General features: G+C 71.8%; 53 protein-coding genes, 1 pseudogene and 1 riboswitch (2 of these 55 only partly in view). Of the genes and pseudogenes, 21 read left to right on the top strand and 33 right to left on the bottom strand.

The window, feature by feature from the left end:
• Positions 1–97, bottom strand: the start of a protein-coding gene (locus DEI86_RS10950) for a ferritin-like domain-containing protein (protein ID WP_258368670.1). 617 nt of this gene lie to the left of the window's left edge; the window shows 97 of its 714 coding nt (coding positions 1–97); the start codon lies at positions 95–97; its stop codon lies off the left edge, out of view.
• Between the two features lie 119 nt (positions 98–216).
• On the opposite strand from DEI86_RS10950, the gene DEI86_RS10955 reads away from it, so the two are divergent.
• Positions 217–1,773, top strand: coding sequence for a DEAD/DEAH box helicase (locus DEI86_RS10955; protein WP_111049537.1), 1,557 nt, complete (start codon positions 217–219; stop codon positions 1,771–1,773).
• An 88-nt stretch (positions 1,774–1,861) separates the two neighbouring features.
• On the opposite strand, the gene DEI86_RS10960 is transcribed toward DEI86_RS10955, so the two are convergent.
• Positions 1,862–2,737 (bottom strand): PHP domain-containing protein, encoded by an 876-nt coding sequence (locus DEI86_RS10960; RefSeq protein ID WP_111010843.1) that lies wholly within the window; start codon positions 2,735–2,737, stop codon positions 1,862–1,864.
• 93 nt (positions 2,738–2,830) lie between these two features.
• Here DEI86_RS10960 and DEI86_RS10965 point away from each other — a divergent pair, with 93 nt between their 5' ends.
• Together DEI86_RS10965 and DEI86_RS10970 are read left to right on the top strand one after the other, a co-directional pair.
• Positions 2,831–4,309: an aminopeptidase P family protein gene (locus DEI86_RS10965; RefSeq protein WP_181439762.1), complete on the top strand. Its 1,479-nt coding sequence runs from the start codon at positions 2,831–2,833 to the stop codon at positions 4,307–4,309.
• A gap of 30 nt (positions 4,310–4,339) precedes the next feature.
• A complete protein-coding gene (locus tag DEI86_RS10970) occupies positions 4,340–4,825 on the top strand; it encodes a GNAT family N-acetyltransferase (protein ID WP_111049539.1) in 486 nt (161 codons plus the stop codon).
• Between the two features lie 42 nt (positions 4,826–4,867).
• On the opposite strand, the gene DEI86_RS10975 is transcribed toward DEI86_RS10970, so the two are convergent.
• On the bottom strand, positions 4,868–5,809 hold the full coding sequence (locus DEI86_RS10975) for a general stress protein (protein WP_111049540.1): 942 nt from the start codon (positions 5,807–5,809) through the stop codon (positions 4,868–4,870).
• Positions 5,810–5,877: 68 nt separating this feature from the next.
• On the opposite strand from DEI86_RS10975, the gene DEI86_RS10980 reads away from it, so the two are divergent.
• Genes DEI86_RS10980 through DEI86_RS10990 form a run of 3 tightly spaced genes read left to right on the top strand, consistent with a single transcriptional unit; the run spans position 5,878 to position 8,978 of the window.
• On the top strand, positions 5,878–7,206 hold the full coding sequence (locus tag DEI86_RS10980; protein WP_111010847.1) for a magnesium transporter MgtE N-terminal domain-containing protein: 1,329 nt from the start codon (positions 5,878–5,880) through the stop codon (positions 7,204–7,206).
• A gap of 52 nt (positions 7,207–7,258) precedes the next feature.
• The gene (locus DEI86_RS10985; protein WP_111013692.1) at positions 7,259–7,804 is read left to right on the top strand and encodes a DUF1003 domain-containing protein; all 546 of its coding nucleotides are present in this window, start codon (positions 7,259–7,261) and stop codon (positions 7,802–7,804) included.
• Complete coding sequence (locus DEI86_RS10990) at positions 7,797–8,978, top strand: Mrp/NBP35 family ATP-binding protein (RefSeq protein ID WP_111049541.1); 1,182 nt, start codon at positions 7,797–7,799, stop codon at positions 8,976–8,978. The genes DEI86_RS10985 and DEI86_RS10990 overlap by 8 nt, the downstream gene beginning before the upstream one ends.
• 110 nt (positions 8,979–9,088) lie before the next feature.
• On the opposite strand, the gene DEI86_RS10995 is transcribed toward DEI86_RS10990, so the two are convergent.
• On the bottom strand, positions 9,089–9,448 hold the full coding sequence (locus DEI86_RS10995; RefSeq protein ID WP_111010849.1) for a Sec-independent protein translocase TatB: 360 nt from the start codon (positions 9,446–9,448) through the stop codon (positions 9,089–9,091).
• Between the two features lie 62 nt (positions 9,449–9,510).
• On the opposite strand from DEI86_RS10995, the gene DEI86_RS11000 reads away from it, so the two are divergent.
• Positions 9,511–10,143, top strand: a complete 633-nt coding sequence (locus tag DEI86_RS11000) for an O-methyltransferase (protein ID WP_111010850.1) — start codon at positions 9,511–9,513, stop codon at positions 10,141–10,143.
• Here the strand turns inward: DEI86_RS11000 and DEI86_RS11005 are convergent, their stop codons facing one another.
• The 4 genes from DEI86_RS11005 to dapE form a co-directional block, all read right to left on the bottom strand.
• Entirely contained in the window at positions 10,144–10,866 is a 723-nt protein-coding gene (locus DEI86_RS11005) for an AAA family ATPase (RefSeq protein WP_111010851.1), read from the bottom strand.
• Between the two features lie 180 nt (positions 10,867–11,046).
• Positions 11,047–11,217 carry a DUF3117 domain-containing protein gene (locus tag DEI86_RS11010; protein ID WP_111010852.1) on the bottom strand — a complete coding sequence of 57 codons (171 nt, stop codon included), beginning with the start codon at positions 11,215–11,217 and terminating at the stop codon, positions 11,047–11,049.
• A 106-nt stretch (positions 11,218–11,323) separates the two neighbouring features.
• Entirely contained in the window at positions 11,324–12,568 is a 1,245-nt protein-coding gene (locus tag DEI86_RS11015) for a mannosyltransferase family protein (protein ID WP_111049542.1), read from the bottom strand.
• The gene (gene dapE, locus DEI86_RS11020; RefSeq protein WP_111010854.1) at positions 12,553–13,635 is read right to left on the bottom strand and encodes a succinyl-diaminopimelate desuccinylase; all 1,083 of its coding nucleotides are present in this window, start codon (positions 13,633–13,635) and stop codon (positions 12,553–12,555) included. Before dapE ends, DEI86_RS11015 begins: the two co-directional genes overlap by 16 nt.
• 214 nt (positions 13,636–13,849) lie before the next feature.
• Between dapE and dapD the strand changes: the two genes are divergently transcribed.
• The gene (dapD, locus tag DEI86_RS11025) at positions 13,850–14,797 is read left to right on the top strand and encodes a 2,3,4,5-tetrahydropyridine-2,6-dicarboxylate N-succinyltransferase (protein WP_258376530.1); all 948 of its coding nucleotides are present in this window, start codon (positions 13,850–13,852) and stop codon (positions 14,795–14,797) included.
• 105 nt (positions 14,798–14,902) lie between these two features.
• Here dapD and DEI86_RS11030 read toward each other — a convergent pair whose 3' ends face one another.
• From DEI86_RS11030 to typA, 7 genes are all read right to left on the bottom strand, one after another.
• The gene (locus tag DEI86_RS11030; RefSeq protein ID WP_258376531.1) at positions 14,903–16,132 is read right to left on the bottom strand and encodes a citrate synthase; all 1,230 of its coding nucleotides are present in this window, start codon (positions 16,130–16,132) and stop codon (positions 14,903–14,905) included.
• Positions 16,133–16,304: 172 nt separating this feature from the next.
• Positions 16,305–17,453: a succinyldiaminopimelate transaminase gene (dapC, locus tag DEI86_RS11035; protein ID WP_111049543.1), complete on the bottom strand. Its 1,149-nt coding sequence runs from the start codon at positions 17,451–17,453 to the stop codon at positions 16,305–16,307.
• 3 nt (positions 17,454–17,456) lie between these two features.
• The gene (fdxA, locus tag DEI86_RS11040) at positions 17,457–17,774 is read right to left on the bottom strand and encodes a ferredoxin (RefSeq protein ID WP_111010856.1); all 318 of its coding nucleotides are present in this window, start codon (positions 17,772–17,774) and stop codon (positions 17,457–17,459) included.
• A 37-nt stretch (positions 17,775–17,811) separates the two neighbouring features.
• Positions 17,812–19,074, bottom strand: a complete 1,263-nt coding sequence (locus DEI86_RS11045) for a PIG-L family deacetylase (RefSeq protein ID WP_146244906.1) — start codon at positions 19,072–19,074, stop codon at positions 17,812–17,814.
• 62 nt (positions 19,075–19,136) lie between these two features.
• Positions 19,137–19,724 (bottom strand): hypothetical protein, encoded by a 588-nt coding sequence (locus DEI86_RS11050; RefSeq protein WP_111049545.1) that lies wholly within the window; start codon positions 19,722–19,724, stop codon positions 19,137–19,139.
• Complete coding sequence (locus tag DEI86_RS11055) at positions 19,724–20,917, bottom strand: amidohydrolase (protein WP_258376525.1); 1,194 nt, start codon at positions 20,915–20,917, stop codon at positions 19,724–19,726. Before DEI86_RS11055 ends, DEI86_RS11050 begins: the two co-directional genes overlap by 1 nt.
• A 115-nt stretch (positions 20,918–21,032) precedes the next feature.
• Positions 21,033–22,955 (bottom strand): translational GTPase TypA, encoded by a 1,923-nt coding sequence (typA, locus tag DEI86_RS11060; RefSeq protein ID WP_111049547.1) that lies wholly within the window; start codon positions 22,953–22,955, stop codon positions 21,033–21,035.
• 86 nt (positions 22,956–23,041) lie between these two features.
• On the opposite strand from typA, the gene DEI86_RS11065 reads away from it, so the two are divergent.
• The 3 genes from DEI86_RS11065 (at position 23,042) to DEI86_RS11075 (ending at position 25,554) form a co-directional block, all read left to right on the top strand.
• Complete coding sequence (locus DEI86_RS11065; protein ID WP_111010861.1) at positions 23,042–23,842, top strand: CPBP family intramembrane glutamic endopeptidase; 801 nt, start codon at positions 23,042–23,044, stop codon at positions 23,840–23,842.
• A gap of 133 nt (positions 23,843–23,975) precedes the next feature.
• Positions 23,976–24,455, top strand: a complete 480-nt coding sequence (locus DEI86_RS11070) for a peroxiredoxin (RefSeq protein ID WP_111027096.1) — start codon at positions 23,976–23,978, stop codon at positions 24,453–24,455.
• A 496-nt stretch (positions 24,456–24,951) separates the two neighbouring features.
• Positions 24,952–25,554, top strand: a complete 603-nt coding sequence (locus DEI86_RS11075) for a hypothetical protein (protein ID WP_111027095.1) — start codon at positions 24,952–24,954, stop codon at positions 25,552–25,554.
• 105 nt (positions 25,555–25,659) lie between these two features.
• Here DEI86_RS11075 and DEI86_RS11080 read toward each other — a convergent pair whose 3' ends face one another.
• Entirely contained in the window at positions 25,660–27,435 is a 1,776-nt protein-coding gene (locus DEI86_RS11080; RefSeq protein WP_111049549.1) for an ABC transporter ATP-binding protein, read from the bottom strand.
• A 92-nt stretch (positions 27,436–27,527) separates the two neighbouring features.
• Here DEI86_RS11080 and DEI86_RS11085 point away from each other — a divergent pair, with 92 nt between their 5' ends.
• Positions 27,528–28,163, top strand: coding sequence for a PH domain-containing protein (locus tag DEI86_RS11085; protein ID WP_111049550.1), 636 nt, complete (start codon positions 27,528–27,530; stop codon positions 28,161–28,163).
• Positions 28,164–28,207: 44 nt separating this feature from the next.
• Here the strand turns inward: DEI86_RS11085 and DEI86_RS11090 are convergent, their stop codons facing one another.
• The 3 genes from DEI86_RS11090 to DEI86_RS11100 form a co-directional block, all read right to left on the bottom strand.
• On the bottom strand, positions 28,208–29,224 hold the full coding sequence (locus DEI86_RS11090; RefSeq protein ID WP_111010866.1) for an ABC transporter permease: 1,017 nt from the start codon (positions 29,222–29,224) through the stop codon (positions 28,208–28,210).
• Between the two features lie 31 nt (positions 29,225–29,255).
• On the bottom strand, positions 29,256–30,782 hold the full coding sequence (locus DEI86_RS11095; RefSeq protein ID WP_111010867.1) for an ABC transporter permease: 1,527 nt from the start codon (positions 30,780–30,782) through the stop codon (positions 29,256–29,258).
• A 278-nt stretch (positions 30,783–31,060) separates the two neighbouring features.
• Positions 31,061–32,824 carry an ABC transporter family substrate-binding protein gene (locus DEI86_RS11100; protein ID WP_111013653.1) on the bottom strand — a complete coding sequence of 588 codons (1,764 nt, stop codon included), beginning with the start codon at positions 32,822–32,824 and terminating at the stop codon, positions 31,061–31,063.
• Between the two features lie 338 nt (positions 32,825–33,162).
• Between DEI86_RS11100 and DEI86_RS11105 the strand changes: the two genes are divergently transcribed.
• Entirely contained in the window at positions 33,163–35,196 is a 2,034-nt protein-coding gene (locus DEI86_RS11105) for a S9 family peptidase (RefSeq protein ID WP_111049551.1), read from the top strand.
• A 116-nt stretch (positions 35,197–35,312) separates the two neighbouring features.
• Here DEI86_RS11105 and gcvP read toward each other — a convergent pair whose 3' ends face one another.
• From gcvP to gcvT, 3 genes are read right to left on the bottom strand one after another with little or no spacing between them, the layout of a single operon-like run.
• Positions 35,313–38,300: an aminomethyl-transferring glycine dehydrogenase gene (gene gcvP / locus DEI86_RS11110; RefSeq protein WP_181439763.1), complete on the bottom strand. Its 2,988-nt coding sequence runs from the start codon at positions 38,298–38,300 to the stop codon at positions 35,313–35,315.
• Positions 38,301–38,316: 16 nt separating this feature from the next.
• Positions 38,317–38,694 (bottom strand): glycine cleavage system protein GcvH, encoded by a 378-nt coding sequence (gene gcvH, locus DEI86_RS11115; RefSeq protein WP_111049553.1) that lies wholly within the window; start codon positions 38,692–38,694, stop codon positions 38,317–38,319.
• 2 nt (positions 38,695–38,696) lie between these two features.
• A complete protein-coding gene (gcvT, locus tag DEI86_RS11120) occupies positions 38,697–39,860 on the bottom strand; it encodes a glycine cleavage system aminomethyltransferase GcvT (protein ID WP_111049554.1) in 1,164 nt (387 codons plus the stop codon).
• Between the two features lie 157 nt (positions 39,861–40,017).
• Positions 40,018–40,132: riboswitch (glycine riboswitch) on the bottom strand.
• A gap of 98 nt (positions 40,133–40,230) precedes the next feature.
• On the opposite strand from gcvT, the gene DEI86_RS11125 reads away from it, so the two are divergent.
• Complete coding sequence (locus DEI86_RS11125; RefSeq protein WP_111010873.1) at positions 40,231–40,608, top strand: BlaI/MecI/CopY family transcriptional regulator; 378 nt, start codon at positions 40,231–40,233, stop codon at positions 40,606–40,608.
• Between the two features lie 11 nt (positions 40,609–40,619).
• A complete protein-coding gene (locus DEI86_RS11130) occupies positions 40,620–41,405 on the top strand; it encodes a M56 family metallopeptidase (protein ID WP_111049555.1) in 786 nt (261 codons plus the stop codon).
• Here DEI86_RS11130 and DEI86_RS16565 read toward each other — a convergent pair.
• On the bottom strand, positions 41,377–41,544 hold the full coding sequence (locus DEI86_RS16565) for a hypothetical protein (RefSeq protein ID WP_181434884.1): 168 nt from the start codon (positions 41,542–41,544) through the stop codon (positions 41,377–41,379). The genes DEI86_RS11130 and DEI86_RS16565 overlap by 29 nt on opposite strands.
• 220 nt (positions 41,545–41,764) lie before the next feature.
• Here DEI86_RS16565 and DEI86_RS11135 point away from each other — a divergent pair, with 220 nt between their 5' ends.
• From DEI86_RS11135 to DEI86_RS17035, 3 genes are all read left to right on the top strand, one after another.
• A complete protein-coding gene (locus DEI86_RS11135) occupies positions 41,765–42,259 on the top strand; it encodes an FBP domain-containing protein (protein WP_111010875.1) in 495 nt (164 codons plus the stop codon).
• Positions 42,256–42,522: a hypothetical protein gene (locus DEI86_RS11140; protein ID WP_111013659.1), complete on the top strand. Its 267-nt coding sequence runs from the start codon at positions 42,256–42,258 to the stop codon at positions 42,520–42,522. Before DEI86_RS11135 ends, DEI86_RS11140 begins: the two co-directional genes overlap by 4 nt.
• Before the next feature lie 96 nt (positions 42,523–42,618).
• Positions 42,619–43,029 carry an antibiotic biosynthesis monooxygenase gene (locus DEI86_RS17035; protein WP_111049556.1) on the top strand — a complete coding sequence of 137 codons (411 nt, stop codon included), beginning with the start codon at positions 42,619–42,621 and terminating at the stop codon, positions 43,027–43,029.
• Positions 43,030–43,035: 6 nt separating this feature from the next.
• On the opposite strand, the gene DEI86_RS11150 is transcribed toward DEI86_RS17035, so the two are convergent.
• Entirely contained in the window at positions 43,036–43,878 is an 843-nt protein-coding gene (locus tag DEI86_RS11150) for an alpha/beta fold hydrolase (RefSeq protein WP_111049557.1), read from the bottom strand.
• Between the two features lie 824 nt (positions 43,879–44,702).
• On the opposite strand from DEI86_RS11150, the gene DEI86_RS11155 reads away from it, so the two are divergent.
• A complete protein-coding gene (locus DEI86_RS11155) occupies positions 44,703–44,993 on the top strand; it encodes a hypothetical protein (protein WP_111010879.1) in 291 nt (96 codons plus the stop codon).
• 119 nt (positions 44,994–45,112) lie between these two features.
• Here DEI86_RS11155 and DEI86_RS11160 read toward each other — a convergent pair whose 3' ends face one another.
• Genes DEI86_RS11160 through DEI86_RS11180 form a run of 5 tightly spaced genes read right to left on the bottom strand, consistent with a single transcriptional unit; the run spans position 45,113 to position 52,384 of the window.
• Positions 45,113–47,290, bottom strand: coding sequence for a hypothetical protein (locus DEI86_RS11160; RefSeq protein WP_111049558.1), 2,178 nt, complete (start codon positions 47,288–47,290; stop codon positions 45,113–45,115).
• Complete coding sequence (locus tag DEI86_RS11165) at positions 47,287–48,186, bottom strand: carbohydrate ABC transporter permease (protein WP_111010881.1); 900 nt, start codon at positions 48,184–48,186, stop codon at positions 47,287–47,289. The genes DEI86_RS11160 and DEI86_RS11165 overlap by 4 nt, the downstream gene beginning before the upstream one ends.
• Positions 48,183–49,127: a carbohydrate ABC transporter permease gene (locus DEI86_RS11170; RefSeq protein WP_111013662.1), complete on the bottom strand. Its 945-nt coding sequence runs from the start codon at positions 49,125–49,127 to the stop codon at positions 48,183–48,185. Before DEI86_RS11170 ends, DEI86_RS11165 begins: the two co-directional genes overlap by 4 nt.
• A 9-nt stretch (positions 49,128–49,136) precedes the next feature.
• Entirely contained in the window at positions 49,137–50,393 is a 1,257-nt protein-coding gene (locus tag DEI86_RS11175; protein ID WP_111013663.1) for an ABC transporter substrate-binding protein, read from the bottom strand.
• A gap of 56 nt (positions 50,394–50,449) precedes the next feature.
• Positions 50,450–52,384, bottom strand: coding sequence for a glycoside hydrolase family 127 protein (locus DEI86_RS11180; protein ID WP_111049559.1), 1,935 nt, complete (start codon positions 52,382–52,384; stop codon positions 50,450–50,452).
• Between the two features lie 165 nt (positions 52,385–52,549).
• On the opposite strand from DEI86_RS11180, the gene DEI86_RS11185 reads away from it, so the two are divergent.
• Positions 52,550–53,566, top strand: coding sequence for a LacI family DNA-binding transcriptional regulator (locus DEI86_RS11185; protein ID WP_111010885.1), 1,017 nt, complete (start codon positions 52,550–52,552; stop codon positions 53,564–53,566).
• Between the two features lie 126 nt (positions 53,567–53,692).
• Here DEI86_RS11185 and DEI86_RS11190 read toward each other — a convergent pair whose 3' ends face one another.
• The 4 genes and pseudogenes from DEI86_RS11190 to DEI86_RS11205 all read right to left on the bottom strand — a co-directional run bounded on the left by DEI86_RS11190 (position 53,693) and on the right by DEI86_RS11205 (position 56,452).
• The gene (locus DEI86_RS11190) at positions 53,693–54,157 is read right to left on the bottom strand and encodes a phage tail protein (RefSeq protein ID WP_111049595.1); all 465 of its coding nucleotides are present in this window, start codon (positions 54,155–54,157) and stop codon (positions 53,693–53,695) included.
• Between the two features lie 200 nt (positions 54,158–54,357).
• Positions 54,358–55,092 carry a hypothetical protein gene (locus tag DEI86_RS16715; protein WP_220038513.1) on the bottom strand — a complete coding sequence of 245 codons (735 nt, stop codon included), beginning with the start codon at positions 55,090–55,092 and terminating at the stop codon, positions 54,358–54,360.
• A 75-nt stretch (positions 55,093–55,167) separates the two neighbouring features.
• Positions 55,168–55,397 (bottom strand): annotated as a pseudogene (locus DEI86_RS11200) (DUF933 domain-containing protein); the annotation flags it as partial.
• A 107-nt stretch (positions 55,398–55,504) separates the two neighbouring features.
• Positions 55,505–56,452, bottom strand: coding sequence for an aldo/keto reductase (locus DEI86_RS11205; protein WP_111036514.1), 948 nt, complete (start codon positions 56,450–56,452; stop codon positions 55,505–55,507).
• A gap of 102 nt (positions 56,453–56,554) precedes the next feature.
• On the opposite strand from DEI86_RS11205, the gene DEI86_RS11210 reads away from it, so the two are divergent.
• Positions 56,555–56,701, top strand: the start of a protein-coding gene (locus DEI86_RS11210; protein ID WP_111013668.1) for a TetR family transcriptional regulator. It continues 453 nt past the right edge of the window; the window shows 147 of its 600 coding nt (coding positions 1–147); the start codon lies at positions 56,555–56,557; the stop codon falls past the right edge of the window.

Raw genomic sequence — 56,701 nt, forward strand, 5'->3', positions numbered from 1 at the left:
GTTGGAGCCGCTCGACGGACGCGGCCGCGCGGGGGTTCCGCGACGCCAGCCAGCTCGCCGCGAGACGCGCGCGTCTCCGGTTCCACCACGACACCACCGGACCAGCATAGGGGCCGCGCGCGAGCCCCATCCCCAGTCCGCCAGCGTCCCGAACTGCGGAAATGCGCAGAACGGTAGACTGAGCGGACTCCCCGACAACGAACAGGGTTGAACTCTTTGACTTTCTCAGATCTCGACATCGAGCAGGACATCGTCGACGCGCTCGCGGCCAAGGGCATCACGGAGCCCTTCCCGATCCAGCAGCAGACGATCCCGCTCGCACTCACCGGCCAGGACATCATCGGCCAGGCCAAGACCGGAACGGGCAAGACGCTCGGCTTCGGCCTCCCCCTCATCCAACGGCTCGGGCACGACCCCGAGCCGGGCGTCAAGGCGCTCGTCGTCGTCCCGACCCGCGAGCTCGCCGTCCAGGTGTTCGAGGACCTCGAGCTCGCCGCGTCGAACCGTCCGGTCAAGCTGGCCGCGATCTACGGCGGCAAGGCGTACGAGGGCCAGATCGAACAGCTCAAGGACGGCGCGCAGATCGTCGTCGGCACGCCGGGTCGCCTCATCGACCTCCATCGGCAGCGGGTGCTCGACCTCGGCCACGTGCAGGAGATCGTCCTCGACGAGGCCGACAAGATGCTCGACCTCGGGTTCCTGTCGGACATCGAGCGCATCTTCCAGTCGGTCCCGGCGGTGCGCCACACCATGCTGTTCTCGGCGACCATGCCGGCCCCGATCGTGGCGCTGGCCCGGCGGTTCATGTCGAAGCCGATCCACATCCGCGCTTCCGACCCGGACGAGGGCCTGACCCAGGCGAACATCAAGCACGTCATCTACCGGGCGCACGCGCTCGACAAGGACGAGGTGATCGCCCGGATCCTCCAGGCCGACGGGCGCGGCAAGACCGTCGTCTTCACGCGGACCAAGCGCGCCGCGGCCCGGCTGATGGAGGAGCTCCAGGACCGCGGGTTCAACGCCGCGGCGGTGCACGGCGACCTGAACCAGGAACAGCGGGAGCGCGCGATGGCCGCGTTCAAGGCCGGCAAGCGGGACGTGCTCATCGCCACCGACGTGGCAGCGCGCGGCATCGACGTCGACGACGTGACCCACGTCATCAACCACACGATCCCGGACGACCCGGACACCTACCTGCACCGGGCCGGGCGGACCGGCCGCGCGGGCAAGACCGGCATCGCGGTGACGTTCGTCGACTGGGACGACCTCCACAAGTGGTCGCTCATCAACAAGGCGCTCGACTTCGGGCAGCCGGAGCCGACCGAGACCTACTCGTCCAGTCCGCACCTGTACACCGACCTCGACATCCCGGCCGGCACCAAGGGCCGTCTGCCCGGTTCGTCCCCGCACGCGGCCGCGCCGGCCAAGCAGCGGTCCGAGGGCGGCCGCTCCGAGGGCGGCCGATCCGAGGGCGGCCGGTCCGAGGGCGGCCGGTCCGGGTCCGGGTCCCGCTCGCGCACCCGGTCGGGAGGCCCGACCACGACGAGTGCGCCCGCCGCGGGCTCCGACGCGGTCGGCGCGGAGCCGGAGGCGGCGGAGACCGCCGCCGGCACGACCGGTCCCGAGGGCAGCTCCCCGCGGCGTCGGCGTCGCCGCCGCCGTGGTGGCAGTGGTCAGGCCGGGTCGACGGCCGCCGATGCGGCGGCCACCGGCGGCCAGTCCGCGGGGTCCGCGGCGAGTTCGTCCGCGGCGAGCGGTCCGGCTGCCGAGTAGTCTGCACACGGTGGTCGTCCCGGCGACGACCACCGTGACGGGTCCCGTCGACGCGCGTCCAGCCTCCCGGCCGGACGCGCTTCGCTCGTCAGACGGTGAGTCGGGATCCCTCGCCGACGACCGGTTCGGAACCGGTCGCGGACGCGACGATGGTCCGGAACGCGCGCTCGGCGGTGCGGTGCTCACCGAGCCGGTTCGGCTTGCCGGTGCCGTGGTAGTCACTCGAGCCGGTCACGAACAGCCCGTAGCGGTCCGCCCAGTCGAGCAGGACGCGCTTGCCGTGCGTCAGGTTCTCGCGGTGGTCGACCTCGAGCCCGCCGAGTCCGGCCTCGACGAGGTCCTCGAGCGCTCGCTCGTCGAGCACGATCCCCCGGGTCGACGCCGCCGGGTGCGCGATCACGGGGACCCCGCCCGCGGCACGGATGAGCTCGACGCCGGCCAGCGGCGACGGCGCCTCGTGGGGCTCGTAGTAGCCCGCGGCGGGGTGCAGGATGCCGCGGAACGCCGCGCTGCGGTCGGCCTCGAGCCCGGCGGCCACGAGTGCGTCCGCGATGTGGGGTCGGCCGATCGTGGCACCCGGGCTCGCCTGCGCGATGACGTCCTGCCACGACACCGGGTGGTCGCGGGCGATCCGCTCGACCATGCGCATCGCACGATCGACGCGCCCCTCGCGGATCCGCTGCGTCTCGGCGACGAGTCCGGGGTGGGTGGGATCGACGAGGTACCCGAGGACGTGCACGCTCCGGTAGCCGATCCGCGTGCTCAGTTCGAGCCCGGGCAGGAGCGTCATCGGGAGCGTCCGGGCCGTTGCGATGGCCTCGTCCCACCCGGCCGTGGTGTCGTGGTCCGTCAGCGCCAACGCGTCGAGGCCCGCGGACGATGCCGCACGCACCAGGTCGGCAGGCCGCTCGGTGCCGTCCGAGACGCTCGAGTGCGTGTGCAGGTCGATGAAGGGATCGGGCACCCGGCCATGCTAGCCGTGGACTCCCCGGTGCCCCCGCGATCGACGCCCACGGCGCCCGGGTCGGTGCACGACGCATGGTGGGATGATGTGAGCATGGCCGAGCCGACTCCCCGCGCGACGAGCAACCGATCGACGACCCCCGGGTCCTCGACCTTCAAGGACCACATCGCGTCCAACTGGGCGGAACACGACCGCGCACTGCCCGACGCACGCGAGCAGGCATCGTTCGCTGCGGAGCGCCGGGCACGGCTCTCGGCGCTGCACCCGGGCCGGACCCTCGTGGTCCCCGCCGGCCAGGCGAAGGTGCGCTCGAACGACTGCGACTACCCGTTCCGACCGCACTCCGCGTTCGCCCACCTGACGGGCTGGGGCACGGACGCGGTCGTCGGGTCGGTCCTCGTCCTGACGCCGAGGGCAGACGGCCACGACGCGACCCTGTACTTCCGTGCGAGTGCGGGCCGGGACTCCGAGGAGTTCTACGCGAACCCCGAGATCGGCGAGTTCTGGGTCGGACCGCGCCCGTCACTCGAGGCGGTCGCGGCGGACCTCGGCATCGCGACGCGCGATCTCGGCGCATTCGCCGACGTGGCGGACCGGCTCGACACCCACGCGCTCCTCGTCCGTGACGCCGACCCCGCGTTCACCGAGGCGCTCGACGGCCGGCTCGGGGTCGCGGTGGGCGGGATCGACACCACGAGCGACACGCCCGCGACGGACGACGTGCTCGCCCGCGACCTCAGCGAGATGCGTCTCGTCAAGGACCCGTACGAGGTGAACGAGCTGCGTCGTGCCGTCACCGCGACCAAGCACGGGTTCGACGACGTCATCGCGGACTTCGACACGGTCCTGGCACACCCCCGCGGCGAGCGCATCGTCGAGGGCACGTTCAACCGTCGCGCCCGGGCGGACGGCAACACCGTCGGGTACGACACCATCGCCGCGGCGGGCTCCCACGCCTGCATCCTGCACTGGACCCGGAACGACGGCGCCGTCGCGCCGGGCGACCTCATCCTCATCGACGCCGGGGTCGAGGTCGAGAGCCTCTACACAGCCGACATCACGCGGACGTTGCCGGTCTCCGGACGCTTCACGGAGGTGCAGCGCCTGGTCTACGACGCGGTGCTCGAAGCCGCGGACGCCGCGTTCGCCATCGTGCGCCCGGGCATCACCTTCCGCGACGTCCACGCGACCGCCATGCGCGTCATCGCCGAGCGGACCGCCGAGTGGGGTTTCCTCCCGGTGAGCGCCGAGGAGTCCCTGCGCCCGGAGGCCCAGTACCACCGCCGCTACATGGTGCACGGCACGAGCCACCACCTGGGGCTCGACGTGCACGACTGCGCGAAGGCCCGTCGCGAGCTCTACCTCGACGGCACGGTCGAGGCCGGCATGGTGTTCACGATCGAGCCGGGCCTGTACTTCCAGGAGGACGACCTGACCGTCCCCGAGGAGTTCCGCGGCATCGGCGTCCGCATCGAGGACGACATCCTGGTCACCGAGGACGGCGCGGAGAACCTGTCCGTCGGCATCCCCCGCACCGCCTCGGACGTCGAGGCCTGGGTCGCGAGCCGCTGAGCCCAGAGGTCGACCGGTACCCTGCTGCCCGTGAGCACCCCCGAGACGCCCCCGTTCACGATCGCCCCGGAGCACTTCGACGCCCCTGACGCCGTTCGCCTGCGCGCCGCCCAGCGCATCGAGATCGACGGCACGTACGGGCGCGACACCGAACCCGGCGAGAAGCCCACGGCCGAGTCCATCGCGGTGTTCTTCGTCGCCCGCGACACCCACGGCGCGCCGCTCGGCTGCGGCGGACTGCGGGTGGTCGAGGACGGCGTCGTCGAGATCAAGCGCATGTACGTGCGGTCCGAGGCGCGCGGCACGGGGGTCGCCGCGGCGCTCCTCGCCCAGCTCGAGGTCGCCGCACGGGCCCTGGGGGCTCCGGCGCTCGTCCTCGAGACCGGGACGGAGCAGCGTCGGGCGATCCACTTCTACGAGCGCGAGGGCTTCACCCGCATCGCGAACTTCGGCCCGTACGTCGGCGCTCCGTTGTCGGTCTGCTACGCCAAGGTGCTGACGGCCCCCGAGGCGTGACCGACTGACCCGCGTGCGGCTGGCCCCGCGCCGTCCACGTGCTCAGTCGGCCTGGTCGTCCCGCCGGCCGCCCTGGTGACGGCGGTCCTCGGCGCCCTCGTGGTCGCCCGAGTCGTCGGATGCCGGCCGCGCGGGCGTCGGCGTCGGCGTCGGGCTGACCCGTTCCCCGTAGCGCGGCGGCTCGTCCGCCGGTGCCTGCGGGCCCGGCTGGCCGGGGCGGGCCTCCTGTCCGGACGGCCGCTCGGCCCGGACGGCGCCCGGTTGCCCCTGCTGCCCGTACGGCGGCTGCTGCTGTCCGGACGGCTGCTGCTGTCCGGACGGCTGCTGCTGCCCGTACGGCGGCTGCTGCTGCCCGTACGGCGGCTGCTGCTGCCCGTACGGCGGCTGCTGCTGCCCGTACGGCGGCTGCTGCTGCCCGTACGGAGCCTGGCCGTGCCCACCCTGGGGCGGTCGGCCGGGGTACTGCGGCCCGCCGAACTGCTGGGGCCCCGCCGCCCAACCGCCCTGCTGCTGACCGAGCAGCTGCCGGGCCCGCATCGTGAGCTGGGGGTCGACGATGATCTGGTAGTTCATGGCGAGGACCTGGTGCACGCTCGTGAAGTCACGCTGCCGCCGCGTCACCGAGAAGCTCACGACCCCGTAGAGCATGCCGAACGCGGCGCCGATGAGCGCGGCGGCCCAGAACGACCCGCCCGGCGCTCCGGAGAACAGCGTCAGCACGATCCCGAAGAAGAACCCGAGCCACAACCCGCTGAGTGCACCGGCGAGCGCCGCGCGTCCGTAGGTCAGCTTGCCCGTGACCCGCTCGACGGTCTTGAGGTCGTTGCCGACGATCGACACCTGTCGGACGGGGAAGTCCGCCGCGGCGAGCTGGGCCACGACGCGCTGGGCCTCGGGGTACGTCTGGTACGTGCCCAGGACGTCGCCGCGCGGTGGGGTGGGGAACGCGGCGCCGGGACGACCGAACGGGCTCTGAGTACTCACACAGGGCATCTTCCACCAGCACCCTTGGCGCCCGACGTGAACCAGGTGCGAGCGACTACGCTGGACGGGTGAGCGCCACGAAGGTCTTCGTCGCCCGCCTGGCCGGGTGCTCCGTCTTCGACCCCGCGGGCGATCGTGTGGGCCGCGTCCGTGACGTCCTCGTCGTCTACCGCCGGGCGGATCCGCCCCGGGTGGTCGGGCTCATCGTCGAGGTCCCCGGCAAGCGCCGCATCTTCGTCTCGATCGGCCGGATCACCTCGATCGGCGCCGGACAGGTCATCACGACCGGGCTCGTCAACATGCGTCGCTTCGAGCAGCGCGGGGGCGAGGTCCGGGTCATCGCCGAGATGCTCGGTCGCCGGGTGCTCGTGACGCGGGATCGCGTCCGCGCCACGATCGAGGACGTCGCGATCGAGGACCGCGGCCAGGGTGACTGGGAGGTCGCGCAGCTCTTCCTCCGCAAGCCGAAGACGACCCCTTCGCCGTTCGGCAAGGGCCCGACGACGTTCGCGTCCTGGAACGAGGTCACCGAGGAGGACACGCTCCCCGGCGAGTCCCAGTCGGCCGAGCACGTCATCGCCGCCTACTCCGACCTGCTGCCGGCCGACCTCGCCTCGACACTGCTCGATCTCCCCGCCGAGCGCCGACTCGAGGTCGCGGGCGAACTCCCCGACGACCGTCTCGCCGACGTGCTCGAGGAGATGCCGGACCAGGAGCAGATCGCCATCCTCTCGGGCCTCGAGGACGCCCGCGCGGCCGACGTACTCGACCAGATGCAGCCGGACGACGCGGCGGACGTCCTCGCGCAGATGCCGGACGAGCGGAGCGAGGCCCTGCTCGAGCTCATGGAGCCGGAAGAGGCCTCCGATGTCCGCATGCTCCTCGAGTACGCGCCGGACACCGCCGGCGGGCTCATGACGACGGAGCCGGTGATCGTCTCGGCCGACGCGACCGTCGCCGAGGGTCTGGCACTCATCCGCCGACACGAGCTCGCTCCCGCGCTCGGCGCCGCGGTGTGCGTCACCCTGCCGCCGTACGAGCCGCCCACCGGACGGTTCCTCGGCTTCGTCCACTTCCAGCGCATGCTGCGCTACCCGCCGAACGAGCGCCTCGGCACGCTCGTCGACACCCAGCTCGAGCCCGTCCGCGTCGACGCCAGCGCGGCCGAGGTCACGCGGATCATGGCCACCTACAACCTCGTGTCCGTCCCGGTCGTCGACGACGCCCACCGTCTCGTCGGGGTGGTGACGATCGACGACGTCCTCGACCACGTCCTGCCGGATGACTGGCGAAGTCAGGACGGGCCCTCCGGCCCGGCCTCCAGACCACGGCAACGCACGCGCAGGACCCCGGTGACAGCCGGAAGGAGGACCACAGGTGGCACGAGCACGAGATGACGACCGTCGCCGCACCGACCGCAACGAGCTCCGCCTCGACTCGCCGAAGGGCATGCGGACGCGGGTGCTGCCGAGCCGACGCCGCGGCCGAGGGGACGCCTTCGGCCGACTGACCGAGGCGATCGCACGCGGCATGGGCACGCCGTGGTTCCTCGTCGGGCTCACGCTGTTCGTCGTGGTCTGGATGGGCTGGAACACGCTCACCCCCGCGGCCTGGCAGTTCGACTCCGCGGCGATCGGGTTCACCGCGCTGACGCTCGTGCTCTCGCTGCAGGCGTCGTACGCGGCACCCCTCATCCTGCTGGCGCAGAACCGGCAGGACGACCGCGACCGCGTGCAGTTCGAGCAGGACCGGCAGCGCGCCGAGCGGAACCTCGCGGACACGGAGTACCTCGCCCGCGAGGTCGTCGCGCTGCGCCTGGCCGTCCGGGACATGGCGTCGAAGGACTTCATCCGCTCCGAGCTCCGGTCGCTCCTCGAGGAACTGGATCGTCGCGACGAGGCAGCGGCCGCCGCGGCCGCAGCGGCGGCGTCCGACGCCGCCGACGCCGCCGCGAAGGCCGGACAGGAGACGGCGGCGAGCGGTCTGCATGGCTGAGGTCGCGCCTCCCGGCCGACCCGCGACGACCGGCGACGTCGCGCTCGCGGGTGCCGTCGTGGCCGCGCTCGGTCGTGTGCTCGACCCGGAGATCCGCAGGCCGGTGACCGAACTCGACATGGTCCGGAGTGTCGACGCCGAGCCGGGAGGCACGGTGCGGGTCGACCTGCAGCTCACGATCGTGGGGTGCCCGGCCGCCGACACCATCGAGCGCGACGTCCGCGCGGCCGCCGCGAGCGTGCCCGGCGTGGCCGACGTCGTCGTCGACCTGTCCGTGATGTCCCCGGCCCAGCGGTCGGCCCTGACGGAGCGGCTGCGCGCGGGGCGCCCGCGCGGGGTGCAGTTCACCCCCGAGACCCTCACCCGCGTCGTCGCCGTGACGAGCGGCAAGGGCGGCGTCGGCAAGTCGACCGTCACCGTGAACCTCGCGGTGGCGCTCGCCCGCCGTGGGTTGCGCGTCGGCGTCCTCGACGCGGACGTGCACGGGTTCAGCGTGCCGGGCCTCCTCGGGCTCACCGACGAGCGTGGGCGGGCGCCGCGGCCGACCCGGGTCGACAGCATGATCCTGCCGCCGGTGGCCCACGACGTGAAGGTCGTCTCGATCGGGATGTTCGTCGACGACGCCTCGACGGCCGTGGCCTGGCGCGGGCCGATGCTCCACCGCACGATCACCCAGTTCCTCACCGACGTGTGGTTCGGCGACCTCGACGTCCTCCTCCTCGACCTGCCGCCCGGCACCGGTGACGTCGCGATCTCGGTCGGGCAGCTGCTGCCCCACGCCGAGGTCCTCGTCGTCACCACACCGCAGGCGGCGGCGGCGGACGTCGCCGAGCGGAGCGGCGTCGTGGCGCGCCAGACCGGTCAGCGGGTCGTCGGTGTCGTCGAGAACATGGCCGGCCTCGTGCAGCCGGACGGCAGCGTCCTCGAGCTCTTCGGGTCGGGCGGCGGTGCCGAGACCGCCCGACGGCTGTCCGTCGGGCAGGACGAGCCCGTGCCGGTGCTCGGGAGCGTGCCGCTGTCGGTGGCGCTGCGCGAGGGCGGGGACGCCGGTGTCCCGGTCGTCGCGGCTCACCCCGAGGACCCCGCTGCCGTGGCGCTCACCGCCGTCGCGGACCGTCTCGTCGCGATGGGCCGCGGTCTGGCGGGCCGGAAGCTCGGGCTCGGCGTGCGGTGACCCGCTCGTCGGGGCGTCGGCGCGGTCGCACCGCTGGGTTCCGGTCGAACACCGGGATCACGCGGTTCGACCGGATGCGAGCGGTGCGTCCCGGCGTCGGGAGGCTCGGGTCAGGTCGCTTCGCCGTCGTACGGCGCCGCCTCGCCCGCCTCGAGGGTCTCGACGGGCGCGGTCGCCCGGACCGCCGGCGGGGTGATCGGCTGCGGCGTCTCGCCCACGGAGTCGGCCAACAGCGCGTCACGGATGATGCGCCGGGGGTCGTACTGTCGCGGGTCGAGCTTCTGCCACTCGATGTCGTCGAAGTCCGGCCCCATCTCGTCCCGCATGCGGGTCTTCGCGGTGTCGGCCAGGCCGCGGAGCATCTTGACGAACTGCGCGAGCTTCTGCGCGTACATCGGGAGTCGCTGCGGGCCCAACAGGAACACGGCAATGATCCCGATGACGAGGATCTTGTCGAACGAGATGGACACGGGAGAAGGGTAACGCCTCCGGCGGTCAGGTCACCCGTAGAGTTGATGGCCGAGGAGTGTGCGTGTCAGAGAAAGAGTCGAACTGGAAGTTCGCGGAGGACATCGTCGCGGAGCCCGAGGTCGTGGCCCGTGCGCGGGAACACTCCCTCGAGCTCGGCGTCGAAGCGGTGTCCCCCGCCGTCGGCGCCCAGATGAGCGTCATCGCGGCGGCGTCCCGCGCCACGGGCATCATCGAGATCGGGACGGGGCTCGGCGTCTCGGGGCTGTACCTGCTCGCAGGTGCCCCTGACGCCACGCTCACGACCATCGACGTCGAGGTGGACCACCAGCAGTACGCGCGCGACGCGTTCCTGCACGCCGGTGCCGTGCCGAGCCGCGTGCGCCTCATCCCCGGTCGCGCCGCCCAGGTGCTCCCCCGCATGAACGAGGCCTCGTACGACGTCGTCGTCGTCGACGCGGACCCGGAGAACGTCATCGAGTACGTCGAGCACGGGCTGCGGCTCGCGCGGATCGGCGGAACCGTCCTCGTCCCCCACGCCCTCTGGCGCGGCCGGGTCGCCGATCCCACCAAGCGCGACCGGGCGGCCACGGACTTCCGCACGCTGCTCACCGAGGTCTCGACGTCGGGGGCGGTCCGGAGCGCGCTCTCGCCCGCCGGTGACGGTCTGCTCCAGATGACGAAGGTCACCAGCTGATCAGAGCAGGTGCCGCAGGTACCGCTCCGGCGCGTCCAGGTAGGCGCGCCAGTTCCTGACCAGCTCGAGGTCCTCCCAGGCGGACGGCCGGATGCCCCACTCGCCCACCTCGTGCACCTTCGCACCGGGGAACGACGCCAGGATCGGCGAGTGCGTCGACAGCACGATCTGCGCCCGCGGGTCCGTCAGGACGTCCTGCATGAGCCGCATGAGCTCGAGACACCCCTGGAACGACAGCGCCGACTCGGGCTCGTCGAGCAGCCAGAGGCCCGGCCAGGTGGACCGGTCGGCGACGAAGTCGAGGAACGCCTCGCCGTGGCTCCGCTCGTGGAACACCGGTTCGGGCCGTCCGCCCGGGTGCTGCTCCAGGTAGGTGAAGAACCCGTACATGGTCTCCGCGCGCAGGAACGTGCCGTTGCGCTCGGCGCCGGGGTCCCGGACGAGCCGCAGGTGGTCGCCGAGTGTCGACTCGGACGCACGCGTGCGGTGCACCGCCCCGGTCGACCCGCCCTCGGCGTTCAGTCCGAAGGCGATGGCGAGCCCCTCGACGATCGTCGACTTGCCCGCGCCGTTGTCGCCGACGAGGACCGTGCACCGATCGAGGTCGAGCCCGGACTCGAGGACCTGCGCGACCGGTGCGAGGGTCGCGGGCCACACGCCGCGGGGCATGGGGTCACCCCCGCGCTCCTCGATCCGACGGACGGGCAGGCGCGAGGCGGGCATGCGCTCATCCTGCCCGATCCGGGAGGCCCGCTGACCGCCGTCGGGGGAGGCGCGGCGACGGCGATCCGAGCGGCCCGGCGACGGCGATCCGGGCGGCCGGGCGACGGCCGCTCCGGCGGCGGAGACGACGAACCGCCCGGGTCCGAGGACCCGAGCGGTTCGTGTGGTGCGTCGTGACGACTACACCGAGACGACCTCGGCGAGTGCGTCGTGGAGTTCCTTCGCCTCGGCATCGTTGACCGAGACGACCAGACGGCCTCCACCCTCGAGCGGAACCCGCACGATGATGAGTCGACCCTCCTTAACAGCCTCCATCGGCCCGTCACCGGTCCTCGGCTTCATGGCTGCCATCAGATGTCCCCTTTCGTGCAGTACATGCCCCTCCATTATCCGGCACGGAGGGCCGATCTGCGAAACCATCCAGCTCGACGTACCCCGAACCGCCCCGGGAGCCGGATCACGGCGGCGTCCAGTCGTACCCGTTGATCCACCAGCAGGAGTACATCCATGCCACCTGCAGCGCGATCGAGACGGCCACCACGGCGACGCGGTACGTCACCCATCGCGGGCGGGCGACGATCGCGAGCATCGGGAAGAGCGGCATGAGGATGCGCCAGGTGCTCGACTGCGGGAAGAACACCGCGAGCAGGTACACGAAGTACGACGCCGACCAGATCCGCAGCTCCGGCCCGATCGCCCGGGCGGCCGGCATGAGGAGGAACCCGGCGAACCCCGCGAGCACGAGCACGAGCAGGACGCCGCCCGCGGGCTCGTGGAACCACCAGTCGAACCCCTGGATCCACGGCGCGAACGGGACGAGTTCGTGTCGGCCGATGTAGGACTGCCGCCAAGCGAGCTCGGTGTCCGTGTACGCCTTCGGCACCCCGGTGACCGCCCACGCGATCGTCGGCCACGCCAGCCCGACGAGCCCCGCGACCACGGCCACGACCGCCGGCGGGATCGCGGCGCGCAGCGACAGGGGGTCCGCGGCACTGCGGCGCACGAACCGCAGCACGAGGTAGCCGACCATCATGAGGGCGATCGCCAGGCCGGTCGGCCGGGTGAACCCGAGGACGACCACGACGGGCAGCATCCACCAGAACCGGCGCGTGACGAGCAGCCACAACGCGAGCGTCAGGAGGAACACCCCCATCGACTCCGCGTAGGCCACCTGGAACATCGTGGACACGGGGGCCACGCAGAACAGCACCGTCGCGAAGGTCGCCGTGCCCTCGGGCAGGAACCGGCCGACGAGACGCCGGAAGAGCAGTGCCGCCGCCCATCCGAACAGCACCGAGACCGTCACCGCGACGACCGCGTACCCCGCCCCGGTCGCCTCCATGAGGCCGCGGACGAGGAACGGGTAGGCGGGCATGAAGGCCCAGGCGTTCTCCGTCACGGCGCCGTCGGTCCCGATCGGCAGTGTCGCGGGGTACCCCGTCTGGGCGATGAGGGCGTACCAACGGCCGTCCCAGATCGTCGCGAAGTCGAGGTAGCGCGGCGACGCCAGCGTGAACGAGTTCTGGGTCTGGACGCGCGCGAACGCGGCCAGCAGCCCGAAGGTCACGATCCGCGCGAGGACGTACACGATGGTGACGCGGAACCACCACGGCACCATCCGGTACTGCACGAGCAGCCGGACCCGGACCGGCCGTCGCGGGCGCTCCCGCTCCGGCCTCGCGGTCGTCAGGCCGTCAGCCACCGCCGGAGGCCCTCCTCGACCGCGGTGATCTGCGCGACCGGCACGCGCTCCTCGTCGTGGTGGGCGAGCGCCGGGTCGCCGGGGCCGTAGTTGACGGCGGGCACGCCGAGCGCCGAGAAGCGGGCGACGTCCGTCCACCCGTACTTCGGCTTCGGGGCGGCGCCCCCGACCGCGGCGACGAACTCCTGCGCGAGCGGCGCGTCGAGCCCGGGGCGCGCACCGGCCGCGAGGTCGACGATGGTGACGTCGTACCCGTCGAACAGTTCGGTGACGTGCGCCACGGCCTCGTCCGCGGAGCGGGAGGGTGCGAAGCGGTAGTTGACGTGGAGCATGACCTCGTCGGGGATCACGTTGCCCGCGATGCCGCCGGTGATCCCGACGGCGTTGAGGCCCTCGCGGTACTCGAGACCGTCGACCTCGACCGTGCGGGGTTCGTACGCGGCGAGACGGTCGAGCGCCCCGGCGATCTTGTGGATCGCGTTGTCGCCGATCCAGGAGCGGGCACTGTGCGACCGCTGGCCGTAGGCACGGACCTCGGCGCGGAGGTTGCCGTTGCATCCGCCCTCGATCTGGGCGTTCGACGGTTCGCCGAGGATCGCGAAGTCCCCGGCGAGCAGCTCGGGCCGCGTGCGAGCGAGGCGCCCGAGGCCGTTCAGGGCGTCGCTCACTTCCTCGTGGTCGTACCAGACCCACGTGACGTCCACGGTGGGGTCGACGAGGTCGTGCGCGAGCTTGAGCTGGACGGCACACCCGCCCTTCATGTCGACGGTGCCGCGGCCCCACAGGACCTCGGCGTCCGCTTCGGTGCGGGTCTGGGTCGGCAGGTTGGCGTTGAGCGGCACGGTGTCGATGTGACCGGCGATGACGACCCGGCGGTCACGGCCGAGCCGCGTCCGCGCCACGATCGCGTCGCCGTCGCGCACGACCTCGAGGTGGTGGAGCGGCGTGAGCACGGCCTCGATGGCGTCCGCCAGTCCGCCCTCGTTCCCCGACACGGACTCGACGTCGCAGATCGCGCGCGTGATGTCGATGGACGAAGCGGTCAGGTCCAGCGTGGCGACGGGCATGGGGGCAGCCTAGCGGGGCCGCCCCGGCACCCGACCGGGAGGCCCGCGACCGCCCGCCCGGACACACGGGACGAGCGGCTGAGGGGGGCCGGGCCTCCCGTCCGGACGGTCCGCGGACGGACGGAGGGGCGCCGCTACCCTGGTGCCCGTGACCGAATCGAGCAGCAGCACCGACGCCCAGCAGCGTGACCCGGACGCCGTCGGCGACGACCGGGTGCCGACACACGCGTGGGGGCACGGTCTCGCGACGATCGCCGCGGACGGCACGGTCCTCGACACGTGGTTCCCGGCACCGCGGCTCGGCCGACGGCCCGAGGGCACGGACGGTGCCGTTCCCGCCGACCTCGCCGAGGCCGCCGGCGACGACCCGCGCCGCGGCGTCCGGCTCACGGTGACGACCGTCGAGATCACCCTCGAGGCCGCGCCCGCCTCGACCCCGGATGCGTACCTCCGGCTCCACCTGCTCAGCCACCTGCTCGTGCGGCCGAACACGATCGCGCTCGACGGCGTGTTCGCGCACCTGCCGACCGTGGTCTGGACGAACGCGGGTCCGGTCGCCGCCGACGACTTCCCGCGACTCCGACCGGCACTGCAGCGGGCCGGGATCGTCACCCACGCGATCGACAAGTTCCCCCGGCTCCTCGACTACGTCATGCCCGACCGCGTCCGCATCGCGGACGCCGCACGCGTCCGGCTCGGCGCGCACCTGGCCCCGGGTACGACCGTCATGCACGAGGGCTTCGTCAACTTCAACGCGGGCACCCTCGGCGACGCCATGGTCGAGGGCCGCATCTCGCAGGGCGTCGTGGTGGGGCACGGCAGCGACATCGGTGGGGGCGCCTCCATCATGGGGACGCTGTCCGGCGGTGGTACCCAGCGCGTCCGCATCGGCGACCGGGCGCTCCTCGGTGCGAACGCGGGGCTCGGGATCTCGCTCGGGGACGACTCCGTCGTCGAGGCCGGCCTGTACGTCACGGCGGGCACGAAGGTCACGCTCGTCGGCGCCGCTCCGAATCCGGACGGCACGCCCCGGACGGTGAAGGCCGTCGAGCTGTCCGGCGCGCCGAACGTGCTGTTCCGCCGCAACTCGCGGACCGGCGCCGTGGAGGCCCTGCCCCGGTCCGGCACGGGCATCCAGCTCAACGCGGCGCTGCACGCCTGACGGGCGGCCGGTCCGGCCGGCGCCGGGTTGGCTGGCCGGCCACCGCCCGGCCGGCCGGGCCGCTCCCGTTCCGTACGGGGATCAGCCGCGGGGCAGCCGCGGGGATCAGCCGCGGGGCGGCAGGTCGCGCTCGGGGTGGCCGAGGTACAGCTGCTGCGGCCGACCGATCTTGTTCTGCGGGTCGGTGTTGAGCTCGCGCCACTGGGCGATCCACCCGGGCAGCCGGCCGATCGCGAACAGCACGGTGAACATCCGCGGCGAGAACCCCATCGCCTTGTAGATGACGCCCGTGTAGAAGTCGACGTTCGGGTACAGCTTCCGCGACACGAAGTACTCGTCCGCGAGCGCAATGCCCTCGAGCTCCATGGCGATGTCGAGCAGGTCGTCCTGCACCCCGAGTGCCTCGAGGACCTCGTGGGCGGACTCCTTGACGAGCTTGGCCCGGGGGTCGTAGTTCTTGTAGACCCGGTGCCCGAAGCCCATGAGCTTGACGCCGTGTTCCTTGTTCTTCACACGCTCGACGAACCGCGACACCGGCTCGCCCGAGTCACGGATCTTCGCGAGCATCTCGAGCACGGCCTCGTTCGCACCACCGTGCAGCGGACCGTAGAGGGCGTTGATGCCCGCCGAGATCGACGCGAACATGTTCGCCTTCGTCGAGCCGACGAGTCGCACGGTGGACGTCGACGCGTTCTGCTCGTGGTCCTCGTGCAGGATGAGGAGCCGCTCCAGCGCCTTCGACAGGACCGGGTTGACCTCGAACGGCTCGGCCATCGTGCCGAAGTTGAGCCGCAGGAAGTTGTCGACGAAGCTCAGCTGGTTGTCCGGGTACAGGAACGCCTGCCCGATGCTCTTCTTGTGCGCGTAGGCCGCGATCACGGGGAGCTTGGCGAGCAGGCGGACGGTCTGCAGCTCGACCTTCTCGGGGTCGTCGACGTCCATGTCGTCCTCGTAGTAGGTCGACAGGGCGCTCACCGCGCTCGACAGGACGGACATCGGGTGCGCCGAGTGCGGCAGGGCGTCGAAGAGCCGCCGGAGGTCCTCGTGCAGCAGCGTGTGCCGCCGGATGCGGTCGTCGAACGCCGCGAGTTCGTCCGCCGTGGGGAGCTCGCCGTAGATGAGGAGCCAAGCGACCTCGAGGTACGTGCAGTTCGCCGCGATCTGCTCGATCGGGTACCCGCGGTACCGGAGGATCCCCTGCTCGCCGTCGATGTAGGTGATCGAGCTCTTCGTCGCGCTCGTGTTCACGAAGCCGTAGTCGAGCGTCGTGAAGCCGGTCTGCTTCGTCAACGTCGCGATGTCGATGGCCGACGCACCGTCCGTGCTGCGCAGGATCGGGAACTCGGCGGTGCCTCCCGGGTAGTGGAGGACCGCGGTGGGTGCCGCCTCGTCCGGGGTGCCGGTCGAGGGCAGTGTGGCCGCCTTCTGAGCGTCATTGGCAGTGTCAGTCACGACGACAGCCTAAACCGACGACCGTGGCGCACGCGCACGGGAGGCCCGGCGCCCGTCAACGCGGAACCGGCGACTCCGCCGCGTGGTCGGCGACCGGACCGGTCCCGGACGACCGCAACCGCACGACCGCGGCATCGATGCGCTCGTCGGTCGAGGTGAGGGCGATGCGCACGTGCGAACCACCAGCACTGCCGTAGAACGTGCCCGGTGCGACGAGGATCCCGAGTTCCGCGAGCGCCGCGACCGTGGTCCAGGCGTCCTCGCCGCGCGTCGCCCAGAGGTACAGCCCGGCCTCGCTGCGGTCGATCCGGTAGCCCGCCGCCACGAGTGCCGACGCCAGGCGGTCGCGCCGTCCCGCGTACCGCGCCTTCTGCTCGCGGACGTGGGCGTCGTCGGCGAGCGCGACGATCATCGCCTGCTGCACCGGCGCCGGGGGCATCATGCCGGTGTGCTTGCGGACGGCCAGGACCTCGGCCAGCACCCGCGCGTCACCCGCCACGAAGCCGGCGCGGTAGCCGGCGAGGTTCGACTGCTTGCTCAGCGAGTACACGCTGAGCACGCCGTCGTGCGTGTCACCGACCACGCGGGGGTCGAGGATGCTCGGCGTCGGGGTGCCGTCGTACGGCTGCTCCCACCCGAGCTCCGCGTAGCACTCGTCGCCCGCGATGACCGCGCCGAGGGCACGGGCTCGCTCGACCGCGACCCGGAGCTCCTCGATCGACAGCACGCGGCCGTCGGGGTTGCCCGGCGAGTTGAGCCAGACGAGCTTCGTCGACGCCGGCCAGGACGCGGGGTCGTCGGCGGCCAACGCCTCGGCGCCGACGAGGGCCGCGCCGAGCTCGTAGGTCGGGTAGGCGGCCTCGGGGAACACGACCGTGTCACCGGGGCCGATGCCGAGCCACAGCGCGAGTCCGGCGATGAACTCCTTCGACCCGATCGTCGGCAGGACCTCGTCCGTCGTCAGGGTGATCCCCTGGCGTCGGCCGTACCAGGCGACGATGGCCTCGCGCAGCGCGGGGGTCCCGGCCACCTGCGGGTAGGCATGGGCGTCCGTGGCGTCGGCGAGAGCGCGACGGACGAGCTCGGGCGTCGGGTCCACGGGCGACCCGACGCTCAGGTCGACGATGCCGTCCGGGTGGCCGCCCGCGCGATCCTTCGCGGCGGCGAGCTGGTCCCAGGGGAAGTCCGGCAGGTCGAGCGGCACGGGTCAGCCCCGCGGCGGCTCGGCGAGCACGACCGGGTGGTCCTGGTGGATCACACCGACCTTGGCAGCGCCGCCCGGCGACCCGATCTCCTGGAAGAACTCGACGTTCGCCTTGTAGTAGTCCGCCCACTCCTCGGGGAGGTCGTCCTCGTAGTAGATGGCCTCCACCGGGCACACCGGCTCACACGCACCGCAGTCGACGCACTCGTCGGGGTGGATGTAGAGCGAGCGGTCGCCCTCGTAGATGCAGTCGACCGGGCACTCGTCGATGCAGGCGCGGTCCTTGACGTCCACACAGGGCTGGGCGATCACGTACGTCACGGTTCTTCGGTGTCCCTTCGAGGCGGCAGCGTCGAGTCTACTCCGGGCGGGTGGGCGTCCCCGCCGTCGGCGCCGTGGCGTCGACGGCGGCCGGACCGCGCTCTCGGCCGTCGGCGGGGACCGTGCCCGCCGGCGGAGCGCCGCGAGGGGGCAACGACGGCCACGCGAGCACGAGCATCGCGATCACGGCCGGCCCGAACGTCCACACGTACCCGGCCGTGTTCGCGAGGACGAGCGGCGAACTCGTCCCGCCGACCGCCACGAGCACCTGGGTGACGAGCAGGACCCCGAGCGCCGCCGCCGTCACCATCCACCGGGAGCGGAAGACGAGCCGGACGCCGAGCAGCAGGCACGCGACGAGCAGCGTCGTGATCACCATGCCGACCGGGAGGCTCCCCAGGGTCTGCTGGTGGGTGATCGTGCCGAGGCCGCCGACCACGGCCCCCGCTGCGAGCGCGGCGACGACGAGCAGTGACTGCACCCCCCGGCCGTGCTCGGCGAACGACTGCGCCGCCGGCGCTGCGGGTGGCGCGTCGTGCCGGAAGCCCTCGCGCGCGGGCGCTTCGAGCCGGGCGCCGTGCGGCATGACGTACGTCAGGCGCTCGGGCTGCTCGGGGTCGAGGGGATCGACCGTGAGCTGGCTCCGGTACTGCTCGAGCGCGGCACGCACCCGGGGGCGCACCGGCAGCACGTCGACGACGAGGTCGGCCTGACCGCTGTCGGCGTCGACGATGGTCGAGAACGGGACGTCCTCGGCACGGGCGGCGTACCGGGCAGCCGCATGCACCCGCACGTGGTCCGGGTGTCCGTACCCGCCGTCGTCCGCGTAGCTGACCACGGCATCGGCACCCGTCGAGCGGATCGCCGCGCGCACGTCGTCGACGACCTCCCCGAGGTCCGCCGCGGTGAGCGAGTCGGCCGGCGCGTCCTCGGCGGCCGTCGCCCGCCCGTCCGCGGCCCACCGCATGCCGGAGTCGCTGTACCGACGCGGCGGCAGGTCCGTGGGACGGGCGCCGGGGCCGCCGAGCCACAGGTGCCGAGGCCCGCCGAGCGCGGCGAGCGCGGCCGCGATCTCGGTCTCGCGGTGCGCGGCGACCCGGGGCGCGTCGCCGAAGAGCGGCGCGAGCGCCGGCGTGAGCATCTCGCCGCGTTCACCCCGCGTCGCGGTGAGCACCGTCACGTCGGCACCGAGTTCGACCAGGGTCGCGATCGTGCCCCCGGTCGCCAACGTCTCGTCGTCGGGGTGGGCGTGGACGAACAGGACACGCTCGGGGCGCGTCGCCGGGGTGGGCGTGGACATCGCCACCCAGGGTACGGGATCGGCTGGGATCGGCTCGGTGGCGGAGCGCCGCCGGACGGCGGTCAGCGCGGGGTGACGATGTACGTCGCCGTCACGCCGTCGTGGCCGGTCGAGAAGGCGAGCACCACGCGGTACCGGTCGCTCCGGAAGAGGCCGAACGCGCTGCGGGCGTCGCTCCGCACGGCACCGTCCGCGAAGCCGTCCGCGGTGAGCCGAGCGTGTGCCGTCGTGAACTCCGCGACCGAGGCGACGCGGACCTGCACCACCCAGCCCGACCCGGCGGGTCCGCTCCCCCCGCCGAGGACCGTGCCGTCGACGAGCGGGACGGCGTGGGTCGGGAACCCGGCGGGGGGAGCACCGTCGGTCGTCACCGCCGCGCCCCGCAGGGCGGCGTCGAGCGCGCCGTCGATGCCGCCGGCCACCTGCCGCATCCCGCGCTGGATCGAACCGCCCGTGACGCCCTGGAGGCCCGACCGGACGCCCGACGCCACCGACGACGCGACCGCCGTCCCGACCCCCGAGACGTGGTCGGTGATCCCGGCGCAACCCGTCAGCCCGACGGCGAGGACCGCCAGGACCGCGGCCGTCGGCACGACCCGCGGTCGCGCCGCACGGCGATGCGCCCGATCGGAACGCGGCGTGCGCGACATCAGGCGAGCCAGGCCCGGGTCGCCGCGACGAAGGCGTCCACCCCGACCGGGATCGACGCCTCGGCGAGCGGGGCGAAGAACGGCGAGTGGTTCGTCGGGACCTCGGCGCCGTCGGCGAACAGCGCCGGGTCCGTCGTGCCCGTGAACCAGTACACGATGGGGGCCTCGGCCGCCGTCGCGAGGTCGCCGACGTCCTCGCTCGCCATGCCGAGCACCGAGTCACCGGCCACGAGCGACGGCACGACCCCCTCGAGGGCGGCCAGCACGCGCCCGGCGGCGTCGGCGTCGTTCACGAGGACGTTCGCGCCCGGCCGCACCCGGACGAGCGGCTCGTCGAGGCCGCCCGCCGCCGATTCCGCCGCGACGATCCGGCGCACCGCCTGCTCGACCTGGTGCCGGGTGTCGTCGGTCTGGGCACGCGTGCTCACCTCGATCGTCACCACGTCGGGGATGATGTTGGCGCGGGTGCCACCGTGGATGCTGCCGACGGTGACGACCGCGGCCTGCCGGGGACCGACCTCCCGGGCGACGACCGACTGCAGCCGCACGACCGCCGACGCGGCGGCGACCACCGGGTCACGGGTCGTCTGTGGCGCGGAGCCGTGGCCGCCCCGGCCGCGGAACGTGATCGTGAACCGGTCGCTCGCGGCCATCACCGGCCCGGACCCGACCGTCACCCGTCCGACCGGCTCGGGCGCGGTGTGCTGCCCGAGCACGACGTCGGGGCGGGGGACGCGATCGACCAGGTCGTCGTCGACCATCGCGCGGGCACCGCCGATGACCTCCTCGGCTGGCTGGAACACCGCGACGACGGTCCCCGCCCACGAGTCCCGCGTCGCGATGAGCCGCTCGAGCGCACCGAGCAGCCAGGTCATGTGCAGGTCGTGACCGCAGGCGTGCATCGTGCGGGTCTCGGAGCCGTCCTCGTCGACGGCGGTGTGGACGCTCGCGTACGCCAGGCCCGTTCGCTCCTCGACCGGCAGGCCGTCCATGTCGGCGCGGAGCCACACCACCGGGCCGGCAGCGTTCTCGAGGACCGCGACCACGCCCGTGCCACCGACCCCCGTGGTCGGTTCGAGGCCGAGCGATCGGAGGTGGTCCGCGACGACACCGGCGGTCCGGTGCTCGGCGAACGCGAGCTCGGGGTGCGCGTGCAGGTCGCGGTAGATGTCGAACAGCGGGAGCGTCGTCACCCGACAACCGTAACCGGCTGCCGTCGGCGCGACGGGCATCTCGTCCGGGAACGACGACGCCCGTCGGCTCCGGAGGGGCCGACGGGCGTCGTCGTGTGCGGAGGAGAACCGCGGCTCAGGCGTCCTGGCGCTTGAGGCGCGCCGTGGCCCGGGCCCGGGACTGGGCGTCGAGCTCGACCTTGCGGATCCGGACGGCGTCGGGGGTGACCTCGACGCACTCGTCCTCGCGCGCGAACTCGAGGCACTCCTCGAGCGAGAGCTGCCGGGACGGCGTCATCGACTCGAACGTGTCGGCCGTGGACGACCGCATGTTCGTGAGCTTCTTCTCCTTGGTGATGTTGACGTCCATGTCGTCGGCGCGCGAGTTCTCGCCGATGACCATGCCCTCGTAGACCTCCTCGGTCGGGTTGACGAAGAACGTCATCCGCTCCTGGAGGTTCGTGATCGCGAACGGGGTCACGACGCCGGCGCGGTCGGAGACGATCGAGCCGTTGACGCGCGTCTGGATGGGGCCGGCCCACTCGCCGTACCCGTGCGAGATCGCGTTCGCGATGCCCGTGCCGCGGGTCTCGGTGAGGAAGGCGGTGCGGAAGCCGATGAGCCCACGCGACGGGACGATGAACTCCATGCGCACCCAGCCCGTGCCGTGGTTCGTCATGTTCTCCATGCGACCCTTGCGCGCGGCCATGAGCTGCGTGATCGCGCCGAGGTACTCCTCGGGCGTGTCGATCGTCATGTGCTCGTACGGCTCCTGGAGCTTGCCGTTCTCGTCACGCCGGGTGACGACCTGCGGCTTGCCGACCGTGAGCTCGTAGCCCTCGCGCCGCATCTGCTCGACGAGGATCGCCAGGGCGAGCTCGCCGCGGCCCTGGACCTCCCACGCGTCGGGACGGCCGATGTCGACGACCCGGAGCGAGACGTTGCCGACGAGCTCGCGGTCGAGGCGGTCCTTGACCATGCGCGCGGTGAGCTTGTGCCCCTTGACCTTCCCGACGAGCGGGCTCGTGTTCGTGCCGATCGTCATGGAGATCGCGGGGTCGTCGACCGTGATGGTCGGCAGCGGGCGGACGTCCTCGGGGTCGGTCAGGGTCTCGCCGATGGTGATGGTGTCGAACCCGGCGACGGCGACGATGTCACCCGGGCCGGCCGACTCGGCGGGGAACCGGTCGAGCGCCTTCGTGATGAGGAGTTCGGTGATGCGGGCGCTGACGACGGAACCGTCGTGCTTGACCCACGCGACCGTCTGCCCCTTCTTCATGGTGCCGTGGAAGATGCGGAGCAGCGCGAGACGACCGAGGAACGGCGAGGCGTCGAGGTTCGTGACGTGCGCCTGCAGCGGGTGGGTGTCGTCGAACGTCGGCGCCGGGACGTGCTGGAGGATCGCCTCGAACAGCGGCTCGAGGTCGTCGTTGTCGGGCAGGGTGCCGTCGGCGGGCTTGTTGCGGCTCGCGGCACCGTTCCGGCCGGACGCGTAGACGACCGGGACGTCGAGGATGGCGTCGAGGTCGAGGTCGTCGACCTCGTCCGAGAGGTCCGACGCCAGCCCGAGCAGGAGGTCCTGGGACTCGGCGACGACCTCGTCGATGCGCGAGTCGGGACGGTCCGTCTTGTTGACCAGCAGGATCACGGGGAGCTTCGCCGCGAGCGCCTTGCGGAGCACGAAGCGCGTCTGGGGCAGCGGGCCCTCGGACGCGTCCACGAGCAGGACGACGCCGTCGACCATCGAGAGGCCGCGCTCGACCTCGCCACCGAAGTCGGCGTGGCCCGGGGTGTCGATCACGTTGATCGTGATGCGTCCGCCGTCGTTGAACTCGGCCGCGTGGATCCCGTTGTAGAGCACCGAGGTGTTCTTCGCGAGGATGGTGATGCCCTTCTCGCGCTCGAGGTCGTTCGAGTCCATCATCCGGTCCTCGCCCTCGAAGTGGGCGTCGAACGAGTTGGTCTGCGTGAGCATGGCATCGACCAGGGTGGTCTTGCCGTGATCGACGTGTGCCACGATGGCGACGTTGCGCAGGTCGGACCGGGTGGCGAGCGCCATACAGGACTTCCTTAGAGCGTGAGGGAGAGGATCGGGCAGAATGCCCGGCGTCCGAGTCTACCGGGCGCGGACGACCCGGAGGGACCTTGGACGAGGACGTCGACACGCCCACCGCGAACACCGCTCCGCCGACGTCCCGCGGCCGGCTCGCCGCCGAGGTCGTCATCGTCCTCGCCCTGTCACTCGGGGCGAGCGCCGTGTACTCGATCGTCGAGATCGTCGACGACCTGACGAAGACCACGGCGCTGGCGTCGCAGACGACGACGCTGAACACGTCGCAGGACGACCGCTCGCTCTTCGACCTGCTCGACCAGCTCATCGGCGTCGCCGTGGACCTGGCGCCGGTCGCGCTCGTCGCGTTCCTGCTCTGGCGGAGCGCGCGACCACACCTGGCGCGGCTGGGGATCGACCGCTTCCGCCCGCGTGCGGACCTCGGCGGCGCCGCAGGTCTGGCCCTGCTCATCGGCGTCCCGGGGCTCGGCCTGTACTTCGCCGGACGGGCGCTCGGCATCACGGTCGACGTCGTGCCCACCGCGCTCGGCACGTACTGGTGGACGGTCCCGGTGCTCCTGCTGTCGGCGATCCGCTCCGGCCTGCAAGAGGAGGTGATCGTCGTCGGTTACCTGTACGAGCGCCTCGGCCGGCTCGGGTGGGGCCGCTGGACGGTGATCACGTCGACGGCGGTCCTCCGCGGCAGCTACCACCTGTACCAGGGCTTCGGCGCGTTCGTCGGCAACGCCGTGATGGGCATCGTGTTCGGCTGGGTGTACACGCGGTGGGGGCGGCTCCTGCCGCTCGTGATCACGCACTGCCTGCTCGACGCCGCCGTGTTCGTCGGCTACCCGTACGTCGCGTCGGCGTTCCCACACCTCTTCGGTGCGCACTGACCGCTCCGTCGATCGGTTCGGCGCCCACCGACCGCGCATCGGATCGGCCAAGACATCGGCGACGGCCCCCAGATCGAGGGGGTTTCGCAGGTCAGCGGTCCAGTGAGCGCCCGAGGACGCCTACCGTGGAGGCATGGCGATCCCCGGCGTCGGCGAGCTGGCTCCCGACTTCACCCTCCCCGGCACGCTCCTGCGCCGCGGAGAGCGGACCGACGACGCCTACTCGCTGCGCGCGCAGATCGGCCGGACCGTCGTGCTCGCCTTCTACCCCGGGGACGCGACGCCCGTGTGCACGGCGCAGATGTGCAGCTACGAGCGCGAGCTCGACGAGTTCCTGGAGCTCGGGGCCATCGTCTGGGGGGTCAGTCGCCAGGGACTCGACTCGCACGAGGCGTTCGCCCGCGGGGCTTCGCTGTCGTTCCCGCTGCTCGCCGACACCGCGGGCGAGGTCGTCCGTGCGTACGGTGTCCAGGCCCCGGGCATCGGTGTCCGGCGCTCGGTGTTCGTGATCGGCCCGGACGGGGTCGTGCGGTGGCGCCACGTCGGCCTCGTCGGCATGCGGTTCCCGAAGGCCTCGACCATCCGCGAGCACGTCGAGGCGCTCGTCGCCTGAGGGCCAGGACCGGAACCCGCGACCCCCGTTCCGGCGCCCACCGCTCCGCCGGGGGAGCACCGCCGGCGCGCGGTGTTCCACTGGACACGGCGCGCCCGGGATGACGTCTTCGACCGGGGGGCTTGACACCCGAACGGGGGGTACCCGTTAATTGGTATCGGAGAGTCATCCTCCTTCAGGACTGTCTCCCCGGGGAATCGGGTCTTTCTCCGGTTCGCGGTGCGTGTCACGCCCGCTCGGCAGAATGTCCCCGGGGAGACCTCTCCCCACTCAGGGACCCGCACCGCATGCTCCACCGCAACACGCAGCACTGCAAGGAGGAATCCGCAGACCGCTGCGGCCCCCGCCGACGGGTACGGCAGGAACCGCAGCTGTCGGCTCCGTTCCCACGACGACCACGGGTAGGTCGTCCGGGAGCGTCCGGCGCAGCACCGGCGATGACGACGGGTACGTCATCGCCGGTGCAGCGGCCACTCGTGTCTGCGACCATGGGAACGTGAGCGTGCCGCACGACGACCCCGTCCCGTTCCGGCTCGTCGCGCCCGGGATGCGCCGCTTCGCCGTCGCCCTCTGGATCGTCGCCGTCGCCCTCGTGCCCATCGGGCTCATCACCGACGGCCCCCGCGCACTGCTGCTCGTCCCCGCCCCGTCCGCGTTCACGGCGTGGTTCGCCTGGACCGCTCTCTGGCGTCCCCGCGTGCTCGCGACCGCCGACGGCGTCGTGGTCGTCGACGTCCGTCGCACGACGCGGATCGCGTGGGGCCGTGTGCTCGAGGTCCGATCACGGTTCGGCCTGGAGGTCGTCACGAGCGAGGGTGACCGCCGCACGTGGATCGCCCCGCGGCCCACCGCGCGTCTCCGCCTGACCCCCGTCGCACCGCTCGGACCGGGAGGCCCGGCGCAGGCAGCGGAGACCACCCTCACCGTCGCCGAGGCGGCGGACCGCCTCCGGGCCTTCGTCCCGTCCCCGGCGCCCCTGGAGGGCCCGCCGCCCGCCGAGGTCACGCCCGCTCGGATCGAGCACCGCGTGCACGGCTGGAGCGTGGTGGCGCTCATCGCGCTCGGCCTGCTCGGGTCGATGGCTGGCGCGCGCATCTGAACCGGGCCTCCCGGTCCGGCCCGGCCCGCACATCGGAACCGGGTCTCCCGGTCCGGCCCGGTGCGCCAACGGAACCGGCCGGGGAGGCCCGACCAGGGCCTCCCGTCAGGCGTCCGCGCCGGCGGCCAGGATCGCCCGGCGCAGCTCGCGACGCTCGCGCTGGACCTCCGGGTCCGGCAGCGGGACGGCGGCGATGAGGCGCTGCGTGTACGGGTCCTGCGGGTCACGCAGGATCTGGTCACGCGTGCCGAACTCCGCGAGCTTGCCGTGGTGCATCACCGCGATCCGGTCCGCCAGCACGTCGATGACGGCGAGGTCGTGCGTGATGAAGAGACACGCGAAGCGGAACTCGCGCTGCAGTTCCTTGAGGAGCTCGAGGACGGTCGCCTGCACGGACACGTCGAGCGCGCTCGTCGGTTCGTCGGCGATGAGGAGCGCGGGCTTCAGCGCCAGTGCCCGGGCGATGCCGATGCGCTGCTTCTGCCCACCCGACAGCTCGTGCGGGAAGCGGGTCGCGTAGGCGCGCGGCAGCCGGACGCTGTCGAGCAGGGACTCGACCTCGCGGTTGAGCGCGCCGCCCTTGAGGCCCTTCGCGAGCAGCAGCGGCTCACCGATCGACTGCCCGATGGTCATCCGCGGGTTGAGCGACGACGCCGGGTCCTGGAACACGATGCCGGCGTTCTTGTGCACCTGACGGACGAGCGACCGCTTGGACTTCGACAGGTCCACGCCCGTGACGTCGAGACGGCCCGAGGTGATCGGCAGCAGCCCGATCGCCGCGCGACCGAGCGTCGTCTTGCCTGAGCCGGACTCGCCCACGAGACCGACGACCTCGCCCTCGTGCACCGTGAGGTCGACGTGGTCCACCGCACGGAACGCCTTGACGCGCCCGCGGCCCGGGTACTCGATCACGACGTCGTCGAACGCGAGGACCGGCTTGCCGACCTCGGGCACGTCGTGGTGCACGGGGTGCACGACGGCGACCGGCTCGTCCGACTCGACGACGTGTTCGAGCGTCTCGGTCACGTCGATGGCCTCGCCACCGGCCTGCCCGAGCCGCGGCACGGCGTCGAGCAGCGTCCGGGTGTACTCGTGGCGGGGGTCCGCGAAGACCGTGGCGACCGTGCCGGTCTCGACGGCCTCCCCCTGACGCATGACGACGATGCGGTCCGCCAGGTCGGCGACGACGCCCATGTCGTGCGTGATGAGCAGGACCGCGCTGCCGAGCTTGCCCGCGAGGTCACGGATCAGGTCGAGGATCTCGGCCTGCACCGTCACGTCGAGCGCGGTCGTGGGCTCGTCGGCGATGAGGAGCTTCGGATCGCACGAGATCGACTGCGCGATCATCGCCCGCTGACGCTGACCGCCGGAGAGCTGGTGCGGGTACGAGTCGAACGCCTTCTGCGGGTCGGGCATCTCGACCATGGCGAGGAGCTCGATCGCGCGGTCGCGTGCCTCGTTCGGCGAGATCCCGTAGTGGATCCGCAGCGTCTCGACGATCTGCGAGCCCACCGTGAACACGGGGTTCAGCGCGGTCATCGGCTCCTGGAAGATCACCGCGATCTCCTTGCCCCGGTAGTCCCGCATCTGCGCCGGACGGAGCCCGAGCAGTTCGGTGCCCTGGAAGCGGACCGAGCCGTTGACGCGGGCGTTCCTGGGCAGCAGCCCGAGGATGGACATGGAGCTGACCGACTTGCCCGAACCGGACTCGCCGACGAGCGCCAGGACCTCCCCGGAGCGGATCTCGTAGCTGAGGTGCTTGACCGCGGGGGTCCAGTAGTCGTCGACGGCGAAGTCGACGTCGAGGTCGGTGACCTCGACGATCGGCGCACCGACCGTGGTCCGGGTGGCAGTCGCGGAGGCGGGCGTGCTCGTGCTCATCGACGTCCGGTCCTTTCCCGGCCGCACGAGGCGACCGCGTGGTTGGTGATGACGATGTGCGGAGCGCTGCGGCGACCTGCGACGATGGCCGCATGGTCTCCCCCGCGCCGGATCCGCGCACCGTGTTCGTCTCGAGGTTCAACCGCGTGCTGGCGATCGCCCTCTGGGTCATCGTGGCGGCGCTGCTCGCCGCCGGCGTGGCGAACGGCCACGACTGGCACCGCTGGCTCGGCCTCGTGCCCGCGGCGTTCGGCGGACTGCTCGGCTGGACCGCGCTCTGGCACCCGCGCCTGGTCGTCGACGACGACGGCGTCGAGGTGGTCAACGTGTTCCACACCGCCGACGTCCCGTGGGCGGCGCTCGTGCACGTCGACACCCGCTTCGCGCTGACGCTCGTCACGCCGCACCGCAAGGTCGCCGCCTGGGCGGCCCCCGCGCCCGGCCGAGCGGGCGTCGCCCTCGCGCGGCGCCGCAACCAGCGCCACGGCCGAGTCGGAGTGACCCCGACCACCGCGCCCGGCGAACGCAGCGCCGGTGACCTGCTGTCGACGGAGTCCGGCGACGCGGCGTACCTGGTGCGTGAGCACTGGGACGGCCTGCGCGAGTCCGGTCGGATCGAACTCGGCGTCGCCGACACGGTCGCCGTACCCGTGCGCCTGCACGTCGTGACGATCGCCCTGCTCGTGGCGACGGGCGTCGGCGGCTGGTTCGCGATCGCCGCGCAGTGACGCCCGCGCGGCTGCGCGACCGCTGACGGTCAGGACCAGGGCGGTCACGCGCTGATCATCTCCGACTCGGAGGAGTTGTGGAGTTCGCGCTCCTTGGTGCGACGGATGCTGAACCGCTTCGAGCGCGGGTCGAACGCGTCGCGCAGGCCGTCACCGACGAAGTTCACGCACAGGGCGAGCAGCACGATGAACGAGGCCGGCCACCAGAACAGGTACGGCCGCGTCTGGAACGCCGACTGGTTCTGGCTGATGAGGAGACCGAGCGACGAGTCCGGCGCCTTGATGCCGTAGCCGAGGTAGCTCAGGGCGGTCTCGAGCAGGATCGCGGTGGCGATGAGCAGCGTCGCGGAGACGATGATCACGCCGATCGCGTTCGGCAGGATGTGCCGGAAGATGATCCGGATGTCGGACGCGCCGGCGACGCGGGCCGCCTCGACGAACTCACGCTCGCGGAGCGACAGGAACTCGGCGCGCACGAGTCGGGCGATGACCATCCACGACACGAGTCCGAGCAGCAGCGCGAGACCCCACGCCCCGAGGCCGTTCGCCGTCTTGCCGACGACGGCACCGATGACGATCGCCGGGATCACGATGAAGATGTCGGTGATGCGCATGAGGATCGCGTCGGTCTTGCCGCGGAAGTACCCCGCGACCGCGCCGACGACCACGCCGATGAAGGTCGCGAAGACGCCGATCACGATCATGACGAGCACCGAGTTCTGGATGCCCCGCATGGTGAGCGCGAAGTAGTCCTTGCCGATGCGGTCCTGGCCGAACGGGTGGTCACTGCTCGGGGCGCCGCCGCCGACGAGCGGGTTGAGCGCCTTGTACGAGTAGTGCCACCACCCCGGGATGGGACCGAGTCCGATCGCCGAGATGCTGAACAGGATCACGAGCACGTAGACGACCAGCGAGATCACCGCGAGCTTGTTGCCGAGGAACCGACGCAGGATGATGCGGCCCTGGCTCTCGCCGGGCTCGTGTTCCTGACCGGAGGCCGCGTCGTCGAAGCCGTCGCTGATGTTCGGCTCGAGCGGGGCGCCGCCCTGCAGGGTGCTCATCGCATGTCCTCCGTGTTGGTCGTTGCCGTGCTCATCGGACGCGCACCCGCGGGTCGAGCACCGAGTAGGCGAGGTCGGCGAGGAAGTTGAAGACGATCGCGGTGATGGCGATCACGAGGAAGTACCCCATCACCGGATTGACGTCCGTGATCGACAGGCCGCTGTTGAACAGGGCGCCCATGCCGGAGATCGCGAACACGGTCTCGGTGATGATCGCGCCACCGAGCAGGGCGCCGATGTCCGTCGCGACGAGCGTCGCGATCGGGATGAGCATGTTCCGCAGCGCGTGCCGCACGATGACGGTCCGCTCCGGGAGGCCCTTCGCACGGGCCGTCCGCACGTAGTCCTGCTCGAGGACCTCGAGCATGCCGGACCGCGAGTAGCGCGTGTACGACGCGAAGCTGATGAGCAGGAGGCTGATCGACGGCAGCAGCAGGTGCGTGTAGGTGTCGAGACCCGTGATCCAGAAGTCGGCCTGGAGGCCCGGGGTGCCCGATCCGACGGTCGCGATCGGTCGGCCGCCCACGAAGTTGATCGAGTAGTTGTGCCACGAGCGCATGAAGCGGTCGAGCACGATCACCCCGGCCGTCAGGAACGCGGTCAGCGCACCGATGCGCATCATCAGGCCGCGGTCGTGCCCACCGACGAAGTACCCGGAAGCGAGACCGACGACCACCGCCGCGACCGCGAGGATGAAGATGGTGCCGCCGGACGAGACGTTGAGCAGGCCCTGCAGCGTGAAGTAGCAGATGATCGCGATGAGGACGTTGATGCCGCCGACGAGCCAGGCACGGTTGTTCCTGGTGCCGGCGAGCATCGTCACCATCGCGAGTCCGAGACCCGCGCTGAACAGGATCACGAACACCGGGCCCAGCGACGGGTCGTTGAACCAGCCGGTGGCCTCCATGAGCAGGAGCATGCCCGCGGTCACCACGGCGGTCAGGCCGAAGACGATGGCGCGGCGGCGGGCGTCGCCTCCGACGACGAGTTGCACGATCGCCCCGAGCACGACGGCGATGACGATGAGCGTCGTGACGGCGATGTGCGGCTTCGCGAGGAAGTTGTTGTAGTCGAGCGCGACGAACGACTTGAGGAGGACCGCCATGAGGAACGACGGCAGGGAGTACAGGAAGAAGCTGACGAGCGTGACGCCGTAGTCGAAGCCCGAGTAAGCGCGGAGCGCGGTGACGATCCCGAGCCCGATGCCGAAGATGATCGCGAGCACGAACGAGAAGGTGACGAGCTGGAGCGTCGACTGCATCGCCTGGGGCAGCAGCTGGGTCACCGGCTGGTTGTGGAACGTCGTGCCGAGGTCGCACTGTCCGATGACGCACTTGCCCACGCCACCGATCCAGATCCCCCAGCGGAGCGGCGGGATGACGTCGAGGTGCTGCGTCGCGACGCGCGCGGCGATGAGCGCTGCGCGGTTCGGGGAGTTGCTCCCCTGGAGGTCCTGCAGGGGGTTCCCCGCGATCGCCGCCAGGTTGTACATGATGAACGAGGCGGCGATGAGGATGAGGACCGAGACGAGGATCCGTCTCGCGATGAAGCTCACCATGGGCGAAGGGGCCTCTCCGGTGTGGGAAGGGTGCAACGGTCGATCACGTTCGTGACGCGCCGACCAAGGGTAACGGGTGCCGCTGAGCCCGACGAGCCCGGTTGGGGCGCCGGACGGGGCGGTGCTGCAGGGTCGCTCAGGCGGGGGGCCGCCGGAGTGACCGACGGGGCGGGGCGGGGATCGCAGGGCGTCCCCGCCCGCCCACACGGGAGGGCGCCGGACTCGTCGAGCCCGGCGCCCCCGCCGCGGTGGTGCTCAGGATGCGGTGGTCCTGGGGATCAGCCCTTGGTCCAGTCCCACACGTTCCAGAAGATCCCGTTCTGGCCGCCGAAGTACTTCACGCCGTGGAGCGTGGAGTTCGTGGCGAAGATGCCGGGGAGCTGGAACAGCGGCAGACCGTAGGCGTCGTTGAACGCGATCTTGTCGATGTCGACCTTCATGGACTGCAGCTTCGACGCGTCGAGGGTCGTCTGCGTGTCGACCGCGAGCTTCGAGGCCTTCTCGTCCGCGAACCGGTTGTAGTTGCCGGAGTTGCCGGTCTGGAACAGCTGCGGGACCGCCGCGTTGCCCGCACCCGGGTTCACCCAACCGAACAGCGAGGCGTCGTAGTTGCCGCCGGTGAGGAGCGAGCTCCAGTCGGGCGAGCCACCGTCGACCACCTTGAAGCCGGCCTTCGCCGCCGAGGCCTGGATGGCCTGGAACGTGTCGACACGGTTCGGGTTCTCGGTGTTGTAGAGGATCTTGACCGTCGGCGTCGCGCCGTTGAGGAGCTTCTTGGCGCCGGCGATGTCGACCTTGTCGTACTCGTCGGAGTTGTTGTTCTTGACCGCCTCGTCGTAGCCCTTCTGACCCGGCAGGAACAGCTGCGAGTTCAGGACCTTGGCGCTCTTGTTGATCGGGGTGACGATCGAGTCGAGGATCTGCTGACGCGGGATGGTCATGAGGAACGCCTTGCGGACGTTCTCGTCCTTGAACACGCTCGAACCGAAGTTGAGGTCGAGGTGGTCGTAGGCGACCTGGCTACCCTGCTGGATCTTGATGCCGGACGCCTGCTTCAGCGCCTTGACCGTGTCGGCCGAGGCCTGCGGCTGGATCGCGTCGACCTCGCCGTTCTGCAGGGCCGTGACCTGGGCGTTGGCGTCACCGATGAAGCGCATGACGAGCTTGTTGAACTGGACCTCGTGCTTGCCCTTGTAGTACGGGTTCTTGCTGAAGGTCATCGACTGCTTCGGCGTCCAGGCGCTGACCTGGAGCGGGCCGCCCGAGACGAGGAGCTTCTTGTCGCTCGGCAGGCTCGTCTGGTCGTAACCGGTGTTGATGAAGCTCGCGACCTTCTTGAGGGTGTCGTTCGCCGGGGCCGGGCTCGCCGTGTTGCCGGCGGGGGTGTCCTTGAGCGCCTTGATGAAGGCGGACTCGGAGACACCGGCCTCCTGCGACACGATGTGCGCGGGGAACTGGATCGGGTTCACGAGATTCCAGTCGACGTACGGCTTCTTGTACGTGATGGTGATCGACTGCTTCGTGATGTTCGTCGGGTAGTCCGTCTGGAACGGGTAGCCCGCGGCGGACGCGAAGTACTGCGTGCCCTTGGTGACGTTGCCGTCCGCGTCGGTGGTGGCCGACTCGTAGTAGCCCGACGACTGCGCCCATCCGAGGAGGAGGTCGTCCGAGGTCATCGGCTTGCCGTCCGACCACTTGGCGTTCTTGTTCAGCGTGTACCGGACCTTCAGCGGGGAGCTGCTGATCTTCTTGTACGTGCCGAGGTCGGTGTTCGGCTCGACCTTGTAGTTCGTGCCGAGGGTCATGAACTGGGGCTGCGTGAGCTGCCAGATGAACCCGTTGGTGTCCAGGTTGCCCTGCGGGGTGTTGTAGTTGAACGAGGTCGCCTCGTTCACCTCAGCGACCGTCACGGTGCCGCCCGAGCTCGACGTCTCGCTGTCGCTCGACGTCGAGGTGGTGCAACCGGCAAGCACGACGGCAGCCGAGCCCGCGATCGCGACGGATCCGATGACCTGTCGCCACCGCCTCTTGGTGATGTTCACTCTGTGATCCTCCTGGATGGAATGTGATCGAACCGCTGGCGGCAGGGCGCACCGGCGCGTTCGCAAAGAACCATAGGTGGGCCTCGCGAGCACCTCAAAATCCAGCGGGAACTTGTTACACACCGGAAATGACGGCGCAGGATCCATGCACCGGCCGCCGTTTCGTTGCTTCTGGTTCACCGATTCGCAATGATTCTGCTTGCGCTCACGCGTCCGCGCGGCACGTCGCAGGACCGATCCGCACGAACCGCACCGCACGCCGTCCGTCTCCTGCCGTTCGGGAGGACCGGGGTACGCCCCCACTCCCCCTCCCGCCGACCGGTGATTAGCGTTGCACCATGCACCCCTCCGACATCGCCCACCTCGTCATGCCGTCCCGCGCCGCCGCCGTCGCCGACCCCCGCTCCGGGGCCCCGCTGCTCGTGGGCCTCACCCGTCCCGACCTCGACGCGGACGAGAACGTCGGCCACGTCGTGCGCCTCGCGGCCGCCGACGGGCGGTGGACCGCGACCGACTGGACCCACGGCCCGCACGACGGCGCCCCGTCCATCTCGCCCGACGGCCGGTGGGTCACGTTCCTCCGTCGCGTCGGCGGCACCGGCCCGGACGCCCACCCGCAACTCGTCGTGATGCCCACGGCCGGTGGGGAGGGCCGGGTGGTCACGGCCCTGCCGCTCGGCGCCGAGGCCCCGGCGTGGTCCCCCGACTCCACGCGGATCGCCACGACGGCCCGGATCCCCGAACCCGGCCGTTACGGCACCCCGACCGCGAACGGCACGGCCGCGGACGCCTCGGCCGAGCCCCCGCGGCACATCACCCGGCTCGACTACCGCCAGGACGGCGTCGGGTTCCTCCGCGACCGTCTGCGGCGTCTCGTGGTCGTCGACGTGGCCGCCGCCCTCACGGGAGACCCCGTCGACACCGCGATCACCGATGACACCACCGGGGTGAGTGACCCCACGTGGACGCCGGACGGCACCGCGCTCGTGGTGAGCGCCCCGCGTGACGCCGGCGCCGCCGAGACGACCGAGAGCGACCTCTACCGGGTCGACGCGGTCTCGGGCGCGATCACGCTGCTCGTCGAGTCCGACGGCACCGCGGCCGCACCGCAGTTCGGACCCGACGGCACCCTCTTCTTCCTCGGGACCGACCGGACGCAGGGGATCGTCGCGGTCCCGACCGGGCTGTACGCGGCGCGGACCACGGACGACGGCCCCGTCCGTGCCCGCCGCCTGACGGACCACCGCACCGTCGACCTCGAGGTGGGGCCGGGCCTCCTCGTCCCGCGCAGCGGTGACGTGCTCGTCGGGGTGCTGCACCGTGGGGCGGTCGAGCTCCGTGCCGTCCCGTGGACCACGGACGCCACCGCGAGCGCCGCGGACGACGACGCGAGCACCGGCGCGGAGCCGCTGCCCCTCGACGCCCTCCCCGTGCTGCACGGCGGCGAGGTCGTGGTGCGGGCGATCACCGCGATCGGCGAGGACGTCGTCATCGCCACGGTCGGCCTGCCGGACAGCGCCGGGGAGGTCGTGCTCATCGACACCGCGGCGGGCTCCGTCGAGACCCTGAGCGATCTCGGTGCCGGCCTCCGCGCTGTGGGACTGCGGCCCGTCGAGGAACTCGTCGGCACCGCTCCCGACGGACACGAGGTGCACGGCTGGCTCGTCCTGCCCGAGGGCGAGGGCCCCCACCCCGTGCTCCGCGTCGTGCACGGCGGCCCGTTCGCGCAGCAGGACCGGGCGGTGTTCGACGAGGCGCAGATCTACGCCGCAGCCGGGTACGCGGTCGTCCTCGGCAACCCACGCGGCTCGGCCGGGTACGGCTTCGACCACGGCCAGGCGATCATCGGACGCCTCGGCACCGTCGACGTCGACGACGTCCTGGCGCTGCTCGACGTGGCGCTCGAGCGGGACGACCTCGACGCCTCGCGGGTCGGGATCATGGGCGGCTCGTACGGCGGGTTCATGACGAGCTGGATCGCCGCCCGCGAGCCCGAGCGGTTCACGGCTGCCTGGAGCGAGCGGGCCGTCAACGCCTGGGACTCGTTCGCCGGCAGCTCGGACATCGGATGGTTCTTCGCCGAGGCGTACGTCGGCGCGGACCCGGAGGACCAGCGCCGCCAGAGCCCCCTGACCTACGCCGCGGACGTGACGATGCCGTTCATGGTCGCGCACTCCGAGCAGGACTGGCGGTGCCCGCTCGAGCAGGGGCAGCGCCAGTTCGTCGCCCTGCGCCGTGCAGGGGTGGAGGCCGAGTTCCTGCTGTTCCCGGGCGAGGGCCACGAGCTGTCCCGGTCCGGGCGCCCGAGCCACCGGGTGCAGCGGTTCGACCACGTCCTCCGCTGGTGGAACACGCACCTGCCGGTCGTCTGACGGCCGCCCCCGTCCGGCGAGAGTGCAGAACACGCCGCTCACCTCGCGAGGTGAGCGGCGTGTTCTGCACTCTCGGCGCCGAGCCGGGCCGGGCCGGGCCGGCCCGGCCGGGCTGATCAGGCCTGCGCGAACGCCTCGATCGGCGGGCAGGCGCACACGAGGTTGCGGTCCCCGTACGCCTGGTCGATCCGGCGCACGGGCGGCCAGTACTTGCGACCGGCGATGCCCGGCAGCGGGTAGACGGCCTGTTCACGCGTGTAGGCGTGCGCCCACTCCCCCGCGATGACGCTCGACGCGGTGTGCGGCGCCCCGACGAGCGGGTTGTCGTCGGCCGGCCAGGTGCCCGCGGCGACCTCGTCGGCCTCGGCACGGATCGCGAGCATGGCGTCGACGAACCGGTCGAGCTCCGCCAGGTCCTCGCTCTCGGTCGGCTCGACCATGAGCGTGCCCGCGACCGGGAACGACATCGTCGGCGCGTGGAACCCGTAGTCGATCAGGCGCTTCGCGACGTCGTCCACGGTGATGCCGGTCGCCTCACGCAACGGCCGGAGGTCGAGGATGCACTCGTGCGCCACGAGACCGTCGTCGCCCGTGTAGAGGACGGGGAACGCGTCGCGCAGCTTCGCCGCCAGGTAGTTCGCGCCGAGCACGGCCGACTCGGTGGCGCGCGTGAGCCCCTCGACGCCCATCATGCGGACGTAGGTCCACGTGATGGGCAGGATGCTCGGGCTGCCGTACGGCGCCGCCGAGACGGGTCCGCCACCGTGCGCGAGCCGGTCCGCGCCGTCCGGCGTGACCGAGCCGGGGCGACGGTCGGCGTCCTGCGCGAACGGGTGGCCGGGGAGGAACGGGGCCAGGTGTGCCCTGGCGGCCACCGGTCCGACACCGGGTCCGCCGCCGCCGTGCGGGATGCAGAACGTCTTGTGCAGGTTGAGGTGCGAGACGTCGCCGCCGAAGTCGCCGAAGCGCGCGTGCCCGAGCAGCGCGTTGAGGTTCGCGCCGTCGACGTAGACCTGCCCGCCGGCCTCGTGCACGGCGTCGCAGATCGCGCGGATCTCGTGCTCGTACACACCGTGCGTCGACGGGTAGGTGATCATCAGCGCGGCCAGGTCGTCCCGGTGCTGCTCGGTCTTGGCGCGGAGGTCGGCGAGGTCGACGTTGCCGTCCTCGTCGCACGCCACGACGACCACGCGCATGCCCGCGAGCACGGCGCTCGCGGCGTTCGTCCCGTGCGCGCTCTGCGGGATGAGGCAGACCGTGCGTGCGGTGTCCCCGTTGGCGCGGTGGTACCCGCGAATCGCCAGGAGTCCGGCGAGCTCACCCTGGCTCCCGGCGTTCGGCTGCACCGAGACGGTGTCGTACCCGGTGACCTCGGCGAGCCACGACTCGAGGTCGGCGATCATCGACAGGTACCCGGCGACGTCCTCACGCGGCGCGAACGGGTGGATCCCCGCGAACTCCGGGCAGGTGACGGCGGCCATCTCGGTCGCGGCGTTGAGCTTCATCGTGCAGCTGCCGAGCGGGATCATGCCGCGGTCGAGCGCGTAGTCCTTGTCGGCGAGGTGCTTGAGGTACCGCATCATCCGGGTCTCGCTGCGGTGTGCCTGGAACACGGGGTGCGTCAGGTACGCCGACTCGCGCCGCAGCGCGGCCGGGAGGCCCGGGGCGGCGTCACGCACCGCGGCCTCCGCCATCGGGACGGTCATGGTCGACGCGGCCGACTCGGAGGCCTCCGAGTCGGCTGCGGCGACGTCGCGGAACACGTCGGCGAGCGCTGCGACGTCCTCGGGCGTGGTCGTCTCGTCCGCCGAGAGCTGGAGGGTGTCCGCGTCGACGAGGTGCAGGAGGTACCCGCGGTCGCGCGCCGCGTCGACGATCGCGGCGGCCCGGCCGGGGGCGCGGAGCGTCAGTGTGTCGAACCAGGCGTCGACGGGCACGCCGATCTCGGCGGCGCGAGCCGCGTCGGCGATCGCGGCGGTCGTGCGGGCGACCCGGTCGGCGATGAACCGCAGGCCCTCGGGGCCGTGGTAGACGGCGTACATCGAGGCCATGACGGCGAGGAGCACCTGCGCGGTGCAGATGTTGCTCGTCGCCTTCTCGCGCCGGATGTGCTGCTCGCGGGTCTGCAGGCTGAGGCGGTAGGCCATGCCACCGTCCGCGTCGAAGGACACCCCGACGAGGCGACCGGGCAGCTGCCGCTCGAGGCCCGCGCGGACGGCGAGGTAGCCGGCGTGCGGTCCACCGAAGCCGAGCGGCACGCCGAAGCGCTGGGTCGTGCCGACGGCGACGTCCGCGCCGAGGTCACCGGGCGACGCGAGGAGCGTCATCGCGAGCAGGTCCGCCGCGACGACGGCGATGCCGCCCCCGTCGTGGATCCGCTCGATCACCGACGCGGGGTCGACGACCCGGCCGGACGCGCCCGGGTACTGCACGACGAGTCCGAAGGCGCCCTCGACGTCGACCTGGTCCGGTCCCCCGGCGACGTCGAACGTGCGCAGGGTGATGCCGACGGCCTCGGCCCGGTGCTCGAGCAGCGCCATGGTCTGCGGCAGGACGTCCCGGTCGACGAGGAACACGTCCCCGCGGACCTTCGAGGCCCGGCGGGCGAGCAGCATGCCCTCGACGACCGCGGTGCCCTCGTCGAGCATCGAGGCGCCCGCGGTGGCCATGCCGGTCAGGTCGGCGACCATCGTCTGGAAGTTGATGAGCGCCTCCAGCCGGCCCTGCGAGATCTCCGGCTGGTACGGCGTGTAGGCCGTGTACCAGCTCGGGTTCTCGAGCACGTTCCGCTGGATGACGGCGGGCGTGTGGGTGCCGTGGTAGCCGAGTCCGATCATCGGGCGGCGCACGGTGTTCCGTGCCGCCATCCGACGGAGCTCCGCGAGCGCCTCGGTCTCGCCGACGGCACCGGGGATCACCGAGTCGACGACGGGCTCGGCGTGGATCGCGGCGGGGACGGCCGCGCGGACGAGCGCGTCGAGGGAGTCGTACCCGACGGTCTCGAGCATGAGGCGCTGGTCGGCCGCGCCCGTGCCGATGTGGCGGTCGGCGAAGGTGGTCTGCAGGTTCTGGTCGGCCTGCGGGGTCCGGTCGTGCTGGGTCATGTCCTCGTCCATCCGATCAGCCCGCGAAGGCGGCGTACGCCTCGTGGTTCATGAGGTCCTCGGGGAAGCTGGTGCCGTCGACCTGGATCTTGACGAGCCAGGCTCCACCGAAGGGGTCCTGGTTGACGAGGTCCGGGGTGTCCACGACGGCGTCGTTGCGCTCGACGACGGTGCCCTCGATCGGCGAGAACAGCTCGCCGACGCTCTTCGTCGACTCGATCTCGCCGAGGGTCTGTCCGGCCGTCGCGGCGGTGCCGACCTCGGGGAGCTCGACGAACACGACGTCGCCGAGCTGGTCCGCGGCGAACTGGGTGATGCCGACGGTGACGACGTCACCCTCGACGAGGAGCCACTCGTGGTCCTTGGTGTAGCGGAGCGCGGTGATGTCGGTCATGGTCAGCCTTTCTGGCCTGGGGCGGCGCTGGCGGGGCGGCGGTAGAAGGGGAGTTCGGAGACGGTCGCCGGGACGGCGGTGCCGCGCACGTCGACGCGCAGGACGGTGCCCGGGGTGGCGACCGCAGGGTCGACGTACGCCATGGCGACGGGGTGCCCGAGCGTCGGTGACAGGGCGCCCGAGGTGACCGTGCCGACGGTCTGGCCGCCGTCGAGCACCGGGTAACCGGCACGGGCGGCACGGCGACCCTCCATGACGAGCCCGACGAGGACCGGGGCGTCGGTGGCGGGCGTGACCCCGGCCCTCCCGACGAATTCCGTGTCCATCGCGACGACGCGACCGAGTCCGGCCTGCGCGGGACGCACGGTGGCGTCGAGTTCGTGGCCGTACAGCGGCATCCCGGCCTCGAGCCGGAGCGTGTCGCGTGCGGCGAGCCCGGCGGGCACGACGCCGCGGTCGGCACCGGCGTCGAGCAGGGCGTCCCAGAGCACGGGCGCCAGGTCCGTGGGGCAGTAGATCTCGAAGCCGTCCTCGCCCGTGTAGCCGGTGCGGGCGATGAGGACGTCCTGCAGGTCGAACGAGGCGTGCAGGACGCGGTAGTAGCGGAGCTCATCGAGCGGCGTCTCGGGCTGCAGGCGATCGGCGACGACGAGCGCGTCGAGCGTGCCCGCGGCGGCCGGACCCTGGATCGCGACGAGGGCCGTGGTGTCGCTGTCGTCCGTGACCTCGACGTCGTGGCCCACCGCGCGGTCGCGCAGCGCGGCGACGGCGACGTCGCGGTTGGCGGCGTTCGCGACGACGAGGAACGCGTCGTCCTCGGTGCGGTACACGACGACGTCGTCGAGCACGCCGCCGTCGTCGGTCAGGAGCAGCGAGTACTTCGCCCGACCGACGGGCATCGTGGCGTGCTTGCCCGCGAGCGCGGCGTCGAGGTACGCGCCGGCACCGGGCCCCTGGACGCCGATCTCCGCCATGTGCGAGAGGTCGAACAGCCCCGCGGCGCTGCGCACGGCGTGGTGTTCGGCGAGGTCGGAGCTGTACCGGACGGGCATCTGCCAGCCCGCGAAGTCCGTGAACGTGGCGCCGGCGGCGGCATGGGCCTCGTGGAGTGGGGATCGGCGGTGCACCGATGGTCCGGCACTGCCCGACGGGGTCGGATCGGTCATGGGGTGGAGTTCTCCTGCGTCGACGCGTCCCGGCGGGGACGCCGGTCGGAACTCCCCCTCTGTCATGTGCCTGAGAGTTTCGCCGACCGGTCGGAGGCGGTCGGCTTTCACCGTGGGCGAGGGCACGCCGTGACGGCGCCCTGCTTTTCAGAGTGGCCTGACCCCTGCGGTCGTACGACCTGAGAGATTGACGGGGAGGTTGCTCCTTCGGTGTCCGGTCTCGCGGTCGCCGGCTCGGCGCGCTCGTGATCGGACTCTCCCGCAGGGTGTGGTCGGCCCGGTGTGCTGTTGTGGCCCCGATCGTACCAACGCCGTGTTACGGCCTCGTGACGAGGCCGGCCGGTCGTTCGACATCTCGTAGGATCACCGCGTGGCCGGACAGCGATCGCGCCCGCGTGGGCAGCTCGAGCAGGCGGTGCTCGACGTGCTCTGGTCCGCGGGCCCCGACGGCCTCACCGCGCGTGAGGTCCTCGACCGCTGCGACGAACCACGACCCGCGCTGACCACCGTGCTGACGGTGCTCGAGCGCCTCGGGCGGAAGGGCGGGGTGCTCCGCGACGAACAGGCCGACGCCCCCCTGCGGTTCCGCGCGAGCCGCTCCCGCGCCGATCACGCCGCGTCCCTCATGGAGTCCGCGCTCGCCGCGTCGAGCGACCGCGAGGCCGCGCTGCTCCGCTTCACCGGCTCCCTGGCGTCGGACGACCTCGAGGCCCTGCGTCGCGCGATCGACGCGCGCGCCCGGTCCTGACGGGAACGACCGTGATCGTCTGGGGCGTCGCCCTCGTCGTGACCGCGGTCGTCGTGGCCGCCGCCGCTCCCCGGCTGCTCACCCGGTGGGCGTGGACGATCGACCGCCCTCGGACCGCGCTCGTCAGCTGGTGCGCCGCGGTCCTGATCGGGGTCGGCGGCTCCGTGTCGGGCGTCACGCTCGTCGCGCTCGGGGGTCGACACGGCGAGGACCCGTTCCGGCTGGCGGCCTCGCCGACCCACGGCGCGCACCTCGTGGTGGCCGTCGCCGCGGTGCTCGCGTTCGTGGTCGCCGTCCGCGTCCCTCCCGGGCCGGAGCACGCGGCCGTCCGCGCGGCCCTGCGAACCGGGGCGGCGGAACGTCGTCGTGTCGCCGGGACCGAGATCGCGGTGGTCGCGGGCGAGCGCGCCCTGGCGTGCGCCGTGCCCGGACGCGACCGCACCGTGCTCGTCAGCACCGGACTGGCAGCGCGCCTCCGTCCCGACGAACTCGATGCCGTCGTCGCACACGAGGCGGCGCACCTGACGGGGCACCACGCGGCCGTGGTCGGCGTCGCGGAGTCGATCGAGCGGGCGGTGCCGTGGGTGCCCGGCGCGCGCGCCATGGCGAGTGCGACCCGGGTCCTGGTCGAGTTCGCCGCCGACGACACCGCCGCCAGACGCGTCGGTGCCGAGGTGGTGGCCCGAGCGATCGAGCGCAGTGACGTCGGTGGTGCGGCGCCCCTGACCGGCGTCCGGGTCGCTCGACTCCGAGACCGGCCACACCGGGTCAGCGCCGGTGGCGGGCAGCTCCGGTGACGTCGCGGAAGAAGTCGGCGTAGAGCACGGGCTCGAGGTCCCCGTCGACCGGGTACCCCCAACGGCGCTCGCGGCGCTGCTGTCGGAACGTCTTGATGCGAGCCGGGGGGACGCCCGGCTCGGACTCGTACAGACTCATCTGATCCCCTGGTGCCTGATCGCTTGGGTGTCGGTGGTCGGTCGTCGCCCGTCGAGGACGACGTCGGCGCTCGCTGCGCTCGGTGTGCACGCGGTGCGCTTCTGGTCCTTCGACAGTACGTGCAGCGTTCTCGGCGAGTCAGGGGTTGACCTGGCCCCCGGACAGGGGTAGTGCCAGGGCGCCGTGTCCGGCCCGCGCGGTAGGATCGGGTACCACCACCATGAGGGGGACCGTGAAGGCACTCACCGAGTCCGACATCCGATCGTCGTTCGTCAACGCGACCCCGGAGGAGCTCGACCACCTGCCGATCCCGGGTCTGCACGAGATGCTCTGGGACGAGCGCGAGTACCTGGGTTGGCGCGACCCGCAGGCCGCCCGCCGCGGCTACATGGTCCACTGGATGGACGGCCGCCCCACCGGGATCGTCGTCCGCGCGGCCGGCGGTTCGCTCCGGCCGGGCATCGCGGCGATGTGCTCCTTCTGCCACTCACCCCAGCCGGCCACGCAGGTCCGGTTGTTCTCGGCTGCGCGTGCCGGCGAGTCCGGCCGGAACGGCAACACCATCGGGTCCTACATCTGCGAGGACCTGGCGTGCTCGCTCCTCATCCGCGTGGCGCCTCCGCACCTCAACCCGCCCGAGACGATCGCAGCCCGGTCCGCGGCCCTGCTCCAGCGCGTGCAGAACTTCACCGCGGACGTCATGAAGACCGCGTGACCACGGGTGCTCCCGACCGGTTCGCCGCGGCGCGCTGGGTCACCGTCGAACGCCACGACGCCGGGCGGTGGTCCGTCACGGTCCTCGATGAGGCCGACGACGAGATCGCCTCGTTCGGCATGGGGGTCGAGGGCGAGTGGGAACCCGACGTCGTGGACCACGTGGCGTTCGCGCTGACCCGGCTCGGATTGCGGACCGTCGGCGCCCGCCCCTGGCGTGAGGACGAGCTGGGCCTGGCCCGCGCAGCCGTCCTGCCCGCCTGACACCGCGCCCCGGTCGCGTTCAGCGCGCCCCGTTACGGTTCGGGAGGCACGGGTGCGGCCCGCACCGCGCCTCCAGACCGGAAGGACCACCGCAGCATGTCCGTCGTCAAGATCAACGCCATCCACGTCCCCGCCGGTGCCGGCGCCGAGCTCGAGCAGCGGTTCGCTGCCCGCAGACACGCGGTCGACGGGGCTCCCGGCTTCGAGGGCTTCCAGCTCCTCCGCCCGGTGAAGGGCGACGACCGGTACTTCGTCGTCACGACGTGGGCGGACGAGGCGTCGTTCCAGGCGTGGGCTGCCGACGGCGCGAAGGCGGCGCACGGCGGTGGGTCCGAGGGTGCGCACGGTCGGCATGCGGCGGCGGCCGGCGAGCACGGCGCTCCTGCCGGACACGGCGCTCCTGCCGGGCACGGGGCCGCCGCCGGACACGGCGACGCGCAAGACGGCGCCCGACGCCCCGTCGCGACCGGCGCGGATCTGCTCGAGTTCGAGGTCGTCGAGCTCTGAGACCCGCTACGCCGTGACGGACCGCACGCGGTCGAGCACCACCTCGGCCACGAGCGCGGCCGCGTTCTCGGGCAGCCAGTGGTCCTCGTCGACGGCCACGAACCGGTAGGGCGCCGCGACGTACCGCTCGGTCGCCTCGGCCGCGACCCGACCGAGTGCCGCGTCCCGGGAGCCCCACAGGTACGACGTCGGGACACGGACCAGCGGGTCGACGCGCGGCGTGCCGGCCGGAGTGGGCAGCGCCAGTGCCCGGTACCAGTCGATCGCCGCGCGCAGTGCTCCTGGCTCGCGCATCCGACGGTCGTACCGCTCGGCGGTGGCGCGTGCGAGGCCCATGCCCTCGAGCACCGGGACGAGACGCCCCCGGAGCAGCCGTTCGGGGAGCCAGGGCACCTGGAACGCCGCGATGTACCACGACCGCAGGGCCTGGTCGGAGCGGACCGCCGCGAGCGCCATCGCCCGCGGGTGCGGGGTCGCCAGGACCGTGAGCGACGCGAGTCGGTCGGGAGCCCGCTGCGCGAGCCGCCAGGCGACCAGCCCGCCCCAGTCGTGGCCGACGAGGTGGACCCGCTCTGCGCCGAGTCGGTCGGCGAGCGCCAGGACGTCGTCGACGAGCCAGTCGCGCCGGTACGCGCGGCGTCCCTCCGGTCGCGCCCCGAGCGCGTACCCGCGTTGGTCCGGCGCGACGACGCGGAGGCCCTCGGCCGTCAGGAGCGGCGTGACCGCCCGCCAGGTGCTCCGGTCGGCGGGGAACCCGTGGAGGAGGACCGCGACCGGACCGTCTTCTGGGCCGCTGTCGTCGACGTCGAGGACGAGGCCGCCGCGGCGGAGCTGGTCGATGCGGGTCATGCCGCCACGGTAGGCCGCCCACGAGTGGCGGTCCGGCCCAACGGGGTACGTGCGAACTGGGAGCGACGGCGCAGCGGCCCATCGGGCGGCCTGCTGTGGGAGCGGGAGGAAGATCCGACGCCCTCGACCTGCCGGGAGGACCGGATCGGGAGGGGTGGGGGCTCGACACCCGAAGCCGAGCCCACCACCGGCGGCACCCGAATCGCCGCTCGTAACCACGGGCCCCGAAGCCCGGATTGGTTGCGAGCATATTGGGACGGCCGTGTCCGCCGCAGCTCCCGCACGTCCCCAGACCAGAGGTAGAACGAGTGTTCTGTACCCCGCCGGAGGGTGCCGATGGTCGGAACACGCGCCGTTCATCCGCCGAGCGGCGGCGGATGCGTCCCCCAGCCGCACGGTACGGATTCTGGACCGACACAGGTCGCACACGTCACCCCGGCACGCACGACCACGGCAACGACAGCGGCGGTCGCCCGGTCTCCTGACCGAGGCGGCCCTCGCTGGCGGGCCGTGCGCGCACTCGTCGCCGTCTTCGCTGACGAACCCGCCACCGGCGCGGCCCCCTTCCAGTCCTGCCCTGATGGTGCTAGAGTTCGGAGCTGGCGTTCTGCCGCGGACCCATCTCATCCGCCCCGCCGCCTGCTCCGTACCGGCTCCATCGAGTCGCATTCCACCGGGGCCCCGTCCCGCCGATCATGGCCGGACAACCCACGCCGACCTCCGGCGTGTGCGATCCGAGTGCCCGCCCGGCCAGCGCCCTGTAGAAGGGATCGAGGCCAGCGCACCGCGCTCGTCGCCAACGAACCATCGGAAAAGACAGCACCATGACCAGCACCATCGACTTCATCCAGATCAGCGGGACCGTGCTCGACGCGCCCGTCCTGACCACCGACGACCTCGTCGAGTTCGTCGTCGCCGACGACGTCTCCCGTCGCGAGTTCCTCGTCCGCCTCCCCCGCACCGAGCTCGGCGCGCACGTCGTCGCCGGCGCCCACGTGCAGGCCGCCGGCGCCGCCGGCTGGGTCGTCCCGGGCCGTCCCTGGCGGCACGAGCCGAGCCGCACGATCCTGCAGGCGCACGACGTGCAGCTCGCGGCGCTCGCCTTCGCAGCCTGACGGCACCGTGGGGCCCGACGGCACCGTTCCGCCCAGCGGCGCGGTGCCGACGGCACCGTTCCGCCCGACGCCACGGTACCGCCCACGGCACCGTGACACGCGCCCGGCCCTGAGCGGGTTCAGTCGGCGCGGAGCACGCGCGCAGCGACCTCGGGTGGGCACCGATCCTCGACGCGGTACATCCCCCGGGCGTGCGCGACCGGCACCCACGGCAACCACCGACGGTTGAGGCCGAACCCCCGACGTGGGGCGAACGACCAGTGCTCCTGCTGCCACCCGACCCCGCGGAGGTCGAACGGGTGCTCGACCGTCGCGAACATCGAGGTCGTGCCGTGTGTGACCACGCGAGCGACGTCGAGCCAGTGGTCGTCGTGCGTCAGCGCGAACAGCCGGGCGAACACCGAGGCGTTCACGGCGAGGAACCCGTCCGTCATCGACACCCCGGACGCGATGAGCTGGTGTCCGATGGTCGAGACCCCGTGCTTCCAGTGGAGCAGCGCTGGATCGGCGTCCTCCGGCATGGGCACGTCCCAGACGTAGATCCACGTCTCGGCGACCGAGGCCGCGGAGGCGGCCCGGTCCAGCCATTCGGCCCCGCGGGTCGCGTCGTACAGGTCGAGGAACCCCTCGGCGGCCAGGACCGCGGCTTCCTTGTCCACCACGTCGGGATTGTCGAGGGTGCCACCGGCGTACCACCCGCGGCGTCCGTACTCCCGCCAGACGAACTCGGCGGCACGCACGGCACCGGCGAGCGCCTCCTCCGACCCCACGGCGACGAGGAACGGCACGACGGTGGCGGTCCCGGACGGCGAGTCGTCGAGCACCTCGCCGGTGCCGGCCACCCAGGCGCGCGGCAGGGAACCGTCGAGGGCCTGGTTCCGGAGCAACCAGCTCGCTGCCGTCGTGACCCAGGCGGCCCAGGGCGGGTGTTCCTCGCCGTGACGGCGTTCGAGCGCCAGGGCGTCGAGCACCGCGAGCGCTCCCTCGGCCACGGCGCGGGCGTACACCGCCAGCTGGTCCCGGAACGTGCGGTACGTGGTCGTCGCACCCGTCACGGTGTCGAACCCCTCGCCAGCGGGCGGGTCCAGGGCGAGCGTGACGAACGAGTCGACGATCGCCAGACCGCTCGCCCGGTACCGCTCGGCCACGGCTCCGTCATCGGTGCTGTCCGCCTCGCGGAGCAGGACGACGGCTGCGTCCGTGTTCGCCCCGACGAACCCCATCACCGCGGCGGTCGCCTCGTCCGTCCGCTGCGGAACGACCGCGTCCGCCTCGAGCGGGACCCCGGTCCGGCCGCCGACCGCCACGACCTGATCGGCCAGGACGGCCGCCGCGCTGCGCACGACGTCCGCGATGTCCGCGCTGCGCACGGCCGGGGCGAAGCGGTCCCAGACCCAGCGCCAGGTCTGCCGGACGACGTCGGGGAAGTCGGTCGAGCCTCCCGTCCGCACCGCGACGGCGTACTCCTGGGTCGCGCCGTCGTCCAGGGGGTGGAAGCGGCGCCGCCACGCGTCGAGCTGGAGGAGCGGAAGACCGCCGCTGCTGTAGGTGACGGGTCCTTCGGTGCCGGGGAACCACACGCCGAGCTCCACGCGGTCGCCGGTGCTCCGCGCGCCGATGGACGCGAACGCGAGCCGCGGGTCGACGATCGTCTCGCCACCGTCCTCGACCATCCCGTCGGCGGCGATGGTGTCACCGCGCGGGTCGCGGTGGGCGATGGCCGCCCAGCCTCCGTCCTCGAGTCGGATGCCGAACAGCGGTGCCGCGGCACGGTCCTCCCGGACGATCGCGGTGGTGACCCCGGCCCGCCGTGCGTGCACGCCGGCGATGGCGAGCGGCGCGACCTGTGGCGCGTTGCCGTAGGCGACGCCGGGGCAGAACGGCTCGACGCGCTCCCACGGCGCGGCCGCGTCGACCTCGACGACGACCGCCGTGCCGTAGCCGCGGGCGGGCCCCTGGCCGCCGCGGACGGTGACCCGGCGGGCCATGCGGACGTCGTCGCCGTCGGTGTCCCACCGGTCCTCGACCTGGAGGACCGTCCCGCCCCCGACGTCGATGCGTGCGGTGCCGACGAGGCCGTCCGCCGTGACCGTCAGCGACTCGTAGGGCGCGCGGTGCTCGGTCTCGACGCCGGTGTCCGCGTCCGCGTCCGTGGCCGCGTCCGTGGCCGTTCCGGGCTTCCACGTGAGCACCACGACGGGCGCCGCCGCCACGAGCGCCGGACCGCCCCCACCGGGGGTCGTGATGCGGACGCCGAGCCCGCCCGGGACGTCGGTGGCCTCGACGCGCGCGGTCATCCCTTGATGCCGCTCGACGCGATGCTCGGCACGATGAACCGCTGGAACACGAGGAACATCGCCACGACGGGCAGGGTGAGCAGCACCACGCCCGCCATCTGCACCGTCGGCAGCGTGTAGTTCTGCGACTGCAGGCTGTTGAGGCCGAGCGTCAGGACGTACATGTCCTTGTCGCTCGTCATCGTCACCGGGATGAGGAAGCTGTTCCACGTCCACGTGCCGGCGAGGATCGCCTGCGTGGCGATCGCCGTGACCGACAGTGGCAGCCCGATCCGCAGGAAGATCCGGAAGCGGTTCGCGCCGTCGAGCGCCGCGGCCTCCTCGAGGTCCTTCGGGATCGTGCCGAACGACTGCCGCATGAGGAAGATGAGGAGCGGGTTGACGATGAACGGGATGATGAGCGCCGCGTAGGTGTTCAACCAGCCGAGCTTGACGATCTGCAGGTAGAGCGGGATGAGGTACGCCTGCAGCGGCACGAGCAGGATCACGATGATGCCCGTGAACACGACGCGCTTGCCGCGGAACTGCAGACGGGCCAGCGCCCAACCCGCCAGGGTGTTCACGATGACGGCGCCGGCGACGACGCAGCCCGTGACGATCGCGGTGTTCGCGTACCAGCGTCCGATCGGGGCGTGCGTGAACACGTACGTGTAGTTCGACAGGGTCAGGTGCGACGGCGGGACGATCGAGAAGAAGTCCGCTGGCGACAGGAACGAGCAGTACAGCACGAACAGCAGCGGGGCGACCATGATCAGTCCGAACACGATGAGGAACGTGTACCGGGCGGACCGGGCGACCGTCTGCTGGGTGCGGTGCGAGCGCATCGGGCGACCGGTGCCGCTGGTCGGTGTGCTCGGGCGGGTGACCGCGGTCCGCTGCGTCGAGGTGGCGCTCATGCGTCCTGCTCCTTCGGGCCGAGGAGCCGGCTGACGACGCCGGCGAGGATCACGATGGCGAGCAGGATCACGGTCGCCGCCGAGGCGTACCCGATGTTGCTCAAGCGGAACGCCTGCTGGTAGATGAAGATCACGATCGTCGAGGTCGCACCGGCCGGGCTCCCGAGCACGGTGCCGCCGGAGATGACGTACGCCTGGTCGAAGACCTGGATCGCCTGGATGATCCCGGTCAGCACCACGAACGCGGTGAACGGACGCACGCCCGGCAGCGTCACGCTGAGGAACTGACGGAAGGCGCCCGCACCGTCCATCTCGGCGGCCTCGTACAGGTCCGCCGGGATCGTCTCCATGCCCCCGACGAAGATCACGATGTACAGCCCGACGAACATGTACACGTACACGATCACGAGGAACCACAGCGCCAGGCCGGGGCTCGCGTACCAGGTCGCGTTCGGCAGGCCGAACAGCGACAGTGCGGTGGACGCGATGCCGCCCTTGACGAACAGCTGCATGAAGATCGTCGTGATCGCGACGGTCGATGTCATGTAGGGCACGAAGTACGCGGTGCGGAGTGCGCCCTTGCCGACGGTGGCACCGCGCAGGACGGCGGCGACGACGATCGCCAGGACCGTCTGGGCCGGGACGACGCCCGCCACGAAGGTCGCCGTGATCCCGAGGGAGCGGCCGAACGCCGGGTCGGCGAACAGCTGCCCGAAGTTCTGCAGCCCGACGAAGCTGCGCTGGTCGAAGTCGAACTTGCCGACCTGCTGCACACTGAGCACGACGGACTGCGCGATCGGGTAGGCGAACCACCACAGCAGCAGGACCACCGCGGGGGCGAGCATGAGCCACGCAGCCGGGTTGTCGGTCCGGAGCCAGGCGCGGCGGCGCGACGACGTGGGCCGTCGCGCCGCCCTGATGGAGCTCTTGATGGCACTCACGCCGCTCGGCTACTTCCCGTACTTCTGCTGGAGCTGGTGCAGCAGGGCCGTGGAGCTCGTCGCCTTCTTCGCGACGAGCTGCTGGAACCCGTTGACCAGGTCGTTGCCGAACTCGGTCGACTTGGTCGGGTAGTCGAGCGACTCGCCCTTCGCCAGCACCGAGTTCGTGAACGCCGCGTACTGCGGGGTGTCCTGGCGGTACTGGCTGATGTACTTGGTGGCGGCCGGGACGTACCCGAGCTTGGTCGTGATGATCGCCTTCTGCGAGTACGAGTCGGTCATCGCGGCGATGACGGCCATGTCGACCGCCTTGTCCTTCGACTTCTGGGCGATGCTGAAGCCACCGCCGTAGGTCGCCACCGTCGACGAGGACGCCGTCTTCCCGGGGAGCGTCGTCAGCGTGTACTTCGTCGACGGGTCACTCGTCTGCATGAAGCCGATGTACCAGGGGCCGGCGTCGGACATGGCGGCGTTCCCCTTGCCGAAGGCCTCGCCGTCCCAGGTCGCCCCGAGCTGCTCGGCGCTCTCGGCGTCGCCGTTCTTGAACATGGTCAACAGTTGGTCGAGCGCCTGCACGTTCTGCTTCGAGTCGATCGTCGTGCCGCCGTGGTAGCCGCCACCGTTCGCGATCATGTACTGCGTCAGGTGGAACAGGTTCTCGAGCAGCACCACGCCGGGCTTGCCCGTCTTCGCCTTGACCTGCGCCGCGGCCGTCGCGATCTCGGCGAGGGTCTTCGGGGTCGAGGTGACGCCCGCCTCCGCGAGCACGTCCTGGTTGTAGGCGTAGCCCGAGTTCTGCAGGTACGACGGCACCGCGTAGAGCTTGCCGCCGATCTTCCAGCCGTTCACGAGCGCCTTCGGGAATGCGCTGAGCTGGACATCGGTCTTCCCGATCACGTCGTCCATCGACGCGATCGCCCCCTCGGTCGCGTACTCGGCGACCGGTGCCGAGTTGTCCCAGAGGGTGATGTCCGGGGCCGTGCCCGCGGCGAACTGCGTCGGCAGCTGGTTCAGCTGGTCGTCGTAGGTCGGGTAGACGTGCGTCTTGATCGTGACGCCGGGCAGTTCCTTCTCGGCGTGCTTGATGATGTCCGACATGTAGGTGTCGACGACGCCGCCGCCGGAGTACCCGACGGTGACGGTGCCCTTGAGGGACGAGCTCGAGCCGGAGCCCGAGCTGCCCGAGCTGCTGCAGCCGGTGAGCACGAGCGCCGCGGCGATGCCGAGCGCTCCCACTCCGGTGACGGTTCGCGTTCGCTTGATCATGATGGGCCTCCTTGCCCTGGCGTGATGACGGGTGGTGCTGCTGGTTCGGGTTCGGGTCAGGCCTGCGCGGTGGCGGCGTCCGCCAGCGGGAGCCAGACGCGCATGGTCGACGGACCACGCTCGGCCCACTGGTGGTACGGGCGGAGCCGGACGGTTCCGGGGCGCTGGGCATCGTGCGCGGGCGAGGCGGCGTACGGCCAGTCCCGCTCGGGCGCGTCGACGGCGACCGCGTCGAGCGCCGCGTCGGTGGCGCCGTCCGCGGTCGGCTCGGCCCCCGGGAGGACCTGGATCGCGTCGACGCGATCGGCGTCCTGGTCGATCGACTCGGCGCAGAGCACGAGCGGCCCGCGCTCCACCGCGACCGTCCCGCGGAGCGCGTCGATCCGTTCGTCCGGGGCCACGAGCCGCGGCTGCGTCGGGAGGTCGAGGGTGACGACGTCGCCGGCACGCCAGGCGCGACGGATCGCGACGGACCCGCCGTCGACCGTCTCGGCTCCGTCGCCGGCGTCGACGGTGGCGCTGCCAGCGGCCCAGCCCGGCACGCGGAGGGTCAGGGTCCACGGCTCGGGCGCGTCCTCGGCGACGACGACCCGCACGCGGCCGTCGAGCGGGTAGTCCGTGGCGACCTCGAGGCGGACCGTGCGGCCGTCGGGCAGCGTCGTGTCGATCCGGCCCTCCGCGTACTGGTGCAGTTGCAGGCCGTCGTCGTCCACCGTCGCCACGTACGCGGTGAGGCTGGCGAGGGTGCGCGCGACGTTCGTCGGGCAGCACGACACCGCGAACCACGGCGCACGCTGGCTCGACGCGGCGCGCTCGCTCGGCTCGTCGACCGCGGCCGGGGTGCCGGGCACGTTCCGCTGCAGCGGGTTCACGTAGAAGAACGCGGTGCCCTGCTCGTCCGGGCTCGTCGCGATGACGTTGTACAGCGTCCGCTCGATGAGGTCGGCGTACCGCTCCTCACCGTCGGCGAGCAGGAGCCGCCAGCTGAACATGATCGACCCGACACCGGCGCAGGTCTCGGAGTAGGCCCGATCGGAGGGCAGTTCGAAGTCGTCGCCGAAGGACTCGCCCTCGTGCCGCGACCCCATGCCACCGGTCAGGTACGTGCGGTGCGCGACCGTGTTGTGCCACTGCGTCCGGAGCGCGTCCGACAGCTCGGCGTCGCCCCGGTCCACGGCGAGGTCGACCGCGCCGGCCGCCAGGTAGAGCGCGCGGACCGCGTGGCCACGGAGCACGTCTGCGTCGCGCACGTGCAGGTCGTCGAGGAAGTACGACGCGGGCACGTCGGGATCGTGCAGCGTGCCGTTCCCGCGGCGCTCGATGAACAGCGCCGCCTGCGTCCGGTACCGCTCGTCACCGGTCACGCGGGCGAGCTCCACGAGCGCGACCTCGATCTCCGGGTGGCCGCACACGCGCTGGTCGCCGTCCGCGCCGAAGACGTCACACACGTGGTCGGCCACGCGGATCGCCGCCTCGACGAACGCGTCGCGGCCGGCGGTGCGGGCGCGCGCCACAGCGGCCTGGATCATGTGCCCGGCGCAGTAGAGCTCGTGGCCCCACTCGAGGTCGGACCAGCGCGGCTGCTGCCCCGGGCCTCCGAAGCGCGTGTTGAGGTAGCCGTCCTCCTGCTGGGCTGCGACGACACGGGCCGACAGGTCCTGGAACGTCTGCTCCACCCAGGCATCACCCGAGCGTCCGGACTCCCACGCGAGCGCCTCGAGGAGCTTGTAGATCTCCGAGTCGGCGAACTCCCGGCCTGCGGACGAAGCCTCTCGCCCCTCCGCGGCGCGGTCGAAGTTGCCGACCCAGCCGAGTCGCTCCATCCACTCGAGGCAGTGGCGGAGCGTGGCGCGGGCGTTCGTCGCCTGGCGGTCACCCCAGAAGCCGCCCGTGATCGTGACGTCGGTCATGGAGACGGGGCGGAGGCGGCCCGTCGTCGGCGCGACCACGAGGCCGCGCTGGGAAGTGGGGGTGGTGCTGATGTCGGTCATTCGTGCGTCCTTGCTGCAAATCTCCGGAAAGCTTTACGAACCGTAACTGCCGGGTCTCGATTGCGTCAAGCGGAAAGCTGCCGGTACTGTTTGCGGCAGCGGGTTGCCGGTACTGTTCACGGCAGCGGGGTCGACGCCTGGAGCGGTCGGACAAGAGGGGGCTGCGTGAAGGAACGGCAGAAGGCGGCCACGCTCACGGATGTCGCACGAGCCGCAGGGGTCTCGATCGCCACCGCCTCGCGTGCGCTGAACGGGCGGGGCGAGGTCCGCTCCGAGACCCGCGACCGCGTGTTCGCCGTCGCCGAGCGCCTGTCGTTCCGGCCGAACGTGCTCGCGCAGAACCTGCTCGCAGGGCGCACCGGCACCGTCGGCCTCATCACGTCCGACCTCGAGGGCCGCTTCTCGCTCCCGATCATGATGGGCGCCGAGGACGCGTTCGGCGCCGGTGCCACCCAGATCTTCCTGTGCGACGCCCGTGGCGACACGATCCGTGAACAGCACCACGTCCAGGCGCTGCTGTCGCGCCGGGTCGACGGCCTCATCGTCGTCGGGTCGAGCACCAACCCACGTGCGTCGCTCGGCGACGACCTGCCGGTCCCCGTCGTCTACGCGTACGCACCGTCCGAGGACCCCGCGGCGCTCTCCGTCGTCAGCGACAACGTGCAGGGTGGCCGGGTCGGCATGCAGCACCTCATCGACGCCGGACGACGGCGCATCGCGCACATCACCGGCGAGATCGAGTACCACGCCGCCCGCGACCGCGCGCGCGGTGCCCTCGATGCGCTCGACGACGCGGGCCTCGAACTCGCGGGCGGACGCGTCCTGCACGGCACCTGGAACGAGGCCTGGGGTCGCGGTGCCGCCCGCATGCTCCTCGAGTCCACGCCCGACGTCGACGCGGTCTTCTGCGGCAGCGATCAGATCGCGCGCGGCGTCGTCGACGTGCTCCACGAGCTCGGGCGCGACGTCCCCACCGAGGTCGCCGTGCTCGGCTTCGACAACTGGGGCGTCGTCACGCAGAGCTCACGCCCGGAGCTGAGCAGCGTCGACATGCAGCTCCAGGAACTCGGCCGCATCGCCGCGAACCGGCTGTTCGCCGCGATCGACGGCCAGGACGACGGCGGGCGTACCGAGGTGCCGTGCCGGCTCGTCGTGCGGGGGTCGACGGCGCCGATCGACTGAGCGGAGCGCGGAGCGCGGAGCGCGGAGCGCCGACATGCGCATGCGGACGACAAGTGCGCTTGCGCCCGCATGTGCACTTGTCGTCCGCATGCGCAGCTGCGCCGATCGGCCGTGATCATGGGTACGTCAGTACTCGCCCTTGATCACGAAGAACGAGCCGCGGATCTCGCCCGCGAGCTTCGACCGCTGCCGGGCGAACTTGAACTTCGACGCGAGCTCATCGGGGACGTCCATGCCCTGCGAGAGCTTGAAGCCGACCGCCCGCTTGCCGCCGTCCTCGATGCCGTACATGACGTTGACCGCGAGACCCGACTCGTAGAACACGTACGTCATCCGGAGGCCGTCGACCACGAAGTCGGTGGCCTCGAGCGGGCGGGACGCGATCACGATGTCGCGCTCCTCAGCGAGGATCCGCGTCACCCGGTCGACCGCGTCGGGGGCCTCGTCTGCCGGGGAGGTGACGAACTCGTGGTCGTACTTGTTCTTGTAGTACCGGGCCTCGTTCGCGCGGAGGCCGGCGAGCGCGTCGGCCACGGGCGAGGACTCGAGACCGGCCGTGCTGACGTCCACGAAGTCGACGACGTTCGACATGCGTTCCTCCTCGTTCGGGTGGGTGGGCACCACGGTAGTGCTGATCCACCAGCGTCGGGGATCATCCACAGACGCAGTAGGGCTCTCCGCGACCGACACTCCATGGACGTCCGGGCGTGGGCGGTGATCGAGCACCGCATCCCCGCGGTGATCATCGCGCTCGTGGACTGAGCGGCACCGCGGCGCCCACCCGGATGGTCTCAGCCCCGCTCGCTCCACAGCAGCCAGACCCGGGCCGCGAGCGCGCGGTAGCGGAGGGCCGGACCGGCCGTCGAGGCATCGAACCAGGCGACGAACTCCTCGTGGATGATCCGCTGGACGTCGTCCACCGACGTCGCGTCCGGCAGGCGCAGCGCGATCGTCTCCGCTTCGGGCCGGTACTCGTCGGTGTTCGTCTCGAACGCGATGCCGACCGGATCCGCCGAGAACAGGATCGACTCGAGCTCGGGCACGAACGCCGCCGGGTCCGGAGTGGGCTGGGGGTGCGACGACCGGGAGGCCCGGAACAGTCCGGCGAGCCCGGACCGCGGGCGCCGTGCGGCTTCCGGCCCGGCTCCTGGCACAGTGGCGGTCGTCGCCTCACGTTCGGGGTCACCCGCCACGGTGTCGGGCGCGAGCGGGTCGCTCGTGCCCGCGATCCGCAGAGCATCGTCCCGCAGCGCAAGCTCGGCGACGAGCAGCAGGTGTACGTAGTACACCCGGGCAGCCTCGGGGAACGCGATGAGCGATGCCGACAGTCCGTCAGCGCACTGCCGGAGCCCGCGGGCGGCCTCCGGCGCGAGGACAACCCCAGCGGACACTTCGGTCGCCCAGCCGAAAATATCCGAGTCGACCATGACGGCGTCCACGAGACCGTACTGTTCGCCGCGTTCCACCGCGTCGGGGAACGGCGCTGCTCGGTGCGCGGCGAGTGCGACATCCAGGTCAGTGCTCATCCGGAGGAGCCGAGTGCGGCGAGCACACCACGCCACGCCTCACCGTGCGCTTCGCCGTCGGGCCCGAGTCGCGGGTCACGACTCGTTGTTGCAGCGGAACTCCACCACGTCGCCGTCCTGCATCACGTAGTCCTTGCCCTCGATGCGGGCGACCCCGCGGGACCGTGCCTGTGGATGACGCCCGCAGCCTGCGGCGCCTTCCAGCCCTTGCCGATCGTCCACGCGCGGGACTCCTTGGGACCGGCGGTCAGGAACGTCTGTAGCCCGAGGGTGTCGAACCCGATACGGGCGAGCTGGTCGAGCCCGAAAGGCTGGCCTGGTCGACACGAGGCGTCGACCAGGCCAGAGCGGTTCTCCCCTCGGTTCGGCGCCCGAAGAGCGCGTCACGCACCCCGTGTCATCGGGGAGCGTCTCAGGCAGTCGCGGCCGCGCGCGATCCCTGCACGCGCTCGGCGAACGCGTCGATGCGGGCGATGTCATCAGGCGTGAGGACGACGTCCGCCGCGGCCACGTTCTCCGCGACCCGGTTCGCATTGCGCGACCCCGGGATCGGGACGAGGTCGTCGCGCTTCGCGAGGATCCACGCGAGTGACAGCTGCGAGAGCGAGATGCCCTTGTCGTCCGCGATTGCCGACAGCCCCTGGGCGACGGCGACGTTCGCGTCGAAGTGCTCCGGTGCCCACCAGTCGAGCATGTGCCGGATGTCGTCAGACGGGTAGTCGGAGCGAGGGCGGACGGCTGCACTCAGGAAGCCGCGCGCCAGCGGCGAGTACGCGACCACACCGATGCCGAGCTCATCGACGACGGGGAAGAGCTCCTCGGACTCTCGGGCGAACACGGAGTACTCGGTCTGGAACGCCGAGATCGGGTGGACGGCGTTCGCCCGGCGGAGCTGCTCGGCATCGGTGTTCGACAGCCCGAGGTAGCGGACCTTCCCAGCCTGGACGAACTCCTGCATCACGCCGACGACGTCCTCCACGGGCACCGCGGGGTCATGGACGTGCTGGTACAGGAGGTCGATCGAGTCGGTGCCGAGGTTCCGGAGGCTCGCCTCGACCACCTCGCGGATGTGCTCCGGGCGCGAGTCCGGCGTGTAGGCACCACGGGCGAAGCCGAACTTCGTCGCGATGGTGACCTCGTCGCGGATCGGAGCGAGGGCGGTTCCGAGCAGACGTTCGCCGACGCCCCACCCGTACAACTCTGCGGTGTCGAAGTGCGTGACCCCGAGTTCATGCGCGTGCCGGATGGCGGCGGTCGATTCGGTGTCGTCGCTCGGGCCGTAGGCGAACGCCGTGCCCATCGCGCCGTAACCGACAGCACTGACGACCAGACCTTGGTCGCCGAGGATGCGCTGCTGCATGTTGGTTCCTTCCGTGTGGAGAGCAAGTTGTGTCAGTGTACGCCTTTCGTGTCAGACCCTGACACTCTGGGCCCACAGTGTCAGCGGCAGTAGGATGACGCCGTGAGCGAGACGACGAGCCGGACCGGGTTGCGGGACATCACCCGCGACGCCGTGCGTTCTCGGATCGCCGCGGTGGCCGTCGCTCGGTTCGACGCGGAGGGGTTCGACAGCGTGACCGTCGAGCAGATCGCGGCCGAGGTCGGCATC

The organism is Curtobacterium sp. MCBD17_028 (assembly GCF_003234875.1).
Classification (GTDB): domain Bacteria; phylum Actinomycetota; class Actinomycetes; order Actinomycetales; family Microbacteriaceae; genus Curtobacterium.

Bases quoted from the DNA above. Each gene is read 5' to 3' on its own strand.
- typA (WP_111049547.1), bottom strand. From the start codon at position 22,955: ATGGCGCTCGCCACCCGGTCCGACCTGCGCAACGTCGCCATCGTGGCA.
- DEI86_RS10965 (WP_181439762.1), top strand. From the start codon at position 2,831: ATGGCCGAGCCGACTCCCCGCGCGACGAGCAACCGATCGACGACCCCC.
- DEI86_RS11045 (WP_146244906.1), bottom strand. From the start codon at position 19,074: ATGTCCACGCCCACCCCGGCGACGCGCCCCGAGCGTGTCCTGTTCGTC.
- DEI86_RS11090 (WP_111010866.1), bottom strand. From the start codon at position 29,224: ATGAGCACCCTGCAGGGCGGCGCCCCGCTCGAGCCGAACATCAGCGAC.
- dapE (WP_111010854.1), bottom strand. From the start codon at position 13,635: ATGCCCGTCGCCACGCTGGACCTGACCGCTTCGTCCATCGACATCACG.
- DEI86_RS11005 (WP_111010851.1), bottom strand. From the start codon at position 10,866: ATGCCCGCCTCGCGCCTGCCCGTCCGTCGGATCGAGGAGCGCGGGGGT.
- DEI86_RS11180 (WP_111049559.1), bottom strand. From the start codon at position 52,384: ATGACCGACATCAGCACCACCCCCACTTCCCAGCGCGGCCTCGTGGTC.
- DEI86_RS16565 (WP_181434884.1), bottom strand. From the start codon at position 41,544: ATGAGTCTGTACGAGTCCGAGCCGGGCGTCCCCCCGGCTCGCATCAAG.
- gcvH (WP_111049553.1), bottom strand. From the start codon at position 38,694: ATGACCGACATCACCGCGCTCCGCTACACCAAGGACCACGAGTGGCTC.
- DEI86_RS11160 (WP_111049558.1), bottom strand. From the start codon at position 47,290: ATGACCGCGCGCGTCGAGGCCACCGACGTCCCGGGCGGGCTCGGCGTC.
- DEI86_RS17035 (WP_111049556.1), top strand. From the start codon at position 42,619: ATGTCCGTCGTCAAGATCAACGCCATCCACGTCCCCGCCGGTGCCGGC.
- DEI86_RS11010 (WP_111010852.1), bottom strand. From the start codon at position 11,217: ATGGCAGCCATGAAGCCGAGGACCGGTGACGGGCCGATGGAGGCTGTT.
- gcvP (WP_181439763.1), bottom strand. From the start codon at position 38,300: ATGACCCAGCACGACCGGACCCCGCAGGCCGACCAGAACCTGCAGACC.
- DEI86_RS11070 (WP_111027096.1), top strand. From the start codon at position 23,976: ATGGCGATCCCCGGCGTCGGCGAGCTGGCTCCCGACTTCACCCTCCCC.
- DEI86_RS10985 (WP_111013692.1), top strand. From the start codon at position 7,259: ATGCGGACGCGGGTGCTGCCGAGCCGACGCCGCGGCCGAGGGGACGCC.
- DEI86_RS11165 (WP_111010881.1), bottom strand. From the start codon at position 48,186: ATGAGCGCCACCTCGACGCAGCGGACCGCGGTCACCCGCCCGAGCACA.
- DEI86_RS11095 (WP_111010867.1), bottom strand. From the start codon at position 30,782: ATGGTGAGCTTCATCGCGAGACGGATCCTCGTCTCGGTCCTCATCCTC.
- DEI86_RS11205 (WP_111036514.1), bottom strand. From the start codon at position 56,452: ATGCAGCAGCGCATCCTCGGCGACCAAGGTCTGGTCGTCAGTGCTGTC.
- DEI86_RS11050 (WP_111049545.1), bottom strand. From the start codon at position 19,724: ATGTCGCGCACGCCGCGTTCCGATCGGGCGCATCGCCGTGCGGCGCGA.
- DEI86_RS11085 (WP_111049550.1), top strand. From the start codon at position 27,528: ATGGTCTCCCCCGCGCCGGATCCGCGCACCGTGTTCGTCTCGAGGTTC.
- DEI86_RS10990 (WP_111049541.1), top strand. From the start codon at position 7,797: ATGGCTGAGGTCGCGCCTCCCGGCCGACCCGCGACGACCGGCGACGTC.
- DEI86_RS11080 (WP_111049549.1), bottom strand. From the start codon at position 27,435: ATGAGCACGAGCACGCCCGCCTCCGCGACTGCCACCCGGACCACGGTC.
- DEI86_RS11150 (WP_111049557.1), bottom strand. From the start codon at position 43,878: ATGACCCGCATCGACCAGCTCCGCCGCGGCGGCCTCGTCCTCGACGTC.
- DEI86_RS11135 (WP_111010875.1), top strand. From the start codon at position 41,765: ATGAGGGGGACCGTGAAGGCACTCACCGAGTCCGACATCCGATCGTCG.
- DEI86_RS16715 (WP_220038513.1), bottom strand. From the start codon at position 55,092: ATGAGCACTGACCTGGATGTCGCACTCGCCGCGCACCGAGCAGCGCCG.
- DEI86_RS11175 (WP_111013663.1), bottom strand. From the start codon at position 50,393: ATGATCAAGCGAACGCGAACCGTCACCGGAGTGGGAGCGCTCGGCATC.
- gcvT (WP_111049554.1), bottom strand. From the start codon at position 39,860: ATGACCGATCCGACCCCGTCGGGCAGTGCCGGACCATCGGTGCACCGC.
- DEI86_RS11105 (WP_111049551.1), top strand. From the start codon at position 33,163: ATGCACCCCTCCGACATCGCCCACCTCGTCATGCCGTCCCGCGCCGCC.
- DEI86_RS11155 (WP_111010879.1), top strand. From the start codon at position 44,703: ATGACCAGCACCATCGACTTCATCCAGATCAGCGGGACCGTGCTCGAC.
- DEI86_RS11190 (WP_111049595.1), bottom strand. From the start codon at position 54,157: ATGTCGAACGTCGTCGACTTCGTGGACGTCAGCACGGCCGGTCTCGAG.